The 57671-nt window shown below is 33.5% G+C and carries 52 protein-coding genes and 1 tRNA gene (1 of these 53 cut by a window edge); 25 read left to right on the plus strand and 28 right to left on the minus strand.

Annotation, left to right across the window (positions count from 1 at the left end):
- The 4 genes from trpS to BLV35_RS04760 all read left to right on the plus strand — a co-directional run.
- Positions 1-168, plus strand: the 3' end of a protein-coding gene (gene trpS, locus BLV35_RS04745; RefSeq protein ID WP_091085501.1) for a tryptophan--tRNA ligase. It extends 807 nt beyond the left edge of the window; 168 of the gene's 975 nt are visible here — the last part of the coding sequence; the start codon falls outside the window, past its left edge; the stop codon is at positions 166-168.
- 688 nt (positions 169-856) lie between these two features.
- Positions 857-1462 carry a hypothetical protein gene (locus tag BLV35_RS04750; protein ID WP_091085504.1) on the plus strand — a complete coding sequence of 202 codons (606 nt, stop codon included), beginning with the start codon at positions 857-859 and terminating at the stop codon, positions 1460-1462.
- Entirely contained in the window at positions 1425-2129 is a 705-nt protein-coding gene (locus tag BLV35_RS04755; protein ID WP_143031834.1) for a hypothetical protein, read from the plus strand. The genes BLV35_RS04750 and BLV35_RS04755 overlap by 38 nt, the downstream gene beginning before the upstream one ends.
- Before the next feature lie 369 nt (positions 2130-2498).
- Positions 2499-2933: a hypothetical protein gene (locus tag BLV35_RS04760; protein ID WP_091085508.1), complete on the plus strand. Its 435-nt coding sequence runs from the start codon at positions 2499-2501 to the stop codon at positions 2931-2933.
- Between the two features lie 326 nt (positions 2934-3259).
- On the opposite strand, the gene dprA is transcribed toward BLV35_RS04760, so the two are convergent.
- Positions 3260-4360: a DNA-processing protein DprA gene (gene dprA / locus BLV35_RS04765; protein ID WP_091085513.1), complete on the minus strand. Its 1101-nt coding sequence runs from the start codon at positions 4358-4360 to the stop codon at positions 3260-3262.
- A 103-nt stretch (positions 4361-4463) separates the two neighbouring features.
- Here dprA and BLV35_RS04770 point away from each other — a divergent pair, with 103 nt between their 5' ends.
- The gene (locus tag BLV35_RS04770; RefSeq protein ID WP_091085518.1) at positions 4464-5399 is read left to right on the plus strand and encodes an HU domain-containing protein; all 936 of its coding nucleotides are present in this window, start codon (positions 4464-4466) and stop codon (positions 5397-5399) included.
- 266 nt (positions 5400-5665) lie between these two features.
- Here BLV35_RS04770 and BLV35_RS04775 read toward each other — a convergent pair whose 3' ends face one another.
- From BLV35_RS04775 to BLV35_RS04795, 5 genes are all read right to left on the minus strand, one after another.
- Entirely contained in the window at positions 5666-5974 is a 309-nt protein-coding gene (locus tag BLV35_RS04775; protein WP_091085520.1) for an EthD family reductase, read from the minus strand.
- A 192-nt stretch (positions 5975-6166) separates the two neighbouring features.
- On the minus strand, positions 6167-6715 hold the full coding sequence (locus BLV35_RS04780) for a carboxymuconolactone decarboxylase family protein (protein ID WP_091085523.1): 549 nt from the start codon (positions 6713-6715) through the stop codon (positions 6167-6169).
- A 74-nt stretch (positions 6716-6789) separates the two neighbouring features.
- On the minus strand, positions 6790-7353 hold the full coding sequence (locus BLV35_RS04785) for a TetR/AcrR family transcriptional regulator (RefSeq protein WP_091085524.1): 564 nt from the start codon (positions 7351-7353) through the stop codon (positions 6790-6792).
- 194 nt (positions 7354-7547) lie between these two features.
- Positions 7548-8417: a nuclear transport factor 2 family protein gene (locus BLV35_RS04790; protein WP_143031835.1), complete on the minus strand. Its 870-nt coding sequence runs from the start codon at positions 8415-8417 to the stop codon at positions 7548-7550.
- Positions 8418-8519: 102 nt separating this feature from the next.
- Positions 8520-9389 carry an AraC family transcriptional regulator gene (locus BLV35_RS04795; RefSeq protein ID WP_245712010.1) on the minus strand — a complete coding sequence of 290 codons (870 nt, stop codon included), beginning with the start codon at positions 9387-9389 and terminating at the stop codon, positions 8520-8522.
- A gap of 273 nt (positions 9390-9662) precedes the next feature.
- Between BLV35_RS04795 and BLV35_RS04800 the strand changes: the two genes are divergently transcribed.
- On the plus strand, positions 9663-10295 hold the full coding sequence (locus BLV35_RS04800) for an SDR family oxidoreductase (RefSeq protein WP_091085527.1): 633 nt from the start codon (positions 9663-9665) through the stop codon (positions 10293-10295).
- Between the two features lie 192 nt (positions 10296-10487).
- On the opposite strand, the gene BLV35_RS04805 is transcribed toward BLV35_RS04800, so the two are convergent.
- The 9 genes from BLV35_RS04805 to BLV35_RS04845 form a co-directional block, all read right to left on the minus strand.
- Positions 10488-11708: a multidrug effflux MFS transporter gene (locus BLV35_RS04805; protein WP_091085530.1), complete on the minus strand. Its 1221-nt coding sequence runs from the start codon at positions 11706-11708 to the stop codon at positions 10488-10490.
- A gap of 126 nt (positions 11709-11834) precedes the next feature.
- Positions 11835-12239 (minus strand): OsmC family protein, encoded by a 405-nt coding sequence (locus tag BLV35_RS04810; protein ID WP_091085534.1) that lies wholly within the window; start codon positions 12237-12239, stop codon positions 11835-11837.
- Between the two features lie 584 nt (positions 12240-12823).
- Complete coding sequence (locus tag BLV35_RS04815) at positions 12824-13279, minus strand: energy transducer TonB (protein ID WP_091085536.1); 456 nt, start codon at positions 13277-13279, stop codon at positions 12824-12826.
- 61 nt (positions 13280-13340) lie between these two features.
- Positions 13341-15611, minus strand: coding sequence for a helix-turn-helix domain-containing protein (locus BLV35_RS04820; protein WP_091085540.1), 2271 nt, complete (start codon positions 15609-15611; stop codon positions 13341-13343).
- A gap of 150 nt (positions 15612-15761) precedes the next feature.
- Positions 15762-16337, minus strand: coding sequence for an OmpH/Skp family outer membrane protein (locus BLV35_RS04825; protein ID WP_091085543.1), 576 nt, complete (start codon positions 16335-16337; stop codon positions 15762-15764).
- 243 nt (positions 16338-16580) lie between these two features.
- On the minus strand, positions 16581-17429 hold the full coding sequence (locus tag BLV35_RS04830) for a class I SAM-dependent methyltransferase (RefSeq protein WP_091085544.1): 849 nt from the start codon (positions 17427-17429) through the stop codon (positions 16581-16583).
- Positions 17430-17653: 224 nt separating this feature from the next.
- The gene (mnmG, locus tag BLV35_RS04835; RefSeq protein ID WP_091085548.1) at positions 17654-19525 is read right to left on the minus strand and encodes a tRNA uridine-5-carboxymethylaminomethyl(34) synthesis enzyme MnmG; all 1872 of its coding nucleotides are present in this window, start codon (positions 19523-19525) and stop codon (positions 17654-17656) included.
- A gap of 230 nt (positions 19526-19755) precedes the next feature.
- Positions 19756-20175 (minus strand): rRNA maturation RNase YbeY, encoded by a 420-nt coding sequence (gene ybeY, locus BLV35_RS04840; protein WP_091085552.1) that lies wholly within the window; start codon positions 20173-20175, stop codon positions 19756-19758.
- Positions 20172-23477 (minus strand): DUF4175 family protein, encoded by a 3306-nt coding sequence (locus BLV35_RS04845; RefSeq protein ID WP_176980577.1) that lies wholly within the window; start codon positions 23475-23477, stop codon positions 20172-20174. Before BLV35_RS04845 ends, ybeY begins: the two co-directional genes overlap by 4 nt.
- A gap of 147 nt (positions 23478-23624) precedes the next feature.
- Here BLV35_RS04845 and gltX point away from each other — a divergent pair, with 147 nt between their 5' ends.
- Positions 23625-25130, plus strand: a complete 1506-nt coding sequence (gene gltX / locus BLV35_RS04850; RefSeq protein ID WP_091085555.1) for a glutamate--tRNA ligase — start codon at positions 23625-23627, stop codon at positions 25128-25130.
- A gap of 70 nt (positions 25131-25200) precedes the next feature.
- Here the strand turns inward: gltX and BLV35_RS04855 are convergent, their stop codons facing one another.
- Positions 25201-26670, minus strand: coding sequence for a hypothetical protein (locus BLV35_RS04855; RefSeq protein ID WP_091085558.1), 1470 nt, complete (start codon positions 26668-26670; stop codon positions 25201-25203).
- Between the two features lie 113 nt (positions 26671-26783).
- Positions 26784-27425, minus strand: coding sequence for an outer membrane beta-barrel protein (locus BLV35_RS04860; RefSeq protein ID WP_091085560.1), 642 nt, complete (start codon positions 27423-27425; stop codon positions 26784-26786).
- A gap of 77 nt (positions 27426-27502) precedes the next feature.
- Here BLV35_RS04860 and BLV35_RS04865 point away from each other — a divergent pair, with 77 nt between their 5' ends.
- The gene (locus BLV35_RS04865; RefSeq protein WP_091085563.1) at positions 27503-28486 is read left to right on the plus strand and encodes an SPFH domain-containing protein; all 984 of its coding nucleotides are present in this window, start codon (positions 27503-27505) and stop codon (positions 28484-28486) included.
- A gap of 30 nt (positions 28487-28516) precedes the next feature.
- On the opposite strand, the gene BLV35_RS04870 is transcribed toward BLV35_RS04865, so the two are convergent.
- The 4 genes from BLV35_RS04870 to BLV35_RS04885 form a co-directional block, all read right to left on the minus strand.
- Positions 28517-28771, minus strand: coding sequence for a DUF6327 family protein (locus BLV35_RS04870; RefSeq protein ID WP_091085567.1), 255 nt, complete (start codon positions 28769-28771; stop codon positions 28517-28519).
- An 8-nt stretch (positions 28772-28779) separates the two neighbouring features.
- Positions 28780-29130, minus strand: coding sequence for a competence protein (locus BLV35_RS04875; protein ID WP_091085570.1), 351 nt, complete (start codon positions 29128-29130; stop codon positions 28780-28782).
- 37 nt (positions 29131-29167) lie between these two features.
- On the minus strand, positions 29168-29497 hold the full coding sequence (locus BLV35_RS04880; protein ID WP_091085572.1) for a YtxH domain-containing protein: 330 nt from the start codon (positions 29495-29497) through the stop codon (positions 29168-29170).
- A gap of 297 nt (positions 29498-29794) precedes the next feature.
- Positions 29795-31897 (minus strand): glutamine--tRNA ligase/YqeY domain fusion protein, encoded by a 2103-nt coding sequence (locus BLV35_RS04885; protein WP_091085575.1) that lies wholly within the window; start codon positions 31895-31897, stop codon positions 29795-29797.
- Positions 31898-32043: 146 nt separating this feature from the next.
- On the opposite strand from BLV35_RS04885, the gene folB reads away from it, so the two are divergent.
- On the plus strand, positions 32044-32403 hold the full coding sequence (gene folB / locus BLV35_RS04890) for a dihydroneopterin aldolase (protein ID WP_091085578.1): 360 nt from the start codon (positions 32044-32046) through the stop codon (positions 32401-32403).
- Positions 32404-32530: 127 nt separating this feature from the next.
- A tRNA-Cys gene (locus BLV35_RS19250) sits at positions 32531-32601 on the plus strand.
- A 320-nt stretch (positions 32602-32921) separates the two neighbouring features.
- On the opposite strand, the gene BLV35_RS04895 is transcribed toward BLV35_RS19250, so the two are convergent.
- Genes BLV35_RS04895 through rnr form a run of 3 tightly spaced genes read right to left on the minus strand, consistent with a single transcriptional unit; the run spans position 32922 to position 36489 of the window.
- Complete coding sequence (locus BLV35_RS04895) at positions 32922-33602, minus strand: LysE family translocator (protein ID WP_091085581.1); 681 nt, start codon at positions 33600-33602, stop codon at positions 32922-32924.
- Between the two features lie 19 nt (positions 33603-33621).
- Entirely contained in the window at positions 33622-34290 is a 669-nt protein-coding gene (locus BLV35_RS04900) for a head GIN domain-containing protein (protein WP_091085584.1), read from the minus strand.
- 6 nt (positions 34291-34296) lie between these two features.
- Positions 34297-36489: a ribonuclease R gene (rnr, locus tag BLV35_RS04905; RefSeq protein ID WP_091085589.1), complete on the minus strand. Its 2193-nt coding sequence runs from the start codon at positions 36487-36489 to the stop codon at positions 34297-34299.
- Positions 36490-36592: 103 nt separating this feature from the next.
- Here rnr and BLV35_RS04910 point away from each other — a divergent pair, with 103 nt between their 5' ends.
- Positions 36593-36847 (plus strand): DUF2007 domain-containing protein, encoded by a 255-nt coding sequence (locus BLV35_RS04910; protein WP_245712011.1) that lies wholly within the window; start codon positions 36593-36595, stop codon positions 36845-36847.
- 694 nt (positions 36848-37541) lie between these two features.
- The gene (gene rpiB / locus BLV35_RS04915; RefSeq protein ID WP_091085592.1) at positions 37542-37973 is read left to right on the plus strand and encodes a ribose 5-phosphate isomerase B; all 432 of its coding nucleotides are present in this window, start codon (positions 37542-37544) and stop codon (positions 37971-37973) included.
- A 71-nt stretch (positions 37974-38044) separates the two neighbouring features.
- Here rpiB and BLV35_RS04920 read toward each other — a convergent pair whose 3' ends face one another.
- A complete protein-coding gene (locus BLV35_RS04920) occupies positions 38045-38323 on the minus strand; it encodes a DUF1294 domain-containing protein (protein WP_091085594.1) in 279 nt (92 codons plus the stop codon).
- A gap of 54 nt (positions 38324-38377) precedes the next feature.
- On the opposite strand from BLV35_RS04920, the gene BLV35_RS04925 reads away from it, so the two are divergent.
- Positions 38378-40501 (plus strand): Tex family protein, encoded by a 2124-nt coding sequence (locus BLV35_RS04925; protein ID WP_091085596.1) that lies wholly within the window; start codon positions 38378-38380, stop codon positions 40499-40501.
- Between the two features lie 37 nt (positions 40502-40538).
- On the opposite strand, the gene tatA is transcribed toward BLV35_RS04925, so the two are convergent.
- Positions 40539-40721 carry a twin-arginine translocase TatA/TatE family subunit gene (tatA, locus tag BLV35_RS04930; RefSeq protein ID WP_091085600.1) on the minus strand — a complete coding sequence of 61 codons (183 nt, stop codon included), beginning with the start codon at positions 40719-40721 and terminating at the stop codon, positions 40539-40541.
- A 212-nt stretch (positions 40722-40933) separates the two neighbouring features.
- Between tatA and BLV35_RS04935 the strand changes: the two genes are divergently transcribed.
- From BLV35_RS04935 to BLV35_RS04970, 8 genes are all read left to right on the plus strand, one after another.
- Positions 40934-41449 carry a peptidase gene (locus BLV35_RS04935; RefSeq protein WP_091085604.1) on the plus strand — a complete coding sequence of 172 codons (516 nt, stop codon included), beginning with the start codon at positions 40934-40936 and terminating at the stop codon, positions 41447-41449.
- A gap of 59 nt (positions 41450-41508) precedes the next feature.
- Positions 41509-42996, plus strand: coding sequence for a GH3 family acyl-acid amido synthetase (locus tag BLV35_RS04940; protein WP_091085825.1), 1488 nt, complete (start codon positions 41509-41511; stop codon positions 42994-42996).
- A gap of 35 nt (positions 42997-43031) precedes the next feature.
- Complete coding sequence (locus tag BLV35_RS04945) at positions 43032-44711, plus strand: DUF6909 family protein (protein WP_091085609.1); 1680 nt, start codon at positions 43032-43034, stop codon at positions 44709-44711.
- A gap of 9 nt (positions 44712-44720) precedes the next feature.
- Complete coding sequence (locus tag BLV35_RS04950; protein WP_091085612.1) at positions 44721-45698, plus strand: hypothetical protein; 978 nt, start codon at positions 44721-44723, stop codon at positions 45696-45698.
- Between the two features lie 77 nt (positions 45699-45775).
- Positions 45776-47086 (plus strand): MATE family efflux transporter, encoded by a 1311-nt coding sequence (locus BLV35_RS04955; protein WP_091085614.1) that lies wholly within the window; start codon positions 45776-45778, stop codon positions 47084-47086.
- A gap of 43 nt (positions 47087-47129) precedes the next feature.
- Positions 47130-48224 carry a glycosyltransferase gene (locus BLV35_RS04960; protein WP_091085617.1) on the plus strand — a complete coding sequence of 365 codons (1095 nt, stop codon included), beginning with the start codon at positions 47130-47132 and terminating at the stop codon, positions 48222-48224.
- Positions 48221-49285, plus strand: coding sequence for a hypothetical protein (locus BLV35_RS04965; RefSeq protein ID WP_091085620.1), 1065 nt, complete (start codon positions 48221-48223; stop codon positions 49283-49285). The genes BLV35_RS04960 and BLV35_RS04965 overlap by 4 nt, the downstream gene beginning before the upstream one ends.
- Complete coding sequence (locus BLV35_RS04970; RefSeq protein ID WP_091085624.1) at positions 49257-50561, plus strand: O-antigen ligase family protein; 1305 nt, start codon at positions 49257-49259, stop codon at positions 50559-50561. The genes BLV35_RS04965 and BLV35_RS04970 overlap by 29 nt, the downstream gene beginning before the upstream one ends.
- Here BLV35_RS04970 and BLV35_RS04975 read toward each other — a convergent pair.
- On the minus strand, positions 50530-51606 hold the full coding sequence (locus BLV35_RS04975; protein ID WP_091085629.1) for a glycosyltransferase: 1077 nt from the start codon (positions 51604-51606) through the stop codon (positions 50530-50532). The two genes, BLV35_RS04970 and BLV35_RS04975, sit on opposite strands and share 32 nt — an antisense overlap.
- Positions 51607-51781: 175 nt before the next feature.
- Here BLV35_RS04975 and BLV35_RS04980 point away from each other — a divergent pair, with 175 nt between their 5' ends.
- From BLV35_RS04980 to BLV35_RS04990, 3 genes are read left to right on the plus strand one after another with little or no spacing between them, the layout of a single operon-like run.
- Positions 51782-52765: a UDP-glucuronic acid decarboxylase family protein gene (locus BLV35_RS04980; RefSeq protein WP_091085632.1), complete on the plus strand. Its 984-nt coding sequence runs from the start codon at positions 51782-51784 to the stop codon at positions 52763-52765.
- Between the two features lie 28 nt (positions 52766-52793).
- Positions 52794-54161, plus strand: coding sequence for an undecaprenyl-phosphate glucose phosphotransferase (locus BLV35_RS04985; RefSeq protein ID WP_091085635.1), 1368 nt, complete (start codon positions 52794-52796; stop codon positions 54159-54161).
- Position 54162: 1 nt separating this feature from the next.
- On the plus strand, positions 54163-54945 hold the full coding sequence (locus BLV35_RS04990) for a glycosyltransferase family 2 protein (RefSeq protein WP_091085638.1): 783 nt from the start codon (positions 54163-54165) through the stop codon (positions 54943-54945).
- Here the strand turns inward: BLV35_RS04990 and BLV35_RS04995 are convergent.
- Positions 54929-56239 carry a phenylacetate--CoA ligase family protein gene (locus tag BLV35_RS04995; protein ID WP_091085640.1) on the minus strand — a complete coding sequence of 437 codons (1311 nt, stop codon included), beginning with the start codon at positions 56237-56239 and terminating at the stop codon, positions 54929-54931. The two genes, BLV35_RS04990 and BLV35_RS04995, sit on opposite strands and share 17 nt — an antisense overlap.
- Before the next feature lie 152 nt (positions 56240-56391).
- Between BLV35_RS04995 and purD the strand changes: the two genes are divergently transcribed.
- Positions 56392-57666 carry a phosphoribosylamine--glycine ligase gene (gene purD, locus BLV35_RS05000; protein ID WP_091085643.1) on the plus strand — a complete coding sequence of 425 codons (1275 nt, stop codon included), beginning with the start codon at positions 56392-56394 and terminating at the stop codon, positions 57664-57666.
- Positions 57667-57671: the final 5 nt, after the last annotated feature.

Genomic DNA, 57671 nt, shown 5'->3' on the forward strand with positions numbered 1-57671 from the left:
TTTGAACTTATATGCGAAACATTCAAAACCGAAAGAGAAAAATACAATTACTACATAAACAACCTTCCTGAAGTAGACGCTTTACTTAAAATAGGCGCTAATAAAGCTACGGCTGTTGCCAATGGTGTTCTAGCAAGAGTTAGAGAGAAATTAGGATTTGAGGTTTAATCCTTAAATCTATTCTATTTGCAACCCTTTCCCGTCAAAACGGAAAGGGTTTTGTTTTTTAAAATATCACCAAAAGCGGGTGTTTTATTTACAAATATTTATTTGTAAGTTTAATCAGATAACGATTTATATATTTGCCCCAAAATAAAGTACCTATCCGACTGCACAAATGTTCGGAAATATTAAAAGGTAACTTATAAATAACTGTGTTAGAAATTTATTTTATGGAAAAAACCTTCGGAGATTTTAGTATCGGTTTGTTAGTCTGGCAATTAATAAATATACTTTTTGTATTTATAATACTTTATTTGATCTACAAACTATTCGTGTACTTAAAGAAACGCTCTTAGCAATTTCATAATTCGCAACCATGAAAAAACTAATTTATATCTCATTAATAATTATCAGCTTTTGTCTATGTTATTATATTTACTATATCAAAAGCGATAAAAAAATATTAAAAGATTTTGCTTATGAAGTTGTTGATGACTCAACCAGCTCTGCGAAGTGTGCTTATAAATCTAAGAGCTGCTGTGCGAATGTCTTTGACTTCGTGCCCACAACAATGAGCAAACAATAACATATAAACAAAAAGCACAGCAATTACTACGGAGAAGAACCGAGAGATGCGTTTTACGAGGCGAGGGCTTGTAATGGATTATACACTGAGAACCCATTAAAGCCAGAAGTGCTAATAGCAAGCGATGGTATTGATTTAAATTTTTCAGAAGAAATATTAAAATTGTTTAACGATAGTGATAATACTCATTTAACGATACGTAACGGCATATTAACTGGTGGTGCCAATGGAAGTACAACAGGTTCAACAATTACAATAAGCAATAGTTATTTATTGAATGCTACAAAGTTATCTGTAGCTAGAACTATGATTCACGAAACTGTACATGCAGTAATAAATGCCTATTTTTATGGCTATTCTGATTTTGAAGATAAACCTTTTCAAGACAAATTACGTCAATATGCGTCTGATAAGGGATTCACAGACATGAATACGTTTCATCATAATTTTATGGGTCAATATATTAATGCAGTTGCATATTCTTTGTACGAATGGGATAAAGGATACGGAACAGCTGGAAGTTTAGGTTGGGATTACTATAAATCTATGGCATATTCTGGAATGTTTCAAGTAGATATAAGTGGTACTATTGTTGCAGAAGTAGATACTTTTAAAGAAATTGTACCCAATGCAGATGATAGACAAACAATAGCGGACATAATATTAAATGAACAAAATGGAAACAGCGAAGCTCAAGGGACAAAATGTGATTAAATATGTATTATTAATAGTTTTTTTATTCACATCAAACTACATGTTCTGCCAAAAGAAAATAACTGGGATATATAGTAGCTTAATGCCACATCAGGAACATTATAATTATTTTGATTTTAATACAAATGGAACATTTGAGTACCATTCAGGTGCCAGTTTAGGAGATGATGAATTTGGCAAAGGTTATTATCAAATAAAAAACGACAGCTTAATTTTAAATTATGATTTGACTGAAATCAAAGAAGATAGTTATTATAAATCAAGGCGTTACTACAATTCAAAAGATTCTATTCAAATCAAGTTTAACGCATATAATTTTAATAAAACACCAATACAAAATATTCAAATTTATTCGTATCCAAATTATAAATCAACGAAAACAGATTCAAATGGAGTAGCTACGCTCAGTTTTAAAAAAGTTGAACGTAATTCTAAAATGGAAATCCATATCGATGGAGCGTTTTTAGCAAAACAAGTTATTTATATAGATGTTAATACTAATTACATTATTGATGTGTATATGAGCAAAAGTGTAATAATTGGTTTTGGACACCCAAAAGCCATAAAAAATGAAACAGAAAAATATAAAATACTTGAATACCAAGATGATATTATAAAATTGAAAAATAACAGTAGAGTTATGGACTTAATTAAGCAATCTAAATAAAATACAAACCTTAGCTACATTATCTGATTAAGTAATAGCGACAGTATTTGCACATAAAATAATCCACTCCCGCTGGCACTCGTTTGTTTTATCGTTCTGGTGCTTGCCTACGGCGAGTACCTATCTAAATTGATAATACAAAACCTAGCGTTTGCAACTCGGATCATTAAAAAATAGAAATGCGTAAAAGCATTGTTTCGTTCAAACCTATAAAATATGTAATATTCAATAGTTAGGTAAATGAGTCGCGTTTTAAACGCTATATTTAGTGCTAAAAAGTAAGTAGGCACTCGTTATAAACGAGTACCAGAGGGGGATAAAGGAAATTATACCCCAAAAGGAGAACCTTGTACAAAATAAATTAAAATCATGAAATATTATATATACTGCATCTTGTGTTTAATATTTTTTTCTTGCGCTTCTAACAATTTTGAAAAGCGAATAATACCCGATTTTATAAAAGAAGAAACAGCTGGAAAATATTATTATAGCGTACTAGTAGAAGAAGCATATCCAAGAATACTTCCATTAGAAAACTACGAGAAAGCGTATTTAGACAGAAACATTCCTCTAGAAACGCATAAAGTCAGAATGATCTCTTTCAATAATAAGCGAACTCCACAATGGCCAATAGATTCTTTAGAGATTTCAAAATTAAAAGAAAAACACTCGAAAGATACTATAACATATCACTGGAAAAAAAAGGATTTTATTCGACCTAAATTTAAAATTTTTAAGAAAAAAGAAATTTTATTACAGACAGCTCCATACGCCAAAAACATGACTTGGAAAATGCTTTATTAATATCAAAACCAATAATAAGCTCGAATAAAAAATTTGCTTTATTTTTCAAAAGCTCTTACATAGTCGGTTTTATGTACGGAGGAAGCTCCGAAACAATATTAATGGAAAACGTAAATGGTACTTGGAAGAAAATCAACACCTATGTACTTCCATAAAAAAACACCATAATAGCGAAGTTGCCAATGGTGTTCTAGCGAGAGTTAGAGAAAAACTGGGATTTGAAGTGCAGTAAGTCTTTAGTTCTAGACTTATAAAAATTAACCGCAGATTCGCAGATTACTATAAATAGTAATAATCTGCGAATCTGCGGTTTTTATAATATCTGTTTATATCGCCTCAAACAATTTCCCTGGCAATGGCCGCACTACGCCTTTCAGCTCCATATTTAACAGCATCCCAGAAATCCTATAAATAGGAAAATCACATCGCAAAGCAATGATATCCATCACTTCTTTTCCTGTTTTTAGTAGATAATCATACACTTTTTGTTCATCGTCCTCTAGAGTCACAAACAATTGTTTTTGTACGGGCTTCGATTCTTTCTGAATATCCCAATTCAGAATGTAAACCAAATCCGCGGCGCTGGTGAGTACGTTCGCTTTTTGGGTTTTGATCAGGTTATTGCAGCCTTGGGAATATTTGTCAGTCACCCGACCTGGAACAGCAAAAACATCGCGGTTGTAATCATTGGCCATATTAGCCGTGATCAGTGAACCACCTCGATCTGCCGATTCGATGACGATGGTTGCCTCGCTCATTCCCGCTACGATTCTATTTCTACGCACGAAATTTTCTTTATCGGGATTCGATGAACTCCAAAACTCCGTCATGAATCCGCCGTTCTGCTCGACCTTGGCGACATACTTTTTGTGTGTTTTGGGATAGATTTGGTTCAAACCATGTGCTACTACTCCTATTGTCTGCAAATTATGTTCCATCGCTAGTTGGTGCACCACGATATCAACGCCGTACGCAAAACCACTAACGATTACTGGATCCAGCGGAGCCAAATCCTCGATCAGCTTCCGACAGAACTCTGCGCCGTAAGACGTGATTTGTCGCGTCCCAACGATACTGATTATTTTTCTGTTTTTTAAATTAATGTTTCCAGAAGTGAATAATAACAAAGGGCCGTCGATACAATGCTTCAACCGTTCAGGATATTTTTCGTCTTGAAAATGTGTTACATTAATCTCGTTTGATCGTATGAACTCCATTTCTGCATTGGCTTTATCAAAAACAGCCTGATTTTTCAGGTTTCTAAGTAACATCGAACCCACACCATCAATGGCGCCAAGTTGGGTAGACTTGGTTTTAAAAACGGCCTCGGCACTGCCACAATGAGTCAGAAGCTTTTTAGCCATAATGTCGCCTACACCCTCCACTCTTTGCAAGGCCAATAAATAAAATAAATCTTGTTCTGTCATGCTAATTATTTGTAGTTGAAATGTATAAAAAAAATACGCTGATTGTTAATAAAAATTGTGAATAAAATTTTGATAACTATTTTCATTGTATAACTTTGTCTCTATGAACATCGAACCTTACATCGCGCAGCTTTTATATCGTTATCAATGTGTTACCGTTCCTGGATTCGGTGCATTTTTGACTGAAATCCAATCGGCAAAGTGGGTTGAAAGCGCAAATTCATTTTTTCCTCCAAAAAAGATGATCTCTTTCAATGCCAACTTAAAAAATAACGATGGCCTTTTAGCCAACCATATTGCTCAATCAGAGAAAACCTCTTATGATTATGCAGTAAGTGCTATTCAGTATGAAGTATTGAACTGGAAAAAAGCATTAGAAGCAAATGGAAGTTTTTCGATAAAAAACGTAGGAGACATAAGTCTTAACGCAGACAACAATATTGTTTTCAAACCTTTAGATCAAACTAATTATTTGACTAGTTCTTTTGGTTTAAGCGCTTTTGTTTCTCCGGCTGTAAAAAGAGAAATTTTCGAGCAAAAAATCGAAGCATTAGAAGAGGACGCTATTATTACTTTAGATACAGAAGAAAGAAGCGGTCGTTCTTATTTACAATATGCCGCTATTTTTGTTTTAGGATTAGCATTAACTAGCACTGTTAGTTATTCTGTATATCAAAACCAAATCAATTCCGAAACGGTTTTGGTTGAAACGGCTGTTCAAAAACAAGTAAACAATAAAATTCAAGAAGCTACTTTCTTTATAAAAAGTCCACTGCCTGCGGTAACCCTTTCGATAAAAGAAAGTAAGATGTCGTATCACATTATGGCCGGTGCTTTTAGAGAGGAAGCAAATGCTGATAAAATTTACAAAAGGTTATCAAACCAAGGATATAAAGCCAGACGTATCGGCATTAACAAATATGGCCTTTATCCTGTTCTTTATGGAAGTTATGCCACTTTTGCCGAAGCTGAAAAAGCAAAGAAAGAGATTCAGAAAAACGACAACCCAGAAGCTTGGGTCTTGATCGAAGATTTGTAAAAATAAACTCTATTAAAACTGAAACCTCCAAATAACTTTTGGAGGTTTTTTTATGCTCAAATTGATTCTTATGAATACAAGGACGGCTATTACTTAAAGCCATTTTACTCCATTACCCTTAATAAAAGCCTTTTTTAAGATGTTAAACAGATGATTTTATAAAAACCATATATTGTAACAGCTTTGGACTAAACTCCGCATGAGAATGCCTTATTTTACCTTTAAATAAAAAGCGATTTAGGAACTACCCTAAATCGCTTTTCTATTTAAACAATCTCGCTAATTTGAAGCACGCCCTTTGTATTGGTGTAATTAGGAATATCTGCTGCAAATGTAGCAGAATGCGGTATAAAATAAGCTTGAAAAGCCTCCAAGGAATCAAATGTTAAATGTGCGATAGCCACATAAGGAGCTGACTCACCTGGAGCTCTACCTGCTAATCCAATATTCAATTCTAATCCTTTTAAGGCATCACCCAAGGCTTCCTTAATCATAGGAAGATGTGTGTTTTTGTAATATTCTACATCAAATGTGGTGTCTGGACCACTAGGATACATTACGCTTACTTTTATCATGATTCTCGTTTTTAGATTTATAAGTTACTACCCGTATTTTGTACTGGGAACGTTCTTTATGCACTTTCGCGCAGCCCGACGGGAGTGGAGCTCTTTTTTGTGCAGCATAGCGGAGCAAAAAAAGCGGGAACGGAGGGCGGAATTGCTGCCCAAAGATACAAAATACGGTAAGTTACTTTGATCGCTTACTGCTTATTTTGACCAAGCAAATTTTTGAAATGCAGCATCAACAGGAGTATTTGCAATGTGATTTGTATAGTTACTAATCACTTTTTGAGATAATCCTAGGATGATATCTAGCACTTGTTGCTCACCGTAACCTGCTGCATAAAATGCATTTAATTCTTCTTCAGAAACGTTTCCACGGTTGCGAACCATGCTTAATGTAAATGTACGTAAAGCTTCTAATTTAGCATCAGCTAATGGAGTTTCGTTACGTAACGACTCGATAATAGCGTTGTCTACTTTCATCATGTGAGCAATTCCTGTGTGTGCTGGAACGCAGTAATGACAAGCGTGCTCTACGTTGATGGTTTGCCAAACTACTGTCAATTCTTCTTCGTTGAATGAAGAAGCTACAAATAACTCATGTAATACTTGGTACCCTTTTAAAGCACTAGGAGACGCAGCTAATACACCGTGCAATCCTGGAATCATTCCGTATGCTTTTTGCGAATCTTGTAATAATGCTTTGCTTTCTTCTGGAGCAGACTCGATAGAGTGAATTTTTAAAGTTGTCATAATTTTGATTTTAAATTGTTTTTAGTTTTATTTAATATTTCTAAGCACTTGCTTAGTTTTAGAACAAAAAAAAGCTAGAGGTTTTTGAACGTTAATTCAATATAATCTTCTATTTCTTGTTTATCGTTGACTCTTGATGCTGCGGCAAGTCCGTGTTTTGCTAGTAGCAAATAATTGGCTTGCTTCAATACCGTTTGTTCGTCTTTACTTTTATCGCTTCGAATTTTTTCTATGAATAGCTGTTTGATGCCACCCATAAATTCTACCATTTGTGTATTAATGATTTGGTCTTCTGCTTCTGCAAATTCGTTGTAAGTATTGGTCAAGAAACAGCCTTTGTAGTTCCCTACCTCGATTGGGACTTGAACCGAATCATAGAAAAAATCTTTGATGTCGTTGATTCCGTTTGTGCTGTTTTTAAACTTTTCGAACATGCAGTTTACTTTGCTTTTGTAGCATTTTAAACTTTCTAAAAACAGCCCTTGCTTACTACCAAAACTAGCATAAATCGAAAATTGATTGATTCCCATTTCCTTTTCCAACATACGTACAGAGGTGTTTTCATACCCATTGCGCCAGAACAAAGACATTGCTTTTTCTAGAACTTCCTGCTCGTTATATTGTTTGCTTCTTGCCATTACTATTTTAATACGGTGCAAAACTAAGCAGATGCTTTGAAATAAAAAAATTATTTGGAAACTTTTAACGTTTGCTACTAAATACTTACTATAAATCAGACCTTTAAATAACAAACACCCGATAGACTTTAGAAACCTATCGGGTGCTGCTAACAAATAAATTGCTGTTGTTTATCTTTAAATGATACTATTTATTAGAACTTACCGTTCGTGTTTTTCCAAGTATCTTGGGCTGCAATTGTTTCTACAACGTCCCAGTGTTCAGCGATTTTGCCATTCTCCACTCTAAATAAATCATAAAATGAATTATGGTCTGCGCCAAAGTGCCCTTCACTAACAACTAGAACAAAATTTCCTTGACCTAAGACATTGTGAATTGTATCATATTTCATGAAAATTCCCTGTTTTGCAAGTGCTCCCAATGCTCCACCTAAACCTGATAATTGGTCAGGAATGTTAGGATTGTGTTGGATATAATCATCACCATTAAAGTACCCTGCTAACTTTTCCATTTTACCATTAACTAAAATATCAGAAACGAAATTCTTAACTAATGCTTTGTTCGCTTCTGTTTTATCAAGATCTTTAATTTCAGTAGCTCCGTCAATCATCGAGTGTCCGCTTGGGTTTGCAGTTGCTGGAGTTTCTTGTAAATTATCCCAATGTTCTACGATTTTTCCGTTTTCGAATCTAAAGATATCAAAACCTATTTTTGGTCCGAAGAAATTATAATCTGTTTGTGTGAAAACAAAATCACCATCTTCAAAAGCACGAACTGTATTTACTTTAGCTGAATTAGGCGGCAATTGTTGCAAAAGTGCTCCAAAACCAGCTAATCCATCCCCTACTCCTAGATTGTGCTGAATGTATTTTTCAGGATTAATATAACCCGCTGGCTCATGAGCTCCTGTTTCGATTGATTTTAGTAATGCGACTACTTTTTGTTTGTTTGAAATTTCCATGGTGTTTTCTTTTTTAATTTTTGATTTTTTAGATGTTTGACCGTAAGAAGCTGTTAGGCTTAGTCCAAAAATTAATGCAGCACTTGTTATTGATTTGATCATTTTTTTATTGTTATAAATTGATGATGCAAAGGTGCGACGGTAATCAAAAAGAAAAGGGATACAAAAAGTCCTTTGGATGGTAAATTTGTGCCAGAATTGAAATTAACTCAAAAAGCTATCTCTAAATTCGAGTGGTGTAGAAAGATGGTTTTTACGGAAATACTTAACAAAATTAGTAGGTTCCTCAAATCCCAAAGCAAAACTAATTTCCTTAACAGATGTAGTTGAATGTGCCAAAAGCCTTTTGGCTTCTAGCATGATACGATCATCGATGATTTTTTTTGGCGTTAAGCCCAAGACTTTTGAAGTAGCGAGATTGAGTCTCTTTTTAGTAATGTACATTTGAGTAGCATAACTATTGACTTGCTTATTATGGTGAAATTGATGCTCTAGCAATTCTTTAAAAATCATTATATAATCTAAATCTGGTCCTTTCTTAATTTCAGTAAAATCTTGATTGCGTCTTTCACGTTCCAAAAGCAATAAAAAATTACGGAGATAATTGCGTAAAACATCCGCTTGATATTCGTCTTTTTGTTGCTCAATCTCTGTTTCTAAAGCGGTAATAAGTTCGCTAAAAATGGAGCTGATATTCGGAATCACAATGTGAGGGGTTTCGAATAAATCGTTGAATAAAATGCTACTTTTCAAAAAACGAACATCAGACGCTTCTTTACAGAAAAAATGATCCGTAAACAAAATTACCTTTCCTTCCATAGGAACCTTCCTGTCAAATTGCTGTACACTGTTTTTATTGACAAGAACAACCGTGTTTGGCTCAATAACTATGGGCTTAAAATCAACATAATGCACGGATCCCCCTTTTTGAAACCAAAGAACCTGGTAGAATTCGGCGCGATGTGCTACCGTTATTTCTGCTTTAAATTCGGCATAGAGTTGCTTCATTTGAAGAATTTCAAACTCTTGTGGCAATCCTTCTTTAAAATCGTATTTCAGAATGTCTTCAGTCAAATTTTTTTGTTCTAATGAAAAAATAATATAAAAGGCGGATTTAAGCTCTTTACTGCTCGATTGCCTGCGCAAATATAGGAATTTCACTCAAAGACAAAACGGTTCTTAAAAACAAAGGTCTGAGGCTTGTTAACCCATTAGATTATTCGACATGATCTTTTCTAACTGATAACAATACTAAAACAGATTCTAAAAGAACGTTAAAAAGTATTAAACTCAAGTTAAACACTATATTCATCAGCCGTTAGTGAAACCAGTTTTGTACTTTTAAATATGGAAAATATATTAGTAGCCGGTGCTAATGGCACTACAGGAAAAAAAATAGTAGACCTTTTAAATAAATCTCAAAATTTCAACCCTATTGCTATGGTTAGAAAAGAAGAACAACAAGCCTATTTTAAGAACCAAAATATTCAAACTGTCTTGGGCGATTTAGAAGCTGATGTTACTTCCGTATTTACTAATCCAATTGACCGTGTCATTTTTGCCGCGGGTTCAGCGGGTAAAAATGTGATAGGTGTAGATCAAGAAGGCGCTAAAAAATTAATAGATGCTTCTAAAAAGGCAAATATCAAGAAATTTGTAATGTTGAGTTCTATGGGAGCAGACAAACCCGAAGAAGCAACTCAATTGCAAGAGTATTTGAAAGCAAAGCATAATGCTGATGAATATTTAAAAAGCAGCGGATTAAACTACAGTATTGTTAGACCAGGAACTTTAACGAATGACTCGCAATTAGAAATGATTGAGTTGAAGCAAAAGTTAAATAAACATGGCGAAATCAGTAGAGCCGATGTTGCACAAACATTAGTGCAAAGCTTAGAAGATAAAACCGCTCACAATGCAACATTCGAAATTATAAAAGGAGATACTTCGATTCAGAATGCGTTGAATAAAATCAGTTAATAAGAATATAAAGTACGCAGTTTAGATTTATAATAGAATACAATTATTGATTCAACCAAAAAAAACCGAAAGAACTTTATTGATTAAAGTAGTTTCGGTTTTTTTATTTGTTGTTTTAAAAAAATATTGCTTCTAAAAATTTTAGTATATGTTATAACTAAATAAGCCACTTCGTTATTTGTCAGCAGCACTCTATTCAGAAAGGGCTTTAATTGTTCGTTTTTCGTTATTTTTTAAATAAATAAGCAGCCCAATTGCCAAGGCCGCGCATATTGAAAACCCAACAAACAGTGGCAAAGCCGTGTCAGCAATAAATCGGCCAATGAAGATACTTATTGGCACTGCCATAATTGTAGAAATACATCCCGTAACTGCTGCGGCTGTCCCAGCAATATGACCTACTGGCTCCATGGCCATGGCGCGTATATTTCCGAATAGGAAACCAATACTAAAAAATTGCAAACCGAAAAACAGTATCAAAATCCGCACATCTGGATTTGGCGCATTATAAAATAAAGCTACGTAAGTTGCCGAAACCACGAAGAAAGAAACTAATGCAACCGTAATTAATTTCTCCATTCCGTATTTTATTACTAGAACGCCATTAGAAAAAACAGCTGCACCAATTGCAATTGCCAGTCCGGCGAAAATGTATGGAAACTCTTCCTCAAGATTGTATTGATTCTGGAATATTTGTTGGGAACTACTGAGGTACACCATAAAAGATCCAGTAATAAATCCCGAAATAATGGTGAAACCAACGGTTTTTTTAAATTTGAATAGCTCTTTAAATTCGCCTATAAAACCGGTTGCGGAGAACACTTTTTTGTTCTCTATGGATAAAGTCTCCGGTTGTCTTTTCCAAAACCAGAAAGAAACAAAAAGACTAATCACTACTTGAATATAAAAAATCCCATGCCAGTTGTAGTAATCCAGCACAAATTTACCCAAAGCAGGAGCAATCACAGGAACTAATATAAAAACAACCGTCACAAATGACATGATACGCGCCATATAATCGCCGCTGTACATATCGCGAATAATGGCAATACTAATGGTTCTAGGAGCCGACAATCCTATTCCTTGCAATATTCTACCCACTACCATCACTTCTAAACTTGTAGCGTTTACACAAATAAAACTAGCACCAATGAACAAGGCAAAACCCATGTAAACCACTGGTTTTCTCCCTAAACTATCAGAAAGTGGACCAAAAATTAAAGGGCCAAATCCAAGACCAAGAAAGATCATCGTAATGAGCAGTTGATTATCCACAACTTCAGTAGTACCAATGGTTATTCCAATAATCTCCAGCGCTGGCAATAAAGCATCAATCGCTAATGCTACCACCGACATTAGTGACGCCATAAGTGCGACAAATTCAAATTGGGAAGTTCGGATATTATTTTGCATCAGGCAAAAATACAGTATTGATTTGGTTTCGGCACTGTTTTATGAAATTCCAAACCTTTTTAGTTTTGCCTTTTTAGTAGCGAATAGTTAGTTAAAAACTGGATTTATTGTAGTTGTCACCGATTTTTAAACGCTTATTTTTCTAATGGTACCGCTGACTGAGCAGCATGCTTTAACTGTATTGAAGATAGTTCCAAATTTTTCAATATTCTTTTGAAGCAAATCAATATTTAAGCTTTCGTCATGACTGTAGATGAGCAATTCATATTGTATTTCATCCATTCTTGGTGGTTTTTCTAATCGTACTGCATTTACGGTTAACTCGGCGTTTGAATATTCAAAATTCATCATCACCGAAAAACGCGCTACATTTTTAAGAATACAAGCCGAAAAGGATCCTAGAAACAATTCTGCGGGATTGGGTAAACTCGCTTCTGTATCGGGAGAAATCCCAAAACTAATCTCGGATTCCTTGATATGTACAGCTGCATTTTTATTAGAGGAAATACTGGCTTTGACAGAATAGTTCATAGAGTGAATGGGTTTAGTATAGAAAATTGTGGATCAAACCACTTACTATCAAATATACATCAAATACGGTATTACTTTATGATTAATTACAACAGATCTCATTGATAAATCAACCACACGTTAGCACGAAATTGTATTACGTGACCGTAAAGAGAAGCCAAAAATTATAGTGGTTTAGCTAATGATGTAAAAGTAGTGTATTTTAGAGTTTTTCTTAAAAAAGATAAGTGCATTGTAGATAAGGTTGACGGACTCTGATTATAGTCTTTAACGAACAGGATTGCGGAGCCATTTGATGAGATTCCTCCTCTGTCGGAAAGACAAATTACTGGAGAATGGGTGGAAGAATAGCAACAACTAAACATAGTCAAAACAAGAATTCAAGCATTACTATCAGGTACTATTTGTCATCCCGACGAAGGAGGGATCTCCGTAATACGGGCTATTGACGAGGATAATCAGTTTTCAAATAGGCTACTGTGTTATAAATAGACCCTATAAAATAACAAAAGAGTATTGATTTAGTTTGCGGGCACGGAATGCAATTCCGCGCGATCGGGCGGGCTCGGCTGTGTATAAAGTTACTAAGGCAGCTGAATTGGGATTGCATATAAACATCTAACGGGCTTACCATTTACCATTGCAGGTGTCCACTTGGGCATCATCATTAAAACTCTTTCTGCTTCTTTTCCACTACCGTAGCCCAAATCTTTTATTATCGAAATATTAGAAATATTGCCATCTTTTTCTATAGTAACGGTTGTACTGATTTTACCTTTAATTTTTTGACCGTTAATTAGGGGAACTTGATAATTCATTTTTACGAACTCGTCCAATTTTATCCATCCTCCAGGAAAAATAGGCTTTACCTCTACTCCTAAAACATTATAAATAACATCTTCGTTTAAATTGTTCATATCATCACTAGGCGCTGTGCAAACAATGACCTGAATCGAATCATTAATTATCTGTTTATATTTGGGTTGTCCAAAACAAAAAGCAATAAAAAACAAAAAAAATGAGTTAAATAACTTTTTCATAAAATCACTAATAAATTATTAAACCATTAATTGTAAAGTAAATGATAAACGATTACAAGCTCTAATTCAAGGTCGCTTTATACATTCGGGCTTCGTCCCAGGTAAATTTACCACTGTTTTTCTCCATTAGCGTATTGAGTGATTCCTCATTATATCCTTGGAAAGCTTGTGCTAATGTCTGTATTTTATCCTCGGGTAAAACCTCCGCAATAGACACGGCTTTGGTTTGTATCAGTTGGACAAAATGTGAGTAAATAGTTTGTTTTGTCAGCACTCTGATGGTGGCAATATCTGCAATTGAATTCTTTTCTACCCACAATTCGTAGGTTTCCTGAACGGTCGATTTTTTGGGTGCTTTCTTGGTCGCTTTTTTAGAAGTATAGCGCTGCAAGTCGGCTTCGTCCTCAATCAACGTGACATTTGCTTTCTTAAACTGGTTCTGAATCGCTTCGGTTTTTCTACTGATGTATTTTTTGATTTCGTCAGAGGTTAGTTTTTCCTTCGAAATGGTTTCACCGGCAACAACGGTTTCTATCAAAAGTTTGGCTTTCATCAATCGCAAAACGGCTTTGGTCTGTAATTCTTCGAGCACAATCAGTTCGTCATAATACGCTTTGCTTTTCTTGACGCGCTTGACTTCTTCCAGTTTCCAGAGAATTTCAAAAACCAATTCGTCCATGGGTTTTAAAAAATAACCAAAAGCGGCTTGAATCCTTTCGGAAACATGGATTAAATCGACGGTTTCATTATTGAAAATTTTATTAAGCTGCCCCATGAATTTTTTGGATGGATCCAAAAGGGAATCGATGGCCTCCATTTGCTTTGTGGCCCAAAGTGCGTGTTTCGATTTGGCTGAACTTTCCGACTTGTCGCCATAACTATACTTGTGATTACGCCATTCCTGCGCTAAAACTGCCCAGTCAAAACTGTGCATCAGATAGTTATGAATGAAATTCTTAGTTTCAAAATGCAGCGAGTTCTTCAATAATTCTTCGGAAGCCTTATTTAAAGAGTAATCCATCACATCCTGGTCGTTAGAAATCCCGTTCATACGTAACGGAGATAGTAAAATAAGCCCTTCTAACGAGCGCAAACGAGATAATGCAACATAGGCTTGTCCCGGCATGAAAACCTGCGAAACATCGATCGCAGCTTTGTCAAAAGTCAAACCCTGGCTTTTATGCACCGTAATCGCCCAAGCCAATTTTATAGGATAGTGCACAAAAGTCCCTAAAACCTCCTCCTCTATTTCCTTTGTCGCAGGATCAATTTTATAACGAATGTTTTGCCATTCGTATTTTTCGACTTCTATGGTTTTGTCTTCTTCTGGAAAATGAACCAGAATTTCCTGGCTAGAAAGGGATTTTATAATTCCCATTTTTCCGTTGAAATAGTTTTTTTCGAAAGAAAGATCGTTTTTCACGAACATTACCTGTGCGCCAAGTTTTAGCTGCAGGCGTTCCTCTATCGGGAAAATCTTCTCTGGAAAATCACCTACGATATCCGGCTTGTAGGTAATCAACTCCCCTTTTAAATCCTCCAAAGCTTGTGCGTTCATAGCATCGGCCTTGTTATTGTGGGTCGTAAGCGTGATATAGCCTTTGTTGTTTTTTAAATCAAAATCAGGTTTAACGTACTTGTTCAGCGCCTGAACATCGGCCGCAGTAATCTGATTGTTCCGTAAATTATTCAAAACCGAGATGAACTCGGTATCCGTTTGACGGTATATTTTTGATAACTCAATGTACAATGGCGGACTTTGCTGTACGGCATGAGAATGGAAAAAGAATTTTCCTTTGTAGTAGTTGCGAAGCGTACGCCATTCCTCATCCCTAATTACCGGTGGTAATTGCAATAAATCACCAATAAACAATACTTGAACCCCACCAAAAGGAGTTGCATTCTTGCGCACCGTTTGCATCATGTAATCCATGGCATCGAGTAAATCAGCGCGTAGCATACTCACTTCATCAATCACCAACAATTCCATATTACGAATCACCGATTTCTTCAATCCGCTCATTTTAAAATGGCGACGCAAAGTATCCTTAGATTCAAATTTTACGGTATCTGTAAACTGAGAATCAACACCAAACGCTGGAATAAAGCCACCAAACGGCAACTGAAACATGGAGTGAATCGTAACACCACCTGCGTTCAAAGCGGCAATACCCGTCGGCGCCACGACTACCGTATTCTTATGAGTAGTGGCAATGATTTCCTTTAAAAGCGTAGTTTTTCCCGTACCTGCTTTTCCGGTTAGAAAAACAGACCGTTGGGTTTGGTTGATGAATTGTAAGGTATAAGCAGCGGCTTCAGAAACGGTTTGCATTGGGCGTATAAATTAAAAAAACGATTTGATAACACAAAAGTAAGCTATTTCTAAGAGTATAATAACGACAATGTGAATAAGTAAATAATCAAAAAAAGCCTCCATTCTAATAAAAGAATGGAGGCTTTTGAATTTTATAAAAACAGAAGTTTATTTCTTTTCTTCTTTTTTATCTTCTACTTTTTCTTCTGTTTTAACAGCAGACTTGTATTTGTCGTTTAATGCTTTTACGATATCTTTTGTAATGTCGTATTTATCTTCAGCATATAAAACTGATGCTGCATCTCCCGTACCATAGATATAAGAATATCCTTTTTCTTTACCATATGCTTTGATGAACTTTTTCACTCCGCTTACTAAAGTGTCCATTTCTGCACCACTTTCTTGTTGCAATTGTTGAGATAAAGCTTGTTGAGCATAACTCAATTGTTGCTCTCTTTTTTGTAATTCAGCACCTTTTTGTTGTGCCCATGCTTGACCGTTTGCTTGTGCTTGACTTTGAAAATTAGCAGCATCTTCTTTGAAACGTTTAATCTCCGCATCTAGCTGTCTTCCTTTTTCTTCAGACTGCGCTTTATATTTCGCTTCAAGATCTTTCGCTTCAGTATATTCTTTCATTAATACCGAAGTATCTACGTAAGCTGTTTTTACTTCTTTAACATCTGCGGTTTTGTTGCAAGCAACAACTGAAATAGAAATTGCGATAATTAATAATACTTTTTTCATTTTGGTTTGTTTGGAATTTATGTGTTTATAGCAAAAATATAAAAAATTAGAGAGTATCCTAAAAAACTTTAAAAATTGGCAAAAATTTATACTATCAGATTTTATTATTAAAAAGGTCGAGTTTATAACTTATTCTTATAAAAACTGACTTTAACAGCGCTTAAATAAGCTGCAAAATCAAAATAAGCATTAACAACACCCATAAAACAAGAAATCATAGCTTAAATTGATCTTAAATTCGATTTAGTTGTTTTTTAGAACGTAAATATGGGATGAATATTCGAAATTTTGTTTGGCTTTAATATTCGATTGCAATCCAACAAAAAAGGCTTTAACAAAATTCATTTTTCCGTTTTTGTATTTTTCAGATAACAGACTCACATAAAAAGAGTCAAATTTCATAGGTAGTACTTTTTCTAATTGAATGTCTTCTTTTTCGAAAAGCATTTTTATAGCTTTTTTCGAAAAGTGCCAGAAATGAATTGGCACATCATAAGCTGCCCAAAACGTTCCATAATGTTTTGCATCAAAAGATTTAAAATTTGGAACCGCAACAATTAAAGTTCCCGAAGATTTTAGCAATCGCTTTAATTCTTTTATTTGGTTATCTAAATTAGGAACGTGTTCTAAAACATGCCACATTGTAATAACATCAAAAGAATGACTTTCTAATCCCGAAGTGTCTTCGACAAAAGAAACTGCTTTTTTCAAAGCAATCGCTCTAGCTTTATCACTTGGCTCCACTCCTACTGTTTCCCAACCATTTTCTTTGGCTACTGCCAAAAAATCTCCAGTTCCGGCGCCAATGTCTAAAATTCTACCTTTTTGAGGTTGTTGTGAATTAATCAGCTCCAACTTGTTTTTTAAAGCTATGCCTTTTATAAAATGGTATGCCTTTTCAAATAACGATCGCTTACCGTCTGTATGCGAAATGTAATCTTCACTTTCATAATACTTACCCAAGTTGTCTAAACTGGGCTGCGGATATGTAATTAACATGTCCGTTGTTTCATCGTGGTACAAGTCAAATGTTTCTTTAGAAACAGAATGATCTTTTACAGTGAGGAAATGCTTTTTATTTGAAATGTCCATTTATAGTTATCAGTCATCCGTTTTCAGTCATCCGTTTAAATATGAAGATTGAAAATCAAATATTAAATTATTATTATTTTAAAACTCAAGCTCCTTAGTAATAACAGGGCTTTCAGCCGTAGTTTCACGTGGAACATATGATTTGAGAATGAAGATTAACGATTTTTAATTGCAGATTTAAAAAAGATCTTAAATCAAAAATCGTTAATCTGAAATCAAATATCTTATCTTCCCATGTAAATCAACAATACCGAAACATCACTTGGAGAAACTCCGCTAATTCTCGATGCCTGCGAAATAGTTACTGGTCGAATTTTACCAAGCTTTTGTCTCGCTTCAATCGACATTGATTTTATTTTATCGTAATCAAAATCTTCTGGGATTTTCACATCTTCTAAACGAGTCAGCTTATCAGCGTTGTTTCTTTCCTTGTCAATATAACCAGAATACTTTACCTGGATTTCGGCTTGCTCTAGAATTTCCTGATCTAAATCATTCTCTTCAATATAGGTTTTCACTTTATCAAACTTCATGATATCGTCCATATCAATTTGCGGACGAGAGAAAACTTTAAACAATTTATCACCCTGAGTGATTAGTGCAGTATCTTTTGATTCTAATATTGGATTTGCTTCTGCAACACTAACACTAGTTTCTCTAAAAAACGAAACCATTTTCTCCGACTCTTTCAATTTATGTTCCATTCGACGCAAACGCTTTTCAGAAGCTAAACCTATCTCATGCGACATAGGCGTTAATCTAAAATCGGCATTATCCTGACGCAATAGAGTTCTGTACTCCGCTCTTGAAGTAAACATACGGTAAGGCTCTTCAGTTCCTTTGGTAATTAAATCATCAATCAACACTCCAATATACGCTTCATCTCTTTTCAAAATTAACGGCGCTTTTTCGTGCACTTTTAAATGCGCATTAATTCCAGCCATCAAACCTTGAGATGCTGCTTCTTCATAACCCGTAGTTCCATTAATCTGTCCAGCAAAATATAAACCCTCAACCAACTTCGTTTCTAAAGTATGTTTCAATTGCGTTGGCGGAAAATAATCATACTCGATTGCATATCCTGCACGAAGGAATTTCACTTTCTCAAAACCAGCAACAGATTGCATCGCCTTATACTGAATATCCGCAGGAAGCGAAGTAGAAAATCCGTTTACATAAACCTCACAAGTTTTCCATCCTTCTGGTTCAATAAACAATTGGTGTCTTTCTTTATCAGCAAAACGATTTATCTTATCTTCAATCGACGGACAATATCTTGGTCCTAGACTTTTTATTCTTCCGTTAAACATTGGAGAACGATCAAAACCTTCTCTCAAAATATCATGCACTTCTAACGAAGTATAAGTCATATGACAAGATCTTTGATGAATCAAAGGCGTAGTTACATCAGAATAAGAAAACTTATCTGGCTTAGCATCTCCTTTTTCTTCATTCATTTTCGAATAATCTAAAGAACGTCCATCCACTCTTGGAGGTGTTCCTGTTTTCATTCGACCCGCTTCAAAGCCAGCATTAATTAAATCCTCAGTAATTCCATGAGAAGCACTTTCGCCCGCTCTACCTCCACCGAAATTTTTATCACCTATATGAATGATTCCATTCAAGAAAGTTCCATTAGTTAATACTACCGACTTCGCTTTTATTTCGATTCCGAGTGCCGTGGTGATTCCTTTAATTATTCCGTTTTCAATCAACAAACCTTTTACCATCTCTTGATAAAAATCAAGATTAGGAGTTCCTTCTAGCATCATTCTCCACTCCTCAGCAAATCGCATACGATCACTTTGAACACGTGGCGACCACATTGCAGGACCTTTAGATTTGTTCAACATCTTAAATTGGATTGCTGTATTGTCAGAAACAATTCCAGAATACCCACCAAGCGCATCAATCTCACGCACGATCTGTCCTTTGGCAATTCCACCCATAGCGGGATTGCAAGACATCTGCGCAATGTTTTGCAGACTCATGGTAACCAACAGCGTTTTTGATCCCAGATTCGCAGCCGCAGCCGCAGCCTCAGAACCAGCATGTCCAGCACCCACAACAATTACATCATATTCTTCTTGAAACATCTTATTATATGAATTTGTCCCGATATTCGGGGTGAGATTCCAACATCAAAAGCGTTTCTGTTTTTGAAATCTCAATTTATTTTATCGCTTCCTGCGCCACAACTCTTATCTGATTAAAGAATCATTCAAAGTTGTTCCACGTGAAACATTTTCAAACCGCCATGCCAAAAACTAATTTATTTCTACTTTGTTCCACGTGAAACAAAATCTAAATTAGTATAATTAGCAAACTATTGTTCCACGTGGAACAGCGCTAATTTTTCATTTTCTTTAGAGCGCATTAGCAACTCATCTTTATCACCTTTATCCTTGTATCCACAATAATGTAGAACACCATGAACCATCACTCTTCTCAACTCTTCGTCAAAAGGGACATTAAAATCAGTAGCGTTGTCCTGAACACGTTCCACAGAAATAAATATATCTCCACTAATTTCGTTTCCCATAGTGTAATCAAAACTGATAACATCTGTTAGTGTGTCATGGTTTAAATACTCTAGATTAATTTTATGTAGGTATTCGTCGTCACAAAAGATGTAGTTGATTTCTCCTTCTTTCTTTCCCTCAGACAAAATAACTGCAGAAAGCCAGTTTGCAACAGCCTCTTCATTGTCTAGGTTGTATTCGTTTTCGTAATTAAAATCGATCATTTTCTATTAAAATATTCTTGAACCTTGCGGTTAAAATTCGAGCGCAAAGGTAACGATTGTCTATCTAATATCTCTATGCTATTTAAATAATCTAACAATGCGTCAGGCAACGGTTTAGATTCATTATTAAACTCTCTTTTATTGCTCTCTGATTGTCGCTTCTTTTCCTCCCCTTGTTGTTGAACAGCTGTATTCAATTTTAACAATTCCTGCTTTACATTCAATATCTTTTGTAGCGTTTCGTTCTTAAAACCTTTGTTTAATAATTGCTTTTCTATTTCTTTCATTTGTTCCAAAGCGCTCTTGCCATTACCCCCAAGTCCTTGCTTATTCAATTCGTTTTCTAATGCTTCACGAAGCTGTTTCTGCTCTTTGTAAATTTCTAATAACGCTTGCGCATCTCCTTCTCCCATACCTCCGTCTTGTGGACCTTCTTTACCTTTCTTAGAACCTTCACCAGATTTCCCTTCTTTTCCATCACCAGGCTTCTGCCCTTTCTCCATTCCCTCTTTCATTTTCTCGCCAAGTCCATCTTGCTTTTTAATAATATCTGGCAACTGCATTCCCTGTCCACTTCCTGGTTTTGGTTTTCCAGCACCCATACCAGATAAGGACATTTGCATATTATTCAAAATATCACTCAAGAAATCACCTAGCTTATTAGCGGATGAAACCGCATACTGCTGGTGCGATAATCCTTTTGGTATTTGCGCATCTGCTAAACTGACTAAGGACTTGTCAATATTGTAATGCACATTCCCGATCTCTTTCGTAATATCCTCAGCAATTTTTGGGTTCCGTAATGACATTGCAAACAAGCTATCATCGACGTGCTTAAATTGTAATTTTAAATCTTGTTGTAATTTAATGTTTTTATTGAAGGCTGGAGAACCACCCTTCAATCCTCTAAATTGCACCATCACATATTCCTGTGACAATGAATAAGCTAATAGATTATCCAATATCTGACGTAACATTTTTACATCTTCTTCCATCTGCTCCTTAGCACTTCCATCTAAACTTTGTGTCATTTTCTTAGACATCGACTTCATTTTATCAGCAGCTTTCTTCTGACTCGGTTTCGCCTTTGCTTTATTATCTTTCTGAAGTTCATCAGTCGCTTTCTTTAAATCCTCAGCGATACTTTTTTCTATAGCAGAATCATCAGGTAAATCTACCGGTGATTTCAATTCAGCATTATCTTTCTCCAAGTCTTTCAATTCATCCTGAATATTCTTAAATTCTGAATTAATATGTTTTTGTTTATCCGCAGAATTTTCCTTTTCATTCTCTGACAATTTATTTTGTTTATCTGCGAGCTTATCTAATTTGTCTCCCAATTGTTCCGCCTTTTTTTCTACATAATACTTCTTGGTCAGTTCCACCAACTGCTCCAAATTCTTTACCTGGTTTTTACTATTCTGCTTAAATTGATCTAGTTTATTAAGTAACTCTTCGTTCTTTATTTTGTCATTTAACTCCTTTAACTCGTCCAACAACTTCTGATTTTTTTCCAAATCTTGATCTGCTTTATATAAGCGTTTTTTCAATTCTTCCTTCAATTCGTCTTTTGGAACCGTTTTCAACTCATCCAAATTATCCTTCATCTTCTTTGCAAATTCCTTCATCATCTCATCCTGCTTCTTCTGCTGCTGAATAAAATCTTTTACATTTTGCTGATCGTTAAATTCAAATTGCTCCTTCTCTTTCCCTGTCTTTTGTAATTTATCAATTTCAGTTAATTGCTTGTCTTGATTTTTTAAGGACTTTTGAAGGCTATTGATGTTGTCATTCTGCTGTTGCAGCAGCTCGCTTTTTTTCTCCTCATCGGTACCAATTCGATTAGAAAACACAGAAGATTTCGAACTTTTAAAACCATGTAATGCATCATTATCAAAAACCTCAAAATAATACTCATAAGAAACTCCTTGTTCAACAGCTAGTCCACCCGGAAAAGAAAATAAAAACTGTTCATATCCGGAAGTCTTTACCGGTATAGTTCCACGTTTACCAGCGTCTGGTTTGCTCTTAGGGTAATACACAACATGTAATCTAGACAATCCATAATCATCTGTCATTTGTCCTAAAACAAAGCTTTTATCTACCTTTAAACTGTCTGGAGCATAGTTTGCATTAATGGTAGGGAACTGATCTTTAATCACCGTAAGCTGATAATTAAGTTTTTCATAGTCTTTTACCCGTTTATTAGAGGTAATGATTTGGTAATCTGAGCTTTGAATAATGTTTTTGGACAATGAAAACATATTTTCGTTCTTTTGAAACGAAAAACGCATAGTTTCTTCCGTCCAAAATATATTTTCGGTAGCCAAAGAATTAATTTTCCACGTCACTTTAGTCCCTTCAGGTATTACAGCGTTCCCCGTTCCTTTAACTACTTCTGCTTTTTTATTTAAATACGACGGGTAATTCAATTGCATCTCAAAATTAGAAATCGTTGGAACAGCAACCACTATCAACTTATACTCTTCTGAAGAAATAGCATTACCCTCCACGTGAAACATTACATCCTTCATTGGTTTAGCAATCTTGAATTGAAACTCACCTGGTTTACTATTCTCCATAAAATAACTTTCTCCATCTATGAAAATCATAGCGTTTTCTGGAGCTACTTTTCCTTGTGTTTTAATTTTTAGCAAGAAATCTTTGTTCTGCTCACTTTGCAAACTGCTATTGAGCACAACAAATTTAAAAGGAGCAGGCGGTAAAAAGCTATCATTAAAATGAACTACACGATTTAAACTCTGAGAAATCACAGCACTATTACCAGACAAATAAAAGAATAGAAAAAACAAAATAGGAACTATTGCAAACGGCAAATACCTTTTATTAGATTTAAAATTTATGGCATTGCCAAAAGGAACTGGCTGCAAAGAATTTGCTTTTTGATCGATAGAAGCCAAAAGTAATTCAGAAGAATGCTCCATCTTATCGGAATTCGCTAGTTGGAGAAAATTAGTCAACGTATCATTGACATCAGCAAAGTGATTTCCTATAATTTTTGAAGCCTGGTCATAATCAATCCCTTTTTGGAATTTAAACAATTTAAAAATTGGAAATAAAATGAAACGAAATAACAGCACCACTTCTACAACAATAAAAGTCCAAAACAAAATAGACCTTCCCATTGGCTTGAGCCAAAGAAAATATTCCACGAAAAGCGTGAACAGAAAATACAATAATCCTAAACCGATGAAGAGTACAATTCCCCTGATCAATTCATTAGTATAATACTTCCTGATAAATACTTCTAACTTTTGATAAATACTATTTGAAGCTTCCATTTGTTTCATATAACCAATAAAAGTAATAATTTATATGAATAAAGAAATGTTAAAAAAGTATCAATGTCAAAAATGTTAAAATTATGTCGTTTTCAAATTCTGCAGTTCAACGATTGAAATCGTATCTTTGCATCAAAATTTATAAAAATGTCGAAGCAAGTTCGTGTGCGTTTTGCACCTAGTCCAACAGGACCTTTACATATTGGCGGAGTACGTACTGCCCTATTCAATTATTTGTTTGCCAAGAAAAATAATGGTGTTTTCTTTCTACGAATCGAAGATACTGATCAAAATCGTTTTGTTCCAGGTGCCGAAGCGTATATCATGGAAGCATTAGAATGGTTAGGAATTTCTCCTGATGAAACGATAGGGAAAAATGAAAAATTTGGTCCTTACCGTCAAAGCGAAAGAAAGCCTTTATATAGAGAATACGCTGATAAATTAATAAACTCTGGTTGGGCTTATTATGCTTTTGATTCTGCTGAAGCATTAGATGCAGCAAGAAAAGAACAAGAAGCACAAGGGAATACCTTCATTTACAATCATACTAATCGAGAATTACTAGATACTTCGCTGGTAATTTCTGCTGAAGAAACTGCTGAAAGAATCGCTAATGGTGATGCTTATGTGATCCGTTTTAAAACTCCAGTTGGTGAAACCTTGCATTTACAAGATATTGTTCGTGGTGATGTGAAATTTGAAACCAGCTTACTGGATGATAAAGTACTGTTTAAAAGTGACGGAATGCCAACCTATCATTTAGCAAATATTGTGGATGATCATTTAATGGAAACTTCGCATGTTATACGTGGAGAAGAATGGCTACCGTCTATGCCGTTACACGTTTTATTATACAGAGCTTTTGGTTGGGATGCACCTGAATTTGCACACCTACCCTTGATTTTGAAACCGGTTGGAAACGGAAAACTATCTAAGCGTGACGGAGATAAATTAGGATTCCCAGTATTCCCATTAGAATGGAAAACGGAAGAAGGAATTTCATCAGGTTACAGAGAAAAAGGATTTTTCCCAGAAGCAGTTGTTAACTTCTTAGCCTTACTGGGTTGGAATGATGGAACAGACAAAGAAATATATAATTTAGACGAATTAGTAGCAGCTTTCGATTTGAACAGAGTTCACAAAGCAGGCGCTAAATTTGATCCGGAAAAAAACAAATGGTTTAACCACCAATATTTAATCAAGCAAAAAGACGAAGATTTGGCGAAAGCCTTCACTCCTATTGTCACTGAAAAAGGTATTTCTACTTCTGAAGATAAACTGATAAAAATCGTAAGTCTAATAAAAGAACGAGCTAATTTCGTTTCAGAATTTTGGGATTTGAGTGATTTCTTTTTTGTTGCTCCAACAACCTATGATGAAAAAGCATCAAAAAACTGGAAAGCAGAAACACCAGCATTAATGCAAGAATTGATTTCTGTGCTTAAAGAAATAACTGATTTCACTTCTGTCAACATCGAAACTATCGTGAAAGATTGGATGACGACAAACGAAATAGGAATGGGTAAAGTAATGCAACCTTTCCGTTTGAGTTTGGTTGGTGCTTTAAAAGGTCCTCACCTATTTGATATCGTAGAACTCATTGGAAAAGAAGAAACAATTAGCAGAATTCAAAAAGCTATAACTACTTTATAAAAACAGAAAAGCCTCCATAAATTCGGAGGCTTTTCTGTTTTTAAATTAATCGAAAGCAATAAATAATTATTTACGCTTTAAAGAAAGTTACTTTATAATATTCTTCATTATCTGATTCTATTAACCAAGTTCCTTCATTACCTAATATCGTATTAAAATATAATTTATTTTTATTATTGATGCTTTTCAAATAATCCGCTACTTTCTTGTTCTTATCAATAGCAATTAAACCATCCAAATCAAATAATTTTTTCTTATAATCCTTGTTTTCATAAAAAGAAAAAAGAAAAAGTCTCACATCACCACTCATTGTATAAATTCTGTCTTTTTCGTAAGAAATCTTTCCTTTACTAACAATATTACCCGTTTTTTTATCTAAATAGCAGTAGTGAAAATACTTGTTTGTAAACGCACCACCCGTTTGCATACATAATTCGTTATCACTAAATGAAAGCGAACTGAACACTTTTACCAAATGAATTTTTTTGTTAAAATCATCTTTATCTTCAATTCTATTTATTGATTCCCATAACTTATTTCCGTCCTTGTCAAATTTAAAAATATAATAACCCATAGGAGAATTATCATCATTAAGTTTCTTCGGTTTATCGGCAAACAAGCCATAAACATAAACATCTTTAGTTACGTTATCCTCTATAAAATCATTAATCCCAATATCAGTTAAAAATAACTCTGTTTCATTCTTAAAACCAGTCAATTTTTCATTTATCCGGGCGACTTTATTAGCAGAATACGCTAAATACTCCTTAGGTAAAGAAATATCAATCTTTTGTTCACCCACATTTTTTCCCTCCATACTATAAAAAGTACGATATAAAATAGAGGATTTGTAATCTTTTGAGATGGACTTAGTAACAATCTCGAATTTGTCATTGTCAATAATATTTGCTGTATAACCCAAATACTCTTCTACATTAATAAAACCCTTTCCTACTAACCTACTAATATCTGGTTTAACTATGGGAATAATCCTTTTCTCTTTAGAAAAAATATCTAAAGTCTCTAAATAGAACTCATCTTTCTCGAAAATGACTTTGTTCTTTCCTTTTTCATCAACAATATCCAACTCGTACTTATCATTAAAAAAAGCACGACCAAAACTTGAATTAACGTTATATTTATTTGAAATCCAAAAATTACGATCTACATCTGAATAACTTATAAATGGTGTTTGCTTACCATTTACATAATAATTGTATTTTTTAGCACCAGCAGCCCGCGTAAATTCATCAACTTTAAATGTGTTTTCGGTAACTGAAAAATAAGCTTGAGGAATTTCAAATTGATCAGCAACTATTTCAATTTTTCCATTACTATCATAGCTAGTAATATTATTTATCCTTCTATTAGTAGACATGGAAACATAACTACCCTTTTCAATCACAATCTTACCGCTTTTTGGTAGATAATGATAACGCATTGGGGTTTTGTCTTTTTCGAATCTTTCCTCGACAATAGTTGTTTGAGCATTGACAAAAAGACTCGAAAGCATTAAAAAATAAAAAAATGGCTTCTTCATAAATAGATTCAGTTTTAAAGTTAAAAATAAAAATCCCTCAAATGTAAATCATTAGAGGGATTTTAAATTATTTTACCATACTCTTTTAATAAAATTATTCTTATAAATTTAACTTATAAATATAAAATCACATTTCCATTAAGTATTCCGGGATTACCGTTAAAATTAACCCCCAACTGCTTCGTATTAAGATTATCAAGCATGTTATTGATTCCATATTGATAGGAAACATTAAATCTAAAATGACGCACTCCAGCCGTAATACCAACCGTTGGATAGAAATTGAATTTAGAGATATCAACAATGTCCTTTGCTAACAAAGCGGTCCCATTAATCGTATTATTCTCCTCTTCATAATCAATTTTAAATTTCCCATTCACTTGTACAACTGGTCCAAACTCCACACTCAAAATATTTTCGACAAGAATATAACTCAACTGTAGCGATATCTGAGCCGAAGCCAGTTTATAATTAACATCTACATTTTGAACATTGAGTTTCCTAGTAGCCACTGAAAAATTATTTTCACTAAACTGCAGTGCGTAGACCATATCCCAATTATCATAAAAATTACCTCTTACAGATAAACCAGCATTCCACCCTAAATCCGGCTTTGTTTGAAAATTATCAGTATTCATAGTAAGCTGATTTGCTCCAAACGAGATCCCTATTCTATTAGAATCCCGATAACCATATTGTGCAAAAACAGTACATGCAACCAAAATCAAAACTGATGTAAAATAGAGCTTTTTCATATTCTTGAATTAAACGTTCACAAACCTAAAGATTTTTTGTAATTTAACACTTATTTTTAATCTAAATTATACATCTTATGAACATTACATTAATTATCCTACTAGTTATTGGATTATTTATTCTACTGTCTTCTTTCTTCACCGTGAAGCAGCAAACTTCTGTTATAATCGAACGATTCGGTAAATTTCACAGCGTTAGACAATCAGGACTCCATTTGAAAATTCCACTAATTGACAGAGTTGCAGGACGTGTAAATCTTAAAATCCAACAATTAGATGTAATTATCGAAACTAAAACTAAAGACAATGTCTTTGTCAAACTTAAAGTTTCAGTTCAATTTATGGTGGTCAAAGAAACGGTTTACGATGCCTTTTATAAATTAGAATACGCGCATGACCAAATTACTTCCTACGTATTTGATGTAGTTCGTGCCGAAGTTCCAAAATTAAAATTAGATGATGTTTTTGAAAGAAAAGATGATATCGCCATTGCCGTAAAAAGAGAATTAAACGAAGCGATGACCACCTACGGATATACAATTATCAACACATTAGTAACTGATATTGACCCGGATATTCAAGTAAAGAATGCCATGAATAGAATTAATGCTGCTGATAGAGAGAAAACAGTAGCTGAATTTGAAGCGGAAGCATCTAGAATTAGAATTGTTGCAAAAGCAAAGGCTGAAGCAGAAAGTAAACGTCTACAAGGACAAGGTATTGCAGATCAAAGAAGAGAGATTGCTAGAGGATTAGTAGAAAGTGTTGATGTTCTGAATAGAGTTGGAATTAACTCTCAAGAAGCTTCTGCATTGATTGTGGTTACACAACATTACGATACTTTACAAGCTATTGGCGCTGATACTAATTCTAATTTAATTTTATTACCAAATTCACCACAAGCAGGTAGTGACATGTTAAACAATATGGTGGCAAGCTTCTCTGCTAGTAATATGGTCGGTGAATCCATGAAAAAAGGAAATAGAAAAGCAAAAACAAAAACGGAACCTATCATTCCAATAGAAGTTCAAGACGAAGAGGATTCTGAAACAGAAGAATAATACTTCATATTATTATAACAAAAAAGAGGCCTAACAGCCTCTTTTTTTATCTATTATCCATTTGATTACAAATGGTACTGCAATGTTTAATATGGTGCCATAAGAGCCATTAAAGCCTGTTTTAAAGGAACCCAACAAATTGTTAACTAAATGTTTAGGTGTAATGCTTTCCTTAGTTTTATGATAGCCCAGAATAATTTTTTGATAGCTAATTTCTTTTTCAATCTTTAAAATCTCCAGTTCTCTATCAATTTGATCATACGATGAATATTTTTTAGTTCCCATAGTTTAGTTTAGTCGTTAAAAAATATTTCTGAAAATTTCTCTAATAGAGGTCCTTCCACTACCTTATCTCTAACCAAAAATAATAATCCTGTCGCAAGAAGATAAATCACTCCCACTATCAGAAAACCATAAGGAAAACTATCCAAATAATTTCCAATTGCAAATGCAAGGGCTAAAGAAAGAAATAACAAAACCATACTAAAACCCAACAATATCAAAGAAAACTTTAAAATCGTTGTCGTAGATTTCATTGCCATTTTAAAAGTCCGCAATTTATAATAGGCTAGATTATTTTCTATATACGCTTGCGTCTGTTCTTGAATTTCTTCAACATTCTCTTTTATTTCTTCAAATGCCATACATTAATTATTTATTTTCAAATTTAAAGCTTATTAATTATTTTTGAAGTTTTGAGTTTTTCTCTTTTAGCTCAGCTAATTTACTTTCAAGGAAACTAATTACATCTTCTGTTTTATGACTCATACTTGAAAGTAAATCATCATAGCTTCCTTCAAAATCAAATTTCGTACTAGTGAACTTTGTTTTTACTTCTTCAGAAAGTTCTTCATACTTTTTTTGTAAATCCTTTTGAGCATCTTTATAACTGTCTTTAATTTTTACTCTTGTTTTTGAACCTTTATCCGGAGCAAATAAAATTCCAACACCAGCTCCAATAGCTGCACCAGTTAAAATTGCTAAAATCGTATTTCCTGTATTCTTTGACATAATTTTTTATATTTAATTAGTAATAATATAAAGATACAAATTTTATTAACATTTACATGTTAATAAGCAATAAAAGTAATTAAAAACTTATATAAAGGATACTAATCAATGAAAACAGTATAAGTTATACTATTTAATATATAAAACTTAAAAATAGCTTAATCAAGCGATATGGAAGTCGTTTTTAATATATAAAAACAATTAAATACTAATATTTGATAGTTTTTTACAATAATAAAAAAACGCCCATTAAAGGCGTTTTTGTATTGTTAAAATCTATTGTATAAGAAAAATAGATTAGAGCTTTAGGTTATTTAATAAATCAGAAACTTTTTCGTTTTTCTCTGTATTTTTCAATTCTGCAAGTTGATTTGTAAATTCATCAAAATTAGCAGCATCCGTACTTAAATTCTGAATTGCTAAAATTCTAACGGCAGCCAATTGACTTTTTAAAGACATCGTGTATAATTTTGTCAAAACCTCTTTTTCAATATCTTTAGGCTGTACTTTATCAGAGTGCAGTAAAACTAAATTGGCAAACAATAAAGAATTATTGTCATTCTTAACATTTTTAGCAACCGTCTGGTTTATCAGACTAAAATTATCGATACTTAGTATGTTTGAAACGATATTTTCCAACATCAAATCAGCATTTGAAAGGTCTTTTTCTTTAACATATTTATTGATTTCCTTTTGTGTATTCATCAATAAATTAGCTTCCTTCTTGCCTTTTTCTTCCCAAGCATCTTTGAGTCCAACTGTTTTATTAAAAACCAATTTTCCTTCGGTACTGTCTTTATCTGTATTGAAATAACCCAAACGTTGGAACTGAAATTTATCTCCAGCGGTGCTAGAAGCTAAACCTGGTTCTACAAAACCTTTCACTATTTCAAGAGAATTAGTGTTCATAAATTCCAAAAAGTTCTTCTCTTTATGACTGTCTGGCGCTTCATCAATAAACAAACGATCGTACAAACGAACTTCAGCTTCAATAGCATGTTTTATGGAAACCCAATGCAAGGTACCAGCTACTTTTCGTTGAGAAGCTTCACTCCCACTACCGCTTCGGCTATCTTCATCATAAGTAACATGAATTTCAGTAATAGTACCTTCACTGTCTTTTACAACACTTTCACCTTTAATGATATATGCATTTTTAAGACGAACTTCATTCCCGATACTTAAACGGAAAAACTTAGCCGGGGCTTCTTCAAGAAAATCTTCTCTTTCTATGTATAATTCACGAGAAAAAGGCAATTTTCTAAAACCTGCAGTATCATCTTCCTGGTTATTTTCAGCATCTAATGACTCTTCTTTATCTTCAGGATAATTAGTAATCACTAATTTTACTGGGTCTAAAACTGCCATTACACGAGGCGCAGTTTTATTCAAATCTTCACGAAGACAAAATTCTAAGAGCGATACGTCAATCACATTCTCACGCTTTGCAACACCTATGATATCACAAAATTTACGGATAGAAGCAGCAGTATACCCTCTTCTTCTTAAACCAGAAATAGTAGGCATTCTTGGATCATCCCACCCATTAACAATATTTTCCTGCACCAATTGCAATAACTTTCGCTTACTCATTACAGTGTAATTAAGGTTCAAGCGAGCGAATTCATATTGATGTGGTCTTACCTTATTTTTATCATAAATTTGGTCCAAAAACCAATCGTATAACTCGCGGTGCATCACAAATTCTAATGTACAGATTGAATGCGAAATTTGCTCCACATAATCACTTTCGCCATGAGCGTAATCATACATAGGATAAATTTTCCAATCGTTCCCAGTTCTATGATGATGACGGTGTAAAACACGATACATCAAAGGATCACGCATCAACATATTTGTCGATGACATATCTATTTTAGCACGTAAAACATGGCTTCCTTCTGGATAATCGCCATTTTTCATCGCTTCAAACAAAGTTAAATTTTCTTCTATTGATCGGTTTCTATAAGGACCGTCTACTCCAGGTTGAGTGGGTGTTCCTTTTTGAATCGCCATATCTTCAGAAGACTGACTATCTACATAAGCTTTATTGTTTTTAATCATTTCAACAGCCCAATCGTATAGCTGCTGAAAATAATCAGAAGAATACCGTTCTTCAGTCCAATTAAAACCCAACCACAATAAATCTTCTTTTATGGCATCAACATATTCCTGCTCTTCTTTGGCTGGATTAGTATCGTCAAAACGTAGATTAACTGGGGCATTGTACTTTAATCCCAAACCAAAATTCAAACAAATTGATTTAGCATGACCAATATGCAAATAGCCATTTGGTTCCGGTGGAAAACGAAAACGAAGTTGCTCCTTTGGAAAACCATTTGTTAAGCTTTCTTCTATAATCTGTTCTATAAAATGAAGTGATTTTTCTTCTGTAGACATAATGTTGTATTAAAAAAGCAAAGTTATCAAAATTGTTGGTTAAATAGCGAATACGGGATTTGCTTATTTCTTTTTAAGCCAATAAATTTTAAATAATTCGTACTTTTATAAAAAAATAAACAAACTAATTAAAGACTATACTCAAAATGGGAACTATTAAATTAAAAAATATACGCACCTACTCCTATCATGGTTGCCTAATCGAAGAAGGAAAAATAGGTTCTGATTACTCGATTGACCTGGAAATAAAAACTGACTTAAGAAAATCTTGCCAGTCAGATGACTTGAATGATACCGTAGATTATGTGTTACTGAATAAAATCGTGGTCGAAGAAATGGAAATCCGTTCCCATTTACTAGAACATGTGGCACAAAGAATAATTACACGCGTGTTTGGTGAAATTCCCGAAGTTTCTAGAATACTATTGGCTGTTTCTAAATTAAATCCTCCTATTGGTGGTGATGTTGAAGCAGTTACTGTTGAATTAGAAAAATACAGAAGCTAAACCGATTGCAAATACCGCAAATGTAAACGCATTTTAAAAGCATAAAATAATTATTTTTTAAAACTTTTAAACTTTAAACTTTTAAACTCTAAACTTTTTAAGTACTTTTGCCATCCATTCAACAAATGGCGTCGTGGCCGAGTGGCTAGGCTGGGCTCTGCAAAAGCTCCTACTGCGGTTCGAATCCGCACGATGCCTCTAAAACCTTCAAGGAAACTTGGAGGTTTTTTTTATGTTTAATACTCTCAAACTTGTCATTTCGACGTAGGAGAAAAATCCTCTAGTACTTCCACAAAGTAGGTTTATACTAATTATCAATATAAAATAATCTAATAACAAAACACATTATACTTCCATAAACTTCCCCGCTTAGTTTATCAAGCTGAAAGCGTCTCTATATACGTGAGCAGCTTTACTGAGATGCTTTCACCGTGATAAATAGTAGGAATGATTGTTGACTATAAGACATAAAAAAACCGCTCCAATAGAGCGGTTTAAATATAAAAGGAGAAAATTTACTATTCTTTCTCTATTTTTTGAAATGCATTTTTTACCATTTCTTTTTCTTTTGGAAACCAACCTTGTGTTATCAAAACCATTCCAAAAACCATTAGAACAATACTGATTCCCTTTTTAATTTTAAGGATATTAGTTGGAGTCATTTTTGTTTTTAACTGTTTAGCTAAAAGTATTTTAATACAATCTACCAATAAATAAGTGATGATTACTGCAGCAAAAAAAGTCACCATTCTGGAAGTTTGCATATCTAATTTTGGACCCACCGAAATGATTATCGCTAACCAAAAACCCAATACTCCAATATTAATAATATTCAAGAAAAATCCTTTAATAAAAAGACTAAAATAATCTTTTCTTATGATTTCGTTATCAATTTTTTTAGTGTCGATCTTCTTTTCCTTCCGCAAACTTATAAAAGAAATAATACCATAGGCTAACATCAACATCCCTCCAAAAATAAAGAGAGCTGGTTTGTCTTTTAAAGATTGAATTAACCTGTAACTCCCTAGGTACGCAATACCAATAAATACGATATCTCCTAAAATAACACCTAAATCAAAAACTATTGCAGCTCTAAAACCCTTTATAATACTTGTTTCAAGTAAAATAAAAAATACGGGACCAATCATAAAACTTAGGAAAATTCCCCAAGGAATTCCGGATAAAATATCGTTTACCATTAAAATTTATAACTATAAATTATTTTTTTTCTACGATGGTTCCACCAAACAATGTTTCTTTATTGATTTGTTTTGGACTTCCATAAATGTAAATCGAGCCTCCTGCTTTAACTTTAGCATCAACAAGACTACTAGCATGTATTTCTGCATTTCCTCCCGCAGAAACGTTTATTGAGGTTTGTGAGGTATGTAATTCTTTAGATTGTAAATTTCCACCAGACATAATAACTACATCTTGATTTAAAGCTTTACCAGATAATTCTATAATTCCACCAGTAACTGCTTTTACATTTACTTTTTCAACATCTAAATCAATATTGATTTGTGCCCCTTCTTTTGCACTTAAATCCATAATTGTTTGTTTAAACCTAGTATCGCATGAAACAAAAGAACCTTCGCTTGCGGTGATACTTTCAATGTTTCTAAAATACAATTTAATAGTAATATCATCTCCGGATAATAATTTAGGAAATGGCATTCTTATTTTTAATTCTCCATTTTTATTAACAAACTCCACTTCACTTTCCCTATTACCGGTAATTTCTGCTTTATTTTCTGAAGATGGAATTAGTTCAACTTTAAGTTTATCAAATACTTTGATATCACTAAAATCACCTAAATTTTTTGTAACCTGACCACAACTCATTTGGGCAACAATAACAAATGCTACAATCAATAATCTTTTCATTTTCTTTTATTTTATTAGTTCTTCAATACGTCTTAAAAAATTAAAATCAAGTTGTTTTTTAACTAGATCCGCATTTTTAACCTTAACGTAAATTTCGTCCCCTAATTGTAATAATTTATGTGAACTTGCTCCTACAAGTGCATATTGTTTCTCATCGAAAGAATAATAATCATCTTTTATATCTCGAATTCGAACCATACCTTCACATTTATTTTCAATGATTTCGACAAAAATTCCCCATTCAGTAACTCCAGAAATAACTCCCAAAAATTCTTGATCTTTATGATCCTGCATGTATTTCACCTGCATGTATTTGATAGAGTCTCTTTCTGCTTGGGTAGCTAATCCTTCCATTGTAGAAGAATGTAAACATTTTGCTTCATAAGTATCTTCATCTACGGACTTTCCTCCGTCTAGATAAAACTGTAGCAAACGGTGTACCATAACGTCAGGATAACGACGAATAGGCGATGTAAAATGAGAATAATAATCGAAAGCTAATCCGTAATGACCTATGTTATCAGTAGAATATTTTGCTTTACTCATCGTTCTGATGGTTAAAGTATCTACTAAATTCTGTTCTTTGGTTCCTACAACCTCACTTAATAAACTATTCAACGATTTTGAAATATCATCTTTACTTCTTAAATCAATTTTATAACCAAATTTTGCGATAACCGTTTGTAATGCAATTAATTTATCTGCATTAGGCTCATCGTGAATTCTATAGATAAAAGTTTTCTTTTGTTTTCCAATGAATTCTGCTACTTTTTTATTGGCCAAAAGCATAAACTCTTCAATCAAATGATTCGCATCTTTTGATACTTTAAAGTAAACGCCTTCCGGTTCTCCTTCTTCATTTAAGTTGAATTTTACTTCTACTTTATCGAAAGAAATTGCTCCGTCGTTCATTCTTTTTCTTCGGAAAATCTTAGCTAATTCATCCATTTTTAAAGTAGCAGCAACAATTTCATCCGAAACAACATAAGAACTTCCTGTAATGGAAATTTCTTCTGGTATTGTATTGTCCTTAGTTTCTATGATATATTGAGCTTCTTCATATGCAAAACGTTGATCAGAATAAATTACTGTTCTTCCAAACCATTGATCAACTACTTCACATTTATCTGTAATTTCAAAAATAGCCGAAAAAGTATATTTTTCTTCATTTGGACGCAATGAACACGCAAAATTAGAAAGTACTTCTGGCAACATAGGGACTACCCTATCCACTAAATAAACAGAAGTAGCTCGTTGATAAGCTTCATCATCAAGAATAGTTCCTTCTTCAAGATAATAAGAAACATCAGCAATGTGAATTCCTATTTCATAATTTCCATTTTCTAATTTTTTAAATGATAAGGCATCATCAAAATCTTTAGCATCTTTTGGATCAATCGTAAAAGTCAAAGTATCACGCATATCTCTACGATTAGCGATTTCACTTTCAGTTATCGATGTATCTATCTTTTGTGCATAAGTCTCTACTTCTATTGGAAATTCAGACGGTAAACCGTATTCAGCTAAAATAGCGTGAATCTCGGTATCGTGTTCTCCTGGTTTTCCTAATACTTTAATCACCGCTCCAAAAGGACTATCCGCCCTTGAAGGCCAATCTTCAATATGAACTAATACCACATCTCCTTGCTCTGCCTCTCCTATTTTATCTTTTGGAATAAAAATATCCGTATACATTTTTGGATTAGCCGTCGAGACAAAAGAAAAATTCTTTTGAATATCAATAACTCCTACGAAGTCTGTTTTATGTCTTTCAATTACTTCAATGACCTCACCTTCAGGTCTTTTTCCTTTTCTTCGGTTGTAAACATATACTTTGACAATATCTTTATCTAAGGCATGGTTTAAATTATTAGTTGGAATAAATACATCCTCCTCTAATTCAGCACAAACAAAATAGGCTGTTTTTCTACCTGTCATGTCAATCTTACCTTCGTAATACTCTTTGCTTTCTGCTTTAATCAAATATTTTCCTGGCTCTGACTCTATAATTTTATTTTGGCTTGCCAATATCTTTAAATCCTTTATAATTTGGTTTCTACTTTGTGTATCGTCAAGTTCTAGCTTTGCTCCTATTTGTTTATAATTGAATGCTTTATTAGCACTTTGCGATAATATTTTTATAATTTGTTCAGAGAAATCTTTCTCTTTCTTTACCGGCTTTCTTATTCTTTTACTCATAAATCTTTTCTTAAAAGTCGAAAATTACGAAATAGTATGCAGTTATAAGAAAATAGCAGGCAGTTTTAAAGAAAATATAACTTTACATAATAGTTGTATCTTTATGAAAACAATAAAAATGGAAGCATTTATAACCATCGCTATTTTTGATTACATCCATGAAATAGAAATTCTAAAACATCGATTGGATCAGGAAGGTTTGCAGTATTATTTTCAGAATGAATTGATGTCATCAATTGTTCCCATGTACTCAACTGCTCTTGGAGGAATCAAACTTAAAATTCATCCTAATGACTTTGCAAGCGTAAAAGCAATTTTACAAGAAATGAAGTACGATAACAATTTAAAAATTGTTTAATTTTTCTTTAAAGTTGTCAACACATATATAATACAATAAAAAAAAAAATTAATTTAAATTATTTATTAATGGGTATTATAGCTTGTTAATAGTGGCTATAAATATCTAAGAAAAAGTATTGAAACCAAGTTGTAGAACTTTATTCGGAGTTATTAACAATACTATATTTACTTAAATATCTAGTTTTAAAGAGTTTTTATATTTTAATTAACAATGGTTGATAAACTAAAATCATTTGAATTTGTAAATAAGTATTTTTTAAAATTTTGTTAATAAAGTACTTTTTTATATTGATAACTATTCTAAAAATTCACCAAAGTAAATTTGGATTTCTAATGTGGGTTTTTGATTACTTATTTTTTTAATACTACAGAAAAATAGTTCTAATATTCTATCTCAAGTTATCAACAATTAATATTAACTTAAAGTTAACTGAATATCAAGCGATTGCATTTTACTATTAACAATGGATATTTTTAACAAAATAAATTCAAATTATTTATTGATTATCAATGTTTTATGAAATAATGATAATTATTGATAACTACTAAACTTACTCGTAATCTGTGTGTTACAGTGCAGTAAAATAAGGCTGCTAGCGCCGTTGTTCTTTTTTAACAAATAAAGAATTCCATACTTTAATTATACAAAATTGTTTTGGTAAATTTGCAGTACACAACTTAATAGAAATAAAATGAAAATAGCAATTGGAAATGACCATGCTGGTCCAGAATATAAAAAAGCCATTGTAGATATGCTTAAAGCAAAAGGATATGAGGTAACTAATTATGGAACGGATTCAAATGATAGTGTAGATTATCCAGATTTTGGGCACGCTGTTGCAAAAGATGTAGCTGAAGGAAAAGTTGATTTTGGAATTGTTATTTGCGGAAGCGGTAATGGAATTGCCATGAGTGCAAATAAACACCTGAAAGTACGTGCTGCTTTATGTTGGATGAAAGAGATTGCGGCTTTAGCCCGTCAGCATAATGATGCTAATATTATTAGTATTCCAGCTCGTTACACATCTATTCCACAAGCAGTAGAAATGGTAAATACTTTTTTAAATACTGAATTTGAAGGAGGAAGACACCAAACCAGAGTAGATAAAATTGCGTGTTGCTAATTTTTGAAATCGAGGTGCTTCGCACCAAATAATTATATCTAGCCTATTTATTTTTAAATGAATAGGCTATTTTATTTGGATTTTAATCCAAAATAATAGTAGGCATAAAGAAGTACTATTTGGATTACTACAATAACCCAAAACTTCAATAGATAAGTTCTTTTAGAAGTTTTATGTCTAAACAGTAACATAGCAATTCCAGCGCCTACAGTACCTCCAAAAGCTACAAAGCTTAAAAGTGTTTTTTCTGGTATTCTTCTTTTTTGAGCTTTTGCTAAATATTTATCATAAGCCGTCACTAAAAATCCAAGAGTATTTATTATCAAAAAACAGTAGAATAAAATAATCATTTAACTCAATTTAAGTTTCAAAGATATTATTTTAGCTGTTCGAAAAAAACTAAAATGACTAACATACAATTCATATCCAAAATAGTTGCTACAGCAGCAATTAATATTCAAAAAACCGTTCAATTATTACAAGAAGATTGTACTATTCCTTTTATTTCTAGGTATCGTAAAGATACTACTGGAAATCTAGATGAAGTTCAAATTGAACAAATCGCTAAGCTTCAAAAAGAGTATGAAGACATTGTAAAACGTAAAGAGGCAATATTAAAATCAATTATGGAGCAAGGCGCTATGAACGAAACGCTGTTTGCTAAAATTGATAAAAGCTTCGATATACAAGAATTAGAGGACATTTACTTACCTTATAAAAAGAAAAAGAAGACAAAAGCTGATATTGCCCGTGAACACGGTTTAGAACCATTAGCTAAAATCATTATGGCACAAAATAATGATGATGTTGATTTTATAGCTACACAGTATTTGAACGACAATGTTGTTAATGAAGATGCCGCTCTACAAGGAGCAAGAGATATTATTGCCGAATGGATAAATGAAAATATTTATGTTCGAAAACAGTTGCGACGCCTTTATCAACGCAGTGCTACTGTTAGTACTAAGGTAGTAAAAAAGCAAAAAGAAGAAGAAAAAGCACAAAAATTTGATCAATATTTCGACTGGTCAGAACCATTAAGTAAAGCGCCGTCGCATCGATTATTAGCGATGCTTCGCGCAGTTAACGAAGGTTTTGTAAAACTAAAAGTGGAAGTAGATGTTGATGCTGCTTATGATATAATAGATGAGTTGATTTTAAAAGGTCAAAACAAAACTACTTCACATGTACAACTTGCTATTGAAGATAGTTTCAAAAGATTGTTGAATCCAGCTATTTCAAATGAAACTTTGCAGGAAGCTAAAGCCAAAGCAGATGCCAATTCGATTCAGGTTTTTGCCAATAATTTAGGACAGTTACTATTAGCGCCGCCATTAGGTGAAAAAAGGATTTTGGCTATTGACCCAGGATTTCGTTCCGGTTGTAAAATTGTCTGTTTGGACGAAAAAGGGGATTTATTGTATAATGAAACTATTTATCCGCATGCTCCACAAAAAGAGGAAGCCATGGCGATGAAAAAAATTCGTTCGATGGTGAATTCGTATAAAATTGATGCTATCTCGATAGGAAACGGAACTGCATCTCGTGAAACCGAATTCTTCATCAAGAAAATCGCTTTTGATAAACCGGTGCAAGTATTTATCGTTTCGGAGGCTGGAGCTTCGGTTTATTCAGCATCTAAAATTGCGAGAGAAGAATTCCCAAATTATGATGTAACCGTTCGTGGTTCGGTTTCTATTGGTAGACGATTGTCAGATCCTTTGGCTGAGTTGGTAAAAATTGACCCAAAAGCCATTGGCGTAGGCCAATACCAACATGATGTTGATCAAACTAAACTGAAAGAAGAATTAGATAACACCGTAATTCGTTGCGTGAATTCTGTTGGTATAAATATTAATACTGCCAGTAAACATTTGTTGAGTTATGTGAGTGGAATAGGAGAGAAGCTGGCGGAAAATATTGTAAATTACCGCTCAGAAAATGGCCCTTTTGAAAATAGAAAACAACTGAAAAAAGTACCGCGTTTGGGTGAAAAAGCGTACCAGCAAGGAGTTGCTTTTATCCGAATTTCGAATGCTAAAAATCCACTAGATAATTCGGCTGTTCATCCAGAAGCCTACGGAATTGTTGAGAAAATGGCCAAAGATTTGAAACTTTCGGTAAATGATTTGATTGCAAACAAAGAAAAAACAGCCTTAATAAAACCGGAGAATTACATTACTCCAGAAATAGGTTTGTTAAGCTTGAAAGATATTATTAAAGAGCTTGAAAAACCAGGATTAGATCCAAGAAAATCAGCAAAAGTATTTGAATTCGACCCGAATGTAAAGACAATTAAAGATGTAAAGTCTGGAATGATTTTGCCTGGAATTGTGAATAACATTACCAATTTTGGCTGTTTCGTAGATATTGGAGTAAAAGAAAGTGGTTTGGTTCACATTTCACAGCTTAAAGCAGGCTTTGTAAGCGATGTTAATGAAGTAGTGAAGTTACACCAACATGTAGAAGTTAAAGTAACGGAAGTTGATGAGGATAGAAAACGAATTCAGTTGACGATGATACTATAGAAAAATAAAAAAAGTCCCGATTGTATCGGGACTTTTTTTATTTTTTTTCGTTTTCAGTTTCGTCTTTTTTATCAGCTGAAGGCTCTTCTTTAGAAGCATTTTTGAATTCTTTAATTCCGCTTCCTAATCCTTTCATTAATTCTGGAATTTTCTTACCTCCAAAGAGTAATAAAACAACTGCTAATATAACAAGGATTTCTGTAACACCAAATCTTCCCATGATTGAATAATTTATGCCGAAGCAAATTTGTAATAAATCTTGGTACAAAGGTAAATAGAATAACTTAATAAGAATTCAATTTAACTATTATTTAATTCAGTTAAGGTTAAAAATGTATTAAAATTAAATCATTGCCATGAATTAAGCCGAACTAAGTGGTCAAAGCACTTTCGTTGACATTAATTATTATATTTGTAACATAAAGAAAAAGTATGTCAGGAAAAAGATTGAAAAGGAAAAAACTTCACCGTAAATTATTCACTAAAAACCGCTTGGTTATTTTGAATGAGGATACTTTTGAAGAAATATTTTCTTTAAAATTAAACTTAATGAATGTTTTTGTTGTAGCTACTATTGGCGCTATTTTTTTAATTTCAGTCACTACTTTTATAATTGCTTTTACTCCTTTAAGAGAATTCATTCCGGGGTACTCTTCTTCTAAATTAAAAAGAGATGCTACTGAATTAGCCTTAAAATCAGATTCACTAACCATAGCACTGAAGAAAAATGAGGCCTATATTCAATCCATTCAAAAAGTGCTTAACGGAGAATTAGAATATGCAAAATTTAATAAAGATTCCATTCTTGCATCCAGTACGGAAGTAGTACCACAAGTAAAATTATCGGCATCAGAGGAAGAATTGGAATTAAGAAAAGAAGTAGCAAAAGAAGATAAAAAAGCCCAACCAGCCGTTACGAAGGCTGGGAGTAAAAACACGAAAAAATAAAACCTTTGTGCCTTTCGGTAGCTATCGGAAGCGCCTTCGTGGCAAAACCAACGAAAACTATGTCAGTAAAATCAGCCGCAGCAAAATTATTTGCCAAGAAAATATATAAGAAAACGCAAGCTTGGGCCAGCAATCCTGTTGATAGCCAAAAAAATGTTTTAAATTCATTAATTAAAGAAGCGAAAAAGACCCAGTTTGGAATCGATCATCACTTTGACCAAATAAAAACATTTGAAGATTTTGCAAAACACGTTCCAATTCGGGATTACGAGGATTTAAAACCTTATGTTGAAAAAGTGGTAAAAGGAGAAGAAAATATTCTTTGGAAAGGAAAACCGCTTTATTTTGCTAAAACATCAGGAACGACTTCCGGAGCAAAATACATTCCGCTTACTAAGGAATCCATGCCATATCATATTGAAGCGGCGCGAAACGCTATCTTACATTACATCCATGAAACGGGTAAGGCTGATTTTGTGGACGGAAAAATGATTTTTCTACAAGGAAGCCCAATTCTAGAAGAAAAACACGGAATAAAATTTGGTCGACTTTCAGGAATTGTAGCTCATTTTGTTCCTAAATATTTACAAAAAAACCGAATGCCATCTTGGGAAACCAATTGTATTGAAGATTGGGAAAGGAAAATAGATGCCATTGTCGAAGAAACCTTCGATGAAAACATGACTGTAATTTCAGGAATTCCTTCTTGGGTACAAATGTACTTTGAGCGTTTACAACAAAAAGGAGGGAAGACCGTGGGCGAAATTTTCAAAAACTTTAATCTATTTATTTATGGCGGGGTTAATTATGAACCGTACCGAGCTAAATTCGAAAATTTAATAGGTAGGAAAGTAGATAGTATTGAGCTGTTTCCAGCTTCGGAAGGATTTTTTGCCTATCAGGATTCGCAGAAGGAAAAAGGAATGTTACTGTTGTTGAATGCAGGAATATTTTATGAATTTGTCAAAAGCGACGAATTTTTCTCTGATAAACCTAGAAGGTATACCATTGGAGAAGTGGAATTAGGTGTTAATTATGTATTGATAATTTCCACTAATGCGGGACTATGGGGCTATAACATTGGAGATACAGTACAGTTTACGTCCTTAAAACCGTATCGAATTATAGTTTCTGGTAGAATTAAACATTATATATCTGCTTTTGGGGAACACGTAATTGGCAAAGAAGTAGAGTGTGCTTTAAAGGAAGCTATGGAGGGAACAAAAGCACGTGTAAATGAGTTTACCGTTGCTCCGCAAATAAGTCCACTAAGCGGATTGCCTTATCATGAATGGTTTATTGAATTTGAAAATGAACCCGAGGATCCGGCCGTTTTCAAGGAAGCGTTAGACAATGCGATGAGAAAACAAAATATGTATTATGATGACTTGATTGTAGGTAATATTCTGCAAAAAGTAGTGATAACAAAAGTGGTCAAAAACGGTTTTCAAGACTATATGAAATCGATAGGAAAACTGGGAGGGCAAAATAAAATACCGAGGCTTTCAAACGACAGGAAGATTGTCGAAGTGTTGAACATAAAATAAAATAATTATATTCGCAGGTTAGAAAAAATAAAATAATGAAAGAGACTAAAAATATATCTAGATCAAGAGCACAAGAATCATCAGCAGCTATTGAAAAAATGTACATTACAATGCGCCATTTGTTCAACAGAGGGTTCTATAAACCAATGGGAATTTCTGGAGACACTTTGCGTGAAGCATTGTTAGCCTTACGCCCGGAAATATACGGAAACATTGCAGAAGAAAAAGTAGAGTTAAATGGACTTCTATATGTTATTGAACGACTTCCTGTAGGAATTGAAGAATGTAGATTTATTAACCTTACCTCTGATGAAGGGTATTCTAAATCTCATTTTCAAGCAATTGTTCCTCCTAAAAGAAGAAGAAATTGCTATCGTATTGATGAAGAACAAATGAATGTGGAAATCACAAGAGGCCGTTCAGATATTTATGATATTTTGACGCACCTGACTTTTATATTTATAGAATCACACAAAATTAGAAACCGAGTTTTACTTGATGATGCAGGAGAGGTTTCCCGTGACTGGATGAAACTAGAAGCTGCTGTGGCTCAAAATAAAAAACTAACACTTGTAGAAAAAGAGAAAGCAATTTCTCATGCCGCTAATATTCTTGGAAGAACTTTTGAGGAAGTATTGGACATATATGATGCTTTTGGATCTACTGCAGCACCTGATCGTTTTTTGCATGTGATTTTCTGGTTAGGGAAATTAGCAATAGAAGAGATTACTGATAATAATAAAAGAGTCATTACTTTTAGCCCTATTTTAAGAGAACGTTTAGGACACCACATCCATGGTGAAATATGGGCAACCAACATCAAGGAAGTCTTAAAAGAAAACGGACTTTTAGACCGACCTATTCATGTCATCAGTGCCAATATGCACTCGGTTATGAATTCTATTTTTGCTACCACAGCCTTAAAAACAAATTTCAAAGACAAATCTGACTTCTTTATTTATGAAGAATTAAGTAAATCAGGAGCAAATGAAGTTCGAAATATAGTGGAGGGAATCGCCTTGAAACAGGGGATGATTTCGCTACCAGATACTTCAGGAACGAACATTGATGTACAAATTTTTGATACTGCCAAGATTAATTGGGCCAACTCATCCTTTCCAAAAGCCAAATTCGGGGATAAAGAACCGGTATTAATCGTAATGGATTATGCTTTTGGTGAGCAAGCTTACGAAACTATTGATGAGTTATTAAAACCATTCAAAAAAGACACTTTACTGAATGTAGAATCGGTTTCTATTATGGGAAAAGCAGGTATTCTTGAAGGAGGAAAGGGAGATATCATGATTCCGAATGCACATATCAATGAGGGAACGGCAGATAATTATTTTTTCCATAATGAATTAACCGCTGATATGTTTGTAAACAACGGTATTGAAGTTTTTGCAGGACCAATGGTTACGGTACTTGGAACATCATTGCAAAACAAGGATTTATTGAAATTTTTCCATGAATCAACTTGGGGAGTTATTGGATTAGAGATGGAAGGTTCTTATTATCAAAAAGCCATTCAATCGGCTTCTAAAATTAGAAAAAGTGTTCCACATGATATCAAAGTGAGATATGCTTATTACGCTTCGGATAATCCACTAGAAACAGGAAGCACATTGGCTTCAGGCGGACTAGGAACAACGGGTGTAAAGCCTACTTATTTGATTACGATTAAAATTTTGGAACAAATTTTCAACACAAAATAAATTTTTAGGATGAGTACAAACGTACCCCAAAATAACGATAATCAAGAGATTGATTTATTTCAAATCTCAAAAAAAATAGGAAATCTTTTTCAGGAATTGAATGCATTTATTTTTAGATGCATTCAATTTTTTGTAAAAAATGGGGTAATCATTTTAATTCTATTAATCGTTGGATTTGGGTTGGGATATTATTTAGATAAAAATCAAAAGGAATACAATCATCAAATTATTGTAGCACCAAATTTTAAATCAACGGATTATCTGTATTCTAAAATTGATTTACTGGCTTCTAAAATTTCTGAAAAAGACGTTCTTTTTTTGAAGTCTATCGGTATTAATGATCCTTCGCAACTAACCAAAATTTCAATTGAACCTATTGTTGATGTTTATAAATTAATAAGCAATAACGAGCAAAATTTTGAACTTTTGGAATTAATGGCTCAAAACGGGGATTTAAAAACAATCGTTAAAGAAAGCACCACCAGTAAGAACTATAATTTTCATACCATAATTCTTTCAACAAATGGAGTGACGCGTCAAAGTGATTTTATCGATCCAATATTGAATTATTTAAATAGCAGTAGTTATTTTCAGGAAATACAAAAGATTTCAGTTGGTAACATTCAGCAAAAGATCAAAGAAAAAGAAGCTACTGTTTTACAAATTGACGGAATAGTAAACGCATTTTCAAATCGGAACGGGAACGCGCAAAACAGCGATAAACTGATTTATTACAATGAAAACTCCCAACTAAATGATATTATTAAGACAAAAGATTCGTTAGTAAATGTTTTGGGAACATTAAAGATTGATTTATTCAATGCGAGAAAAGTCATCAATGACAATGCTGTAATTTTGAATATTAAAAACAATAAATCTATTAATGGAAAAATGAAATTAGTTCTACCAATACTGTTTACTTCCCTATTTATTATTTTTGGATTCATCCTCTCGTTTTATAAAAGTCAATCGTTGAACGCAAAATAAATATCCATATATCGAATAAGACAGCAAAGAAATTGTTTTCGAATTTAACTGAAATTAATGGGTTATCAGATATAAATATGTTGAAAATAATTAGTCACTATCTTCAAAAAATAAGACAAAATCCCTTTATTCTACAAAGTTTAATTACGCTGGTATTGCGGGTTATTGGCGTATTTATTTTGTTTGGATTTACTTTATTTCTCACAAAAAACTTTGATCCAAAGACGGTAGGTCAATACGATTTTGTCCGTTCATTTTTATTAGTAATAGGTAGTATCAGCCTGTTGGGGTGCGACCAGTCTATTCTGTATTTTAGAGGAAGATTGAAAATTTCGAATGCTTCAAGTGATCTACGAAGTATTTACATAAAAATGGTAGGTATCGTATTTTCAATGTCTGTCTTTTTATTTGTAATAGTTTTAAGCCTAGAGAAAGAGTTTATAAATACTTTTTTTGCAGATGAAGGAGTCTATCTAATTCTTTTGAAAGCAACTGGAATTTTATTTTTTTACGCACTAACAACACTAAACATTGAGGTTTTCAGAGCCTTGGATCATTTGTATGTAGCTGAATTATTTAGGAATACCATAAAATACATTCCGGTTATAATTGGTGCCGTTATACTCTATTATTTTTATGATGAAACTTATTTGGTTGATGTGTTTCTCTTTGGATTTGTAATTCTTTCCCTGATAACAACAAGCTTAACGTTTTATTATTTCACTCGAAATCCCGACAAAAATGAAGATGAGGCTATTTCATATAAAGAAATAATTACCAAATCGTACCCTATTGCTATTAGCGGGATGGCTTTATTTTTATTGATGAGTTTTGATATTATGTTTTTAAAGAAATATAGAGACGACGCTAGTGTTGCATTTTATGCTTTGGCAGTTAAATTTATGACTATTGTATCGATGGTAATTATTACTGTAAACATTACCATTTCGACAAAAATAGCCGAATATTTTTCGACTAGAAATACTAATGAACTTAATAAAATACTAAGAAATAGTTCGAGGATGATTTTTATACTGACTTTACCGGCGACCATTATTATTTGTTTGTTTTCTGAATCCGTTTTGGGTTTTTTTGGAAAAGACTATATTGCCGCTAAAGATACCTTGCTTATTCTGATGATTGGTCAAGGTATCTGTTCCGCTTTTGGAGCGGTTCCGGTTTATTTAAATATGACTGGAAGACAAAATATTTTCCAAATCATACTAATTCTCGCTGTTGGGGTTAATTTTGTTTTAAATAGGTTCTTAATACCAGATTATGGAATGACGGGAGCGGCAATTGCTTTTGTTTTAAGTTCGCTTTTTTGGAATATTAGTGCAGCAGTAGTAATTTATAGAAAAGACAAGGTGAAGGTTTTTTTGAATTAATGATTAATCGGTCACCCAATATTTACACTAGAAGAAATTACTAATGAGAATAGTACATATTATAAATAGTTTGGAGTCAGGAGGAGCTGAAAAACTGGTGTTGGATACATTGCCTCTTTATAATAAAAAGAGCGTTAAGGTTGACTTGCTGGTATTAAATGGTGTAGATTATCCATTTATGAAGGCTTTAAAGGCATCGGGATGTTGTTCTATCTTTTCATTAGGGTTTCGTTCTCGCTATAATCCAATACATATATTTAAAATCATTCCCTTTTTAAAAAACTATGATGTTGCACATGTTCATTTATTTCCAGCTCAGTATTGGGTGGTATTAGCAAAATTAGTATCGGGTTCTAAAATAAAATTAGTTTATACGGAGCACAGTACCTCTAGTAGAAGAGTAAGGAGTCGTATTTTTAAAAGTATAGACCCGTTCTTTTATAAACAATACCAAAAAATAGTTTGTATCACTGAAACAGTAGGTGATGTTGTTAAAAAACACACTGGATTAACAGATTCAAATATTGAGGTCATAAATAATGGCGTGCCAATCGACACGTTTAAAAATAGTATTCCTAGAGATAGATTTGATTTTTTTCCAAATGCCAATTCGAACCTTAAAATAATCATTCAGGTTTCCAGTTTTAAAGAGCCAAAGGATCAGGCTACCTTGATACGGGCGATGTCTTATTTATCAAGTGATGTAAAACTGTTATTGGTGGGAGAAGGACTTTTGCAACAGCAATGTAAGGAACTGGCAAAAGAATTAAATGTTGATGACCGAGTATTGTTTCTTGGAATAAGGATGGATGTACCAGAATTATTTAAAATGGCCGATATAGTGGTACTTTCGTCAAACTATGAAGGATTTTCATTGGCTTCTATTGAAGGGATGGCATCAGGGAAACCACTTATTGCTTCTAATGTAGACTGTTTAACAACAATTGTTAAAGATGCTGGTATCTTATTTAAACCAGGTGACGCTAAAGAACTTTCGAGTTATATTGATAAACTCTGTACAAATAACATATATTACCAAGATGTTGCAAACAGATGCCAGCAAAGGGCAGAGCAATACGATATTAAATTTATGGTGGATCAACACATTGAATTGTATACCGGATTATATAACCTATGAGGAGATTAGTAAAAAAAAATAAAGCGGCTTTTATGCTGTTGCTTATTTGCAACTTAGTTGTTGCAGTGCTGGCATTTTACGTATTACCCAAACGGTTTTTTTACGACGCTACTCTTATTGCATTCGATAGAGGGAATGAGATTGGTTTTTTAGGAAGTTATCCCCTTACCATTTTATTTTACAAAATAACAGGTTTACGTTATTTACCTTTTCCCTTGATTGCATTAATTCAATATCCCATTCTTGCTTATGTTTTATATAAAATAGGCGTGCCTGATAATTTTGAAAAGATTAATGTTAAGAACCTTCTGGTTTATTTAGGGTTTTTTATGATGGCTATTTTTATGTCGATGCCTTCGAAGGAGTTTATTACTTATTTGTATTTAGCGCTTATTGTATTTATTTATAAGAGTGAGAGTATCTCTTTCAAGAAATCAGTTTTTTTATCTTTATTTCTATTGGGGGTTTTGGGAGCTTTTTATCGCCCGTACTTTTTATTAATACCTATTATTGCATTTGGGATGTATTTAGTGAGTTATATCAATTTTAAGAATAAAACGCTAACCACTATTTTTTACGGACTTTGTATCGCTGTTTTTTTGTCATTAAGTTATGGTGTACTGAAAGGACAGTATCTTTCTGAAAGTAGTAGGGAAGTAGTTAATAGTGGGAGAGTACGGTCACAAGATGCTAACTCCATGATCGTTTCTCCGCTTAAACCAGACACTTGGTATGGCGAAACCGTGGGTATTGTCTATGGTTTTTTTACGGTCAATTTTCCTGTAAATGGCTTAAAACACCTTTTATCTCCTCAGATCATTGCGTTCGTTATTTGGCAAATTTTATTGTTTTATATTCTTCTAGTTCGCTTTTCACGTTGTTTAAAGAATAGAAAAGAACAGGAATACGAACTGTGGATATTACTTATTTTATTTTCATATTTTATTGTTCAAGGGGTTTTTGAACCCGATTTAGGAACCGCCATTCGTCATAAAATAGGAGTGTTTCCTTTAATTTACTATGCCTTATACTATGAACATTTCAGAAAAGAACTTCAATAAAATTTTCAATATTTTTCTGTTTCTAATTGCAAGTACCATGATTTTTAGAAAACCATGTACTTGGATTATTATTGGATTTGTCTTGTTTAATTTATGCTTTATAAAAAAATTAAAACACACTCGATTAGCAATACTATTGGGTTTGGTTATTGCTTCACCACTACTATTAGAAATTTTACTTTTTTGGAATAATGATTCTTTTGGAGAAGGATTGAAATCGATGGAAAAAAGTATTTCGTTGCTACTCTTTCCCGTGTTTATTCTGGGTAATTATAAGCGGGTACAATTTATTAAATTACTGCAATTTTATAGCTATACAACTACTGTGATTGTATTGTTTTTCTTTATTCGGTTTATTGTCGTTTATCCGGACTTGATAGATAAATATTTAGGCGGTACTGATTTATGGGAAATGGGGTATAGTTTTTCTAATTCTATCGGAATTCATGCACCGGCGCTCAATATGCATCTTGCTTTTGTAGCGATTATTAGTATGTATTTTGTTGTTTATTCTTTTCGAAAAAATGAAAACGTAGCGTATAAATTACTCAGAATATTGGTTTTGGCTCTTTCTTTTTTCTTTGTGCTTTTTGTAAATACCCGAATGGCTCTTTTTAACGTAATTGCTGGTACAATCATCATTTTTTTCTACGAAGTCATACGATATTATAATTTTAAGAAAGTCGCTGCAATCATAACTTTTGGGGCTGTTTTGTTAGGAGGAATCCTTTTCCTGTTCATCAAAAACAATCCCTATATGAAAGAGAAATATAGCACGGTAACATTTGCTTATATGGATAAAGTGGGCAAACTAGATGAGATTGAAAACCCGGAAGCAAAAGTTTTTAATTCATTTGTTACGCGCGTGTCCATTTGGAAATCTGCTTGGGAACTGTCCTTAGATCATCTACCTTTTGGAGTTGGTGCTTCAGATGGGAAACCGGAATTATTTAAATATTATAAACAAACCAACCAGCATTTTCTGGCAAAATATGAATTTCCAACACACAATCAGTTTCTGGATTTTCTATTAAAATTTGGAATCCTGGGCCCAATGGTAGTTTTTTTATACATTTTTACGATCGGCTATTTAGGATATGATTTAAAAAATGCAATTATTCTCTCCTTCTTTATTCTCTTTTTGACTTCTAATCTTACGGATGATTTTCTATTGCGCTTTGATGGAATCGCTTTCAGCGGATTTTGGTTTTCTGTCTTCGGAAGTTTTTGGTTGCAAGAGAAAGCTACTGCTTGTAAAGAGCGATTAATTGCTTAAAATTTTTCGTACTGTCAAATAAATCTTGGCATCTTTCTAAGCCTTTTTTTCCAAAACGGCGTCGCACTTCTTCGTCTTTTAGAATTTCGATATGGTGATCTAATTCAGAGATTTCATTAAAAAGGAAACCGGTTTCATTATGTACTACTACATCTTTATTCCCAATTATATTTGTTGCCAAAACAGGTTTCTGCATAGCCATTGCCTCGAGAACTGCAATGGGCAAGCCTTCCCATAGCGAAGTCTGAATATAGATATCAATAGTATTAAGCGCTATAAGTGCATCTTCTCTATCTAGAAACCAGCCCGTAATTTTTATGTTTGGAGCAGTGAGTAGCGGTCGTAATTCTCCGTCTCCAATCCAAACAAAATTAAGATTAGAATATCTTAATGCGATTTCATTAAATAGTTCCGGATTCCTAGCTGAAGTTATTCTCCCAACGATGCCAATTGTTAGGACGTTATTGTCGTTTATAGAACTGTATTTTTGAACCTTTTTAATATCAATTCCGTTTCTAACCAGATGCGACTTTCCTATGGTTTTAGCAATTCCATATTCTGTGTCGCCACAAGCGATGGTCGCACCACCAAATATTCGTTGGAAACTACTTTCAATTATGCGATACAATTTTTTAGTAAAACTGGAAGTATCTGTTCGAAGAAATGCATAACCATGCGGAGTATAAAACAGCTTTGATTTTTTAAATAATAGAAAACAGGCAACCCTGCCCAAAACTCCTGCTTTTGAAGAATGAAGGTGAATGACATCCGGTTGAATTCTTCGAAGTTCCTTAATTAATTGTAATAGTGATTTTAGATCTTGCAAAGGGGAAAATTCGCGAACCATGTTCAGCTCTACAAGCGATACTCCTTTTGAAAACTCCTCATTTATTTTTTTTGAGTCAACTTCTTTTCGGTTTGCACTAAAAATAATAGTGGTATCGATATCCTCCTTTATTTCTGAATCACCGAAGAAAAAGGATAACTCTTTGAAATAAGTGTTAACTCCTCCTGCAAGTGCTTCAACTATATGGACAACTTTCAAATTAGATAATTTTGTTTCTGTAAAAATATATAAAATTGACTAGGAATAGTGTTATTCAGGAATGTAATATGGGAGATAATGTGAAATTAGTGGCGGTTTTTCTTATTTGAACGAGGTACCGCAACTACTATATTATTAAATGTTTTTTAATACCTTGCAACTGTAAAATTTATTTATGAAAAGGATACTTATCACTGGTGCAGCCGGATTTTTGGGATCACATTTATGTGACCGTTTTATTAAAGAAGGTTATTTTGTTATTGGCATGGATAATCTCATCACAGGAGATTTAAAGAATATAGAACATCTATTCAAACTGGAAAATTTTGAATTTTATCATCACGATATTACAAAATTCGTTCATGTTCCAGGTCAGTTGGATTATATCTTGCATTTTGCCTCACCAGCAAGTCCTATCGATTATTTAAAAATTCCAATTCAAACACTAAAAGTGGGTTCTCTTGGAACCCATAATCTTTTAGGTTTGGCACGCGTTAAAAAAGCTCGAATTCTTATTGCTTCCACATCGGAGGTTTATGGAGACCCATTAGTTCATCCACAAACGGAGGAATACTATGGTAATGTAAATACAATAGGACCTAGAGGAGTTTATGACGAAGCAAAACGTTTTCAGGAATCCATAACGATGGCCTATCATACTTTTCACGGAGTAGAGACCAGAATTGTACGTATATTTAATACTTATGGCCCAAGAATGCGACTTAATGATGGAAGAGTTATTCCTGCTTTTATTGGTCAGGCTTTGCGTGGTGAAGACCTAACTATTTTTGGCGACGGAATGCAAACTCGTTCTTTTTGCTATGTAGATGATCAGGTAGAAGGTATTTTTAGATTATTGCATTCAGACTATGTGTATCCAGTAAATATTGGGAATCCGGATGAAATTACAATCAAAGATTTTGCAGATGAAATTATAAAACTGACCGGAACGAATCAAAAAGTGGTTTATTTCCCTTTGCCTGTTAATGACCCGTTGCAGCGCCAACCTGACATTACTAAAGCAAGAGAATTATTGGGCTGGGAAGCTACAGTAAACCGTGCTGAAGGAATGAAAATCACCTACGATTATTTCAGATCAATGTCTAAAGAGGAACTTTCTAAAGAAGAACACAAAGACTTTTCAAGTTATATTAAATAACAATAAATAGAGAGTGTAATAGCTAATCATGACTGCAAATAATATAGGAAGATATTCAAAATACATCAGACCCATTAGTATCCTAGTGGACTTGATGATAATTTCTATATCAGGATTTTATTTGTTTGAATATCAAATCTATAATATTAGTTATTTTATAATCTATCTTATAGTCGGTTGGATTGCTGTTGCTGTGTTTATTCATTTTTACGATGTCTATCGTTTTACAGCACCTATTGAAATTTTTTCAAAAATAATCAAGCAAGGCGTTCTGTTTCTTTTAATTGTCATTGCCTTTTTTCCGTTTTCAAAACAATATGCTTTTAGTGAAAAAACAGTCATATTGTTTATAATTTCCAGTATGGCAATGGTTTCCATTTCAAAATTCACCTTATTTTATTTTCTAAAAAAATACAGAATAGTGACGGGTAGTAATTTTCGAAATGTCGTTATTATTGGATACACTCCAGAAGCAATTCGATTAAAAAAACTTTTTGAAGCTAGAAATGATTTTGGATATCATTTTTTCGGATTTTTTTCGAATAAGAAAGAGAACATAGAAATTAAAGGAAAGCTAGAGCAGCTAAAATCCTTTGTTATAGAAAATGAAATCGATGAAATATACTGTTCTTTGAAGGAGGTTTCTAACGCACAGTTGAAAAAAATTATCGCTTTCTCAGACGAGAATAAAAAAACAATAAAATTTATTCCAGATTCAAAAGAGATTTTTTCAAAGAACTTACAAATTGATTATTACGATTCCTTTCCGGTTCTTTCGTTAAAGAAAACAGTATTAAATGACCCTACGATAAAAATATTTAAACGAGTATTTGATATTATTTTTTCGAGTATTGTTATCATAGGTTTATTGTCTTGGCTGATGCCACTTTTGGCGATTTTGATAAAACTAGAATCAAAAGGGCCAGTATTTTTTAGGCAAGGAAGACCAGGAATCGACGAAAAAGAGTTTCATTGCTATAAGTTTCGATCCATGAAAATAAATGGAGCAACAGAAACGGAAGCGTCTAAGAACGACCCTCGAGTTACCAGAATAGGAAAGTTAATGAGGAAAACCAGTGTAGACGAAATGCCTCAGTTTTTTAACGTACTCCTTGGCGATATGTCTGTTGTTGGACCGCGTCCTCATTTGTGGTCGCAAAATCTGTCGTACACGGGTAAAATTAAAAAATATCCAATTCGCCATTGTGTGAAACCCGGTATTACCGGTTTAGCGCAGGTCAGTGGATTTAGAGGAGAAATTGAAAAAGATAGAGACATGATCAACAGAATAAAATTTGATATTTTTTATATCGAAAATTGGTCGTTGATTCTGGATTTGAAAATAATATACCAAACGATGGTAAACATATATAAAGGGGAAGAAAAAGCATATTAATATGGAAACACCCTTAGTATCTATAATAATTCCGTGCTTTAATTCTGAGGAATTTATCACAGAAACCATTCAGTCGGTTCAAAACCAAACCTACAACAACTGGGAAATTATCGTGGTTGACGATTGTTCGTCAGACAAGACTGTGGCTCTCATTTTAGAAATGGCTAAAACGGATAATAGAATTCATTTTTTTCAACTCGCAGAAAATTCAGGCACTGGAGTTGCTAGAAATTTGGGAGTTTATAAAGCTATTGGTAGATACATTTCTTTTTTGGACGCAGATGATTTATGGAAACCGGAGAAACTTAGAAAGCAAATTGATTTTCTGAAAATCAATAAAATACCATTCACTTTTTCTTTTTATGATTGTATTAATGAAGAGGGAAAACCATTAGGTAAAAGAGTGGAAGCGCCAGTAAACCTTTCGTACCGACAATTGTTTTTTTGCAATTATATTGGGAATCTGACTGGAATATACGATGTCAACTATTTTGGAAAAATTACGATTTCATCTATTCGAAAAAGACAAGATTGGATGCTTTGGCTTACTATTCTTAAAAAAATAAAGGTAGCGAAACCAGTTCCTGAAAGTTTGGCATATTACCGCGTTAGAAATGACTCTCTTTCGACTTCAAAGTTAGATTTGATTCAATATAATTTTGCTGTTTATAGAAAGTTTCACGGTTTTAGTTTTCCTATTGCGGTGGTTTGTATGAAGCTGTTTTTATTTACACAATTGTTAATAAAGCCTAGTTACATCAAGAAAATTAAACCATCGATTTAAACTGCTTCAATTTCCCCCGTTTGTTTCTTTTTAAAGTGTCTTTTTGGATAAAGCTGAATTTTAAATTTGGTTCTAGATACAAAGTGATGGCCTCTTCTATTTTTTTAATTTGGGGCTGACTTAAAACAATATCACTTACATACTTAATTATAAAAGTATCGATTGTGGTTTGCTTAATCGTAAATTCTTTTACGTTTCCGTCGTCCTCGATAATGCTTTTTGTGATGTAATAAAAGGTTAAACCGGGCGCTTTTTTACCGCTTGGTAAAATTGCAACATCATTGGTTCGGCCAATTAGTTGCTTCAAAATAGGTTTGTGTACCGTACTTTTTTTATCTAAGATCCCAATATCACCAATATCATAACGAATAAACGGATGGGCTTTGTTGAACAAAGAAGTAATTACAATTCGGCCTTTTTTCCCGTAGGGGAGAACAGTTCCGTTTTCATCTAGAATTTCCACAAACAAAGTTTCGGCATTGACCTGCCATTCTCCTTCGGGATTTTGAAATGCGATTATGTCTAGTTCTGATGCACCATATTCGTTTATAATTGGAATGCCTAGTTGTTTTTCTAGAAGTTTCTTATCTTCCTCAAAAAGCATTTCAGAGGTAACCATACAGGCTTTTAATGACGGGCAAACGTCTATTAAAATAATGTTTTTTTGTTGTAAAAATTTAGCAAACAAAACGATTGAACTAGTATAGCCGTTGATATAATCAAATTTTTTGGTCTTGAAATGGCGTAGGAACTTTTCTAGTACGGGATCAGATAGATCAAATATTGGTAAGCGAAACCGTTTGCCTAAAAAATCCTTAATCCGTTCTTTTTGGTACCCCATAAAATCCATTGGAATTCCATAAAAACGAGCTTGATAGGAAGTATTTAAATCAACGCCGTACCAGCCAAAACGAAAAGCAGTAGAAGCCCAAAATAAGGCATGACTGAATTTATCTCTGGCAAATACAAAAGGATCCCCACTGGAGCCTGATGTTTTATTTACGTAGACGTTTTTAATAGAAAAACCGTTTGAAAGTCGCTCAGTTAATGGTTTCTGTAGATTTTGTTTGTTTAAAATAGGTAGTTCGGTCCAATTGTTAAACGATTTTGTACCCACTAGCTCCTGATAGAAAGGATTGTTATTTAAATGGAAGGCAACAATCTCTTTTTTTTTACTTTCAATAAAACGCTCTTTTTCGCTTATAGTAAAAGCGGTAATTTTTTGCAATTCAGCTTTAGCCTCCTGAATTGGATAGCCATTAAATTGAAGTGATAAGTCAAAAAGAGGAAGCATTTTCAGTTTTTGTTTATTCAAAAATAATGTATAAGAATAACTAATTGGGAAGAACCAACAACTTTTTAGAAATTAATTATTTTTTACGTTCAAAAGCAATTATTTTTGCAGCATCCTCCAAAAGGTGGATAAGCAACTAAACTACACAACATATGACTATTTTACTTTTAGGTTCAGGCGGAAGAGAACATGCATTTGCATGGAAAATGATTCAAAGTCCACTTTGCGACAAACTTTTTGTTGCGCCGGGTAATGCTGGAACCGCTGCAATAGCAACGAATGTCAATGTTAGTATAACTGATTTTGATGCTATAAAAACGTTTGTACTTGCTGAAAAGGTGGAAATGGTTGTAGTAGGTCCTGAAGATCCTTTGGTAAAAGGAATCTATGACTTTTTTCTAAACGATGAAAAACTAAGTCATATCCCGGTTATTGGTCCATCTAAAATAGGAGCCCAACTGGAAGGGAGTAAAGAATTTGCGAAAGAATTTTTAGTTAAACACAATATACCCACTGCTGCTTACGACAGTTTTACTGCTGAGACAGTGGAAAAAGGATGTGATTTTCTAGCTACATTAAAACCTCCTTACGTGCTGAAAGCAGATGGATTAGCGGCAGGAAAAGGCGTTTTGATTATTCATGATTTGGCGGAAGCTAAAGAAGAATTAAGAAACATGTTAGTTCATCAAAAATTTGGTGCTGCTAGTTCAAAAGTAGTGATTGAAGAATTCCTTGACGGTATAGAATTGAGTTGTTTTGTTCTTACAGACGGAAAAAATTATAAAATACTTCCAACAGCCAAGGATTACAAACGTATTGGTGAAGGCGACACTGGATTGAATACGGGCGGAATGGGAGCTGTTTCTCCAGTTCCTTATGTTGATGCTGTTTTAATGGAAAAAATAGAAACGCGCATCGTTAAACCTACAATTGAAGGATTTCAGAAAGATGGTATTCCGTACAAAGGTTTTGTATTCATTGGATTGATTAATGTGAATAACGAACCTATTGTTATTGAATACAATGTAAGAATGGGAGATCCGGAAACGGAAGTGGTTGTTCCAAGATTAAAAACAGATTTAGTAGAATTGTTTTTGGCTGTAGCCAATGAAAAACTGGACGAAATTACGCTAGAAATCGACGAGAGAAGTGCGACTACGGTTATGCTTGTATCTGGAGGTTATCCTGAAGATTATGAAAAAGGGAAAATTATCTCTGGGTTAGAAAAAATTACAGATTCCATTGTTTTTCACGCTGGTACAAAATTAGATAACGACACTGTTGTTACTAATGGAGGAAGGGTGTTAGCAATAACATCTTATGGGAATGACTTTCAAGAGGCCATAAAAAAATCTTATCAAAATATAGACAAGCTACATTTTGATAAGATGAATTTTAGAAAAGATATCGGTAACGATCTTTTATAAATAGT

It is taken from the genome of Flavobacterium gillisiae, assembly GCF_900107635.1.
GTDB classification, from domain to species: domain Bacteria; phylum Bacteroidota; class Bacteroidia; order Flavobacteriales; family Flavobacteriaceae; genus Flavobacterium; species Flavobacterium gillisiae.

Coding starts and splice junctions, on each gene's coding strand:
- BLV35_RS04790 (WP_143031835.1), bottom strand. CDS start 8,417: ATGATCAAATCAATAACAAGTGCTGCATTAATTTTTGGACTAAGCCTA.
- BLV35_RS04830 (WP_091085544.1), bottom strand. CDS start 17,429: ATGGACATTTCAAATAAAAAGCATTTCCTCACTGTAAAAGATCATTCT.
- BLV35_RS04895 (WP_091085581.1), bottom strand. CDS start 33,602: ATGGTAAACGATATTTTATCCGGAATTCCTTGGGGAATTTTCCTAAGT.
- BLV35_RS04855 (WP_091085558.1), bottom strand. CDS start 26,670: ATGAAGAAGCCATTTTTTTATTTTTTAATGCTTTCGAGTCTTTTTGTC.
- BLV35_RS04945 (WP_091085609.1), top strand. CDS start 43,032: ATGAAAGAGACTAAAAATATATCTAGATCAAGAGCACAAGAATCATCA.
- BLV35_RS04940 (WP_091085825.1), top strand. CDS start 41,509: ATGTCAGTAAAATCAGCCGCAGCAAAATTATTTGCCAAGAAAATATAT.
- rpiB (WP_091085592.1), top strand. CDS start 37,542: ATGAAAATAGCAATTGGAAATGACCATGCTGGTCCAGAATATAAAAAA.
- BLV35_RS04820 (WP_091085540.1), bottom strand. CDS start 15,611: ATGCAAACCGTTTCTGAAGCCGCTGCTTATACCTTACAATTCATCAAC.
- gltX (WP_091085555.1), top strand. CDS start 23,625: ATGTCGAAGCAAGTTCGTGTGCGTTTTGCACCTAGTCCAACAGGACCT.
- BLV35_RS04925 (WP_091085596.1), top strand. CDS start 38,378: ATGACTAACATACAATTCATATCCAAAATAGTTGCTACAGCAGCAATT.
- BLV35_RS04960 (WP_091085617.1), top strand. CDS start 47,130: ATGAGAATAGTACATATTATAAATAGTTTGGAGTCAGGAGGAGCTGAA.
- folB (WP_091085578.1), top strand. CDS start 32,044: ATGGGAACTATTAAATTAAAAAATATACGCACCTACTCCTATCATGGT.
- BLV35_RS04955 (WP_091085614.1), top strand. CDS start 45,776: ATGTTGAAAATAATTAGTCACTATCTTCAAAAAATAAGACAAAATCCC.
- BLV35_RS04780 (WP_091085523.1), bottom strand. CDS start 6,715: ATGACAACTTTAAAAATTCACTCTATCGAGTCTGCTCCAGAAGAAAGC.
- BLV35_RS04990 (WP_091085638.1), top strand. CDS start 54,163: ATGGAAACACCCTTAGTATCTATAATAATTCCGTGCTTTAATTCTGAG.
- BLV35_RS04970 (WP_091085624.1), top strand. CDS start 49,257: ATGAACATTTCAGAAAAGAACTTCAATAAAATTTTCAATATTTTTCTG.
- BLV35_RS04755 (WP_143031834.1), top strand. CDS start 1,425: ATGGAAACAGCGAAGCTCAAGGGACAAAATGTGATTAAATATGTATTA.
- BLV35_RS04865 (WP_091085563.1), top strand. CDS start 27,503: ATGAACATTACATTAATTATCCTACTAGTTATTGGATTATTTATTCTA.
- BLV35_RS04880 (WP_091085572.1), bottom strand. CDS start 29,497: ATGTCAAAGAATACAGGAAATACGATTTTAGCAATTTTAACTGGTGCA.
- dprA (WP_091085513.1), bottom strand. CDS start 4,360: ATGACAGAACAAGATTTATTTTATTTATTGGCCTTGCAAAGAGTGGAG.
- rnr (WP_091085589.1), bottom strand. CDS start 36,489: ATGAGTAAAAGAATAAGAAAGCCGGTAAAGAAAGAGAAAGATTTCTCT.
- BLV35_RS04965 (WP_091085620.1), top strand. CDS start 48,221: ATGAGGAGATTAGTAAAAAAAAATAAAGCGGCTTTTATGCTGTTGCTT.
- BLV35_RS04760 (WP_091085508.1), top strand. CDS start 2,499: ATGAAATATTATATATACTGCATCTTGTGTTTAATATTTTTTTCTTGC.
- BLV35_RS04900 (WP_091085584.1), bottom strand. CDS start 34,290: ATGAAAAGATTATTGATTGTAGCATTTGTTATTGTTGCCCAAATGAGT.
- BLV35_RS04810 (WP_091085534.1), bottom strand. CDS start 12,239: ATGAACTATTCTGTCAAAGCCAGTATTTCCTCTAATAAAAATGCAGCT.
- mnmG (WP_091085548.1), bottom strand. CDS start 19,525: ATGTTTCAAGAAGAATATGATGTAATTGTTGTGGGTGCTGGACATGCT.
- BLV35_RS04805 (WP_091085530.1), bottom strand. CDS start 11,708: ATGCAAAATAATATCCGAACTTCCCAATTTGAATTTGTCGCACTTATG.
- BLV35_RS04800 (WP_091085527.1), top strand. CDS start 9,663: ATGGAAAATATATTAGTAGCCGGTGCTAATGGCACTACAGGAAAAAAA.
- BLV35_RS04785 (WP_091085524.1), bottom strand. CDS start 7,353: ATGGCAAGAAGCAAACAATATAACGAGCAGGAAGTTCTAGAAAAAGCA.
- purD (WP_091085643.1), top strand. CDS start 56,392: ATGACTATTTTACTTTTAGGTTCAGGCGGAAGAGAACATGCATTTGCA.
- BLV35_RS04985 (WP_091085635.1), top strand. CDS start 52,794: ATGACTGCAAATAATATAGGAAGATATTCAAAATACATCAGACCCATT.
- BLV35_RS04950 (WP_091085612.1), top strand. CDS start 44,721: ATGAGTACAAACGTACCCCAAAATAACGATAATCAAGAGATTGATTTA.
- BLV35_RS04815 (WP_091085536.1), bottom strand. CDS start 13,279: ATGAAAAAGTTATTTAACTCATTTTTTTTGTTTTTTATTGCTTTTTGT.
- BLV35_RS04845 (WP_176980577.1), bottom strand. CDS start 23,477: ATGGAAGCTTCAAATAGTATTTATCAAAAGTTAGAAGTATTTATCAGG.
- BLV35_RS04980 (WP_091085632.1), top strand. CDS start 51,782: ATGAAAAGGATACTTATCACTGGTGCAGCCGGATTTTTGGGATCACAT.
- BLV35_RS04860 (WP_091085560.1), bottom strand. CDS start 27,425: ATGAAAAAGCTCTATTTTACATCAGTTTTGATTTTGGTTGCATGTACT.
- BLV35_RS04995 (WP_091085640.1), bottom strand. CDS start 56,239: ATGCTTCCTCTTTTTGACTTATCACTTCAATTTAATGGCTATCCAATT.
- BLV35_RS04935 (WP_091085604.1), top strand. CDS start 40,934: ATGTCAGGAAAAAGATTGAAAAGGAAAAAACTTCACCGTAAATTATTC.
- BLV35_RS04920 (WP_091085594.1), bottom strand. CDS start 38,323: ATGATTATTTTATTCTACTGTTTTTTGATAATAAATACTCTTGGATTT.
- BLV35_RS04770 (WP_091085518.1), top strand. CDS start 4,464: ATGAACATCGAACCTTACATCGCGCAGCTTTTATATCGTTATCAATGT.
- BLV35_RS04885 (WP_091085575.1), bottom strand. CDS start 31,897: ATGTCTACAGAAGAAAAATCACTTCATTTTATAGAACAGATTATAGAA.
- tatA (WP_091085600.1), bottom strand. CDS start 40,721: ATGGGAAGATTTGGTGTTACAGAAATCCTTGTTATATTAGCAGTTGTT.
- BLV35_RS04875 (WP_091085570.1), bottom strand. CDS start 29,130: ATGGCATTTGAAGAAATAAAAGAGAATGTTGAAGAAATTCAAGAACAG.
- ybeY (WP_091085552.1), bottom strand. CDS start 20,175: ATGATCGATTTTAATTACGAAAACGAATACAACCTAGACAATGAAGAG.
- BLV35_RS04775 (WP_091085520.1), bottom strand. CDS start 5,974: ATGATAAAAGTAAGCGTAATGTATCCTAGTGGTCCAGACACCACATTT.
- BLV35_RS04870 (WP_091085567.1), bottom strand. CDS start 28,771: ATGGGAACTAAAAAATATTCATCGTATGATCAAATTGATAGAGAACTG.
- BLV35_RS04825 (WP_091085543.1), bottom strand. CDS start 16,337: ATGAAAAAAGTATTATTAATTATCGCAATTTCTATTTCAGTTGTTGCT.
- BLV35_RS04910 (WP_245712011.1), top strand. CDS start 36,593: ATGAAAACAATAAAAATGGAAGCATTTATAACCATCGCTATTTTTGAT.